Annotated in this window: 52 protein-coding genes and 1 pseudogene (1 of these 53 cut by a window edge); 32 read left to right on the forward strand and 21 right to left on the reverse strand. The window is 70.5% G+C overall.

Going from position 1 to position 57,079, the window contains the following annotated elements:
• Positions 1-124 precede the first annotated feature (124 nt).
• Both AVP42_RS03010 and AVP42_RS03015 read right to left on the reverse strand, forming a co-directional pair.
• Complete coding sequence (locus AVP42_RS03010; RefSeq protein ID WP_067945987.1) at positions 125-946, reverse strand: alpha/beta fold hydrolase; 822 nt, start codon at positions 944-946, stop codon at positions 125-127.
• Positions 947-1,063: 117 nt separating this feature from the next.
• A complete protein-coding gene (locus tag AVP42_RS03015; RefSeq protein ID WP_067945989.1) occupies positions 1,064-1,936 on the reverse strand; it encodes a hypothetical protein in 873 nt (290 codons plus the stop codon).
• 471 nt (positions 1,937-2,407) lie between these two features.
• Between AVP42_RS03015 and nrdH the strand changes: the two genes are divergently transcribed.
• From nrdH to AVP42_RS03040, 5 genes are all read left to right on the forward strand, one after another.
• On the forward strand, positions 2,408-2,641 hold the full coding sequence (gene nrdH, locus AVP42_RS03020; RefSeq protein ID WP_067945991.1) for a glutaredoxin-like protein NrdH: 234 nt from the start codon (positions 2,408-2,410) through the stop codon (positions 2,639-2,641).
• A 99-nt stretch (positions 2,642-2,740) separates the two neighbouring features.
• Complete coding sequence (gene nrdI, locus AVP42_RS03025) at positions 2,741-3,166, forward strand: class Ib ribonucleoside-diphosphate reductase assembly flavoprotein NrdI (RefSeq protein ID WP_067945993.1); 426 nt, start codon at positions 2,741-2,743, stop codon at positions 3,164-3,166.
• A gap of 35 nt (positions 3,167-3,201) precedes the next feature.
• A complete protein-coding gene (gene nrdE / locus AVP42_RS03030; protein ID WP_067946463.1) occupies positions 3,202-5,307 on the forward strand; it encodes a class 1b ribonucleoside-diphosphate reductase subunit alpha in 2,106 nt (701 codons plus the stop codon).
• Positions 5,308-5,452: 145 nt separating this feature from the next.
• A complete protein-coding gene (gene nrdF / locus AVP42_RS03035) occupies positions 5,453-6,472 on the forward strand; it encodes a class 1b ribonucleoside-diphosphate reductase subunit beta (protein WP_067945995.1) in 1,020 nt (339 codons plus the stop codon).
• Positions 6,473-7,395: 923 nt separating this feature from the next.
• Complete coding sequence (locus AVP42_RS03040; RefSeq protein WP_197466940.1) at positions 7,396-9,864, forward strand: toll/interleukin-1 receptor domain-containing protein; 2,469 nt, start codon at positions 7,396-7,398, stop codon at positions 9,862-9,864.
• A 161-nt stretch (positions 9,865-10,025) separates the two neighbouring features.
• Here the strand turns inward: AVP42_RS03040 and AVP42_RS03045 are convergent, their stop codons facing one another.
• Together AVP42_RS03045 and AVP42_RS03050 are read right to left on the reverse strand one after the other, a co-directional pair.
• Complete coding sequence (locus AVP42_RS03045) at positions 10,026-10,313, reverse strand: hypothetical protein (RefSeq protein ID WP_067945998.1); 288 nt, start codon at positions 10,311-10,313, stop codon at positions 10,026-10,028.
• A gap of 350 nt (positions 10,314-10,663) precedes the next feature.
• Complete coding sequence (locus AVP42_RS03050) at positions 10,664-11,113, reverse strand: VOC family protein (protein WP_067946000.1); 450 nt, start codon at positions 11,111-11,113, stop codon at positions 10,664-10,666.
• A gap of 147 nt (positions 11,114-11,260) precedes the next feature.
• On the opposite strand from AVP42_RS03050, the gene AVP42_RS03055 reads away from it, so the two are divergent.
• Both AVP42_RS03055 and AVP42_RS03060 read left to right on the forward strand, forming a co-directional pair.
• Entirely contained in the window at positions 11,261-12,166 is a 906-nt protein-coding gene (locus AVP42_RS03055; protein ID WP_067946002.1) for a CPBP family intramembrane glutamic endopeptidase, read from the forward strand.
• A 72-nt stretch (positions 12,167-12,238) separates the two neighbouring features.
• Positions 12,239-12,682, forward strand: coding sequence for a DUF488 family protein (locus AVP42_RS03060; RefSeq protein ID WP_197466941.1), 444 nt, complete (start codon positions 12,239-12,241; stop codon positions 12,680-12,682).
• Between the two features lie 18 nt (positions 12,683-12,700).
• On the opposite strand, the gene AVP42_RS03065 is transcribed toward AVP42_RS03060, so the two are convergent.
• Positions 12,701-13,096: a VOC family protein gene (locus AVP42_RS03065; protein ID WP_067946004.1), complete on the reverse strand. Its 396-nt coding sequence runs from the start codon at positions 13,094-13,096 to the stop codon at positions 12,701-12,703.
• Positions 13,097-13,153: 57 nt separating this feature from the next.
• Here AVP42_RS03065 and AVP42_RS03070 point away from each other — a divergent pair, with 57 nt between their 5' ends.
• Together AVP42_RS03070 and AVP42_RS03075 are read left to right on the forward strand one after the other, a co-directional pair.
• Positions 13,154-13,639 carry a nucleoside deaminase gene (locus AVP42_RS03070; protein ID WP_067946005.1) on the forward strand — a complete coding sequence of 162 codons (486 nt, stop codon included), beginning with the start codon at positions 13,154-13,156 and terminating at the stop codon, positions 13,637-13,639.
• Between the two features lie 123 nt (positions 13,640-13,762).
• On the forward strand, positions 13,763-14,629 hold the full coding sequence (locus AVP42_RS03075) for an AraC family transcriptional regulator (RefSeq protein ID WP_067946007.1): 867 nt from the start codon (positions 13,763-13,765) through the stop codon (positions 14,627-14,629).
• 24 nt (positions 14,630-14,653) lie between these two features.
• Here the strand turns inward: AVP42_RS03075 and AVP42_RS03080 are convergent, their stop codons facing one another.
• Positions 14,654-15,565, reverse strand: coding sequence for an Lrp/AsnC family transcriptional regulator (locus AVP42_RS03080; protein WP_067946009.1), 912 nt, complete (start codon positions 15,563-15,565; stop codon positions 14,654-14,656).
• A 273-nt stretch (positions 15,566-15,838) separates the two neighbouring features.
• On the opposite strand from AVP42_RS03080, the gene AVP42_RS03085 reads away from it, so the two are divergent.
• From AVP42_RS03085 to AVP42_RS03095, 3 genes are read left to right on the forward strand one after another with little or no spacing between them, the layout of a single operon-like run.
• Complete coding sequence (locus tag AVP42_RS03085; protein WP_067946011.1) at positions 15,839-17,161, forward strand: MFS transporter; 1,323 nt, start codon at positions 15,839-15,841, stop codon at positions 17,159-17,161.
• On the forward strand, positions 17,158-18,828 hold the full coding sequence (locus AVP42_RS03090) for an amidohydrolase (protein WP_067946013.1): 1,671 nt from the start codon (positions 17,158-17,160) through the stop codon (positions 18,826-18,828). The genes AVP42_RS03085 and AVP42_RS03090 overlap by 4 nt, the downstream gene beginning before the upstream one ends.
• Positions 18,829-18,848: 20 nt before the next feature.
• Positions 18,849-20,459, forward strand: coding sequence for a thiamine pyrophosphate-binding protein (locus tag AVP42_RS03095; protein WP_082846989.1), 1,611 nt, complete (start codon positions 18,849-18,851; stop codon positions 20,457-20,459).
• 39 nt (positions 20,460-20,498) lie between these two features.
• Here the strand turns inward: AVP42_RS03095 and AVP42_RS03100 are convergent, their stop codons facing one another.
• The 5 genes from AVP42_RS03100 to lysA form a co-directional block, all read right to left on the reverse strand.
• Positions 20,499-21,521 (reverse strand): LLM class flavin-dependent oxidoreductase, encoded by a 1,023-nt coding sequence (locus AVP42_RS03100; RefSeq protein WP_067946016.1) that lies wholly within the window; start codon positions 21,519-21,521, stop codon positions 20,499-20,501.
• Positions 21,522-21,613: 92 nt separating this feature from the next.
• Positions 21,614-22,423 carry an amino acid ABC transporter ATP-binding protein gene (locus AVP42_RS03105; protein ID WP_067946018.1) on the reverse strand — a complete coding sequence of 270 codons (810 nt, stop codon included), beginning with the start codon at positions 22,421-22,423 and terminating at the stop codon, positions 21,614-21,616.
• On the reverse strand, positions 22,420-23,412 hold the full coding sequence (locus AVP42_RS03110; protein ID WP_067946020.1) for an amino acid ABC transporter permease: 993 nt from the start codon (positions 23,410-23,412) through the stop codon (positions 22,420-22,422). The genes AVP42_RS03105 and AVP42_RS03110 overlap by 4 nt, the downstream gene beginning before the upstream one ends.
• Positions 23,409-24,353, reverse strand: a complete 945-nt coding sequence (locus tag AVP42_RS03115; protein ID WP_067946022.1) for an ABC transporter substrate-binding protein — start codon at positions 24,351-24,353, stop codon at positions 23,409-23,411. The genes AVP42_RS03110 and AVP42_RS03115 overlap by 4 nt, the downstream gene beginning before the upstream one ends.
• A 44-nt stretch (positions 24,354-24,397) precedes the next feature.
• Positions 24,398-25,708 carry a diaminopimelate decarboxylase gene (gene lysA / locus AVP42_RS03120; RefSeq protein ID WP_067946024.1) on the reverse strand — a complete coding sequence of 437 codons (1,311 nt, stop codon included), beginning with the start codon at positions 25,706-25,708 and terminating at the stop codon, positions 24,398-24,400.
• A 120-nt stretch (positions 25,709-25,828) separates the two neighbouring features.
• Between lysA and AVP42_RS03125 the strand changes: the two genes are divergently transcribed.
• Both AVP42_RS03125 and AVP42_RS03130 read left to right on the forward strand, forming a co-directional pair.
• Positions 25,829-27,415 (forward strand): CdaR family transcriptional regulator, encoded by a 1,587-nt coding sequence (locus AVP42_RS03125; RefSeq protein WP_231878524.1) that lies wholly within the window; start codon positions 25,829-25,831, stop codon positions 27,413-27,415.
• 113 nt (positions 27,416-27,528) lie between these two features.
• Positions 27,529-28,215 (forward strand): hypothetical protein, encoded by a 687-nt coding sequence (locus AVP42_RS03130; protein WP_067946028.1) that lies wholly within the window; start codon positions 27,529-27,531, stop codon positions 28,213-28,215.
• Between the two features lie 93 nt (positions 28,216-28,308).
• Here AVP42_RS03130 and AVP42_RS03135 read toward each other — a convergent pair whose 3' ends face one another.
• Positions 28,309-28,932, reverse strand: a complete 624-nt coding sequence (locus AVP42_RS03135) for a CPBP family intramembrane glutamic endopeptidase (protein WP_157356696.1) — start codon at positions 28,930-28,932, stop codon at positions 28,309-28,311.
• Between the two features lie 304 nt (positions 28,933-29,236).
• Between AVP42_RS03135 and AVP42_RS03140 the strand changes: the two genes are divergently transcribed.
• From AVP42_RS03140 to AVP42_RS03165, 6 genes are all read left to right on the forward strand, one after another.
• Positions 29,237-30,559 carry a sugar ABC transporter substrate-binding protein gene (locus AVP42_RS03140; RefSeq protein ID WP_082846947.1) on the forward strand — a complete coding sequence of 441 codons (1,323 nt, stop codon included), beginning with the start codon at positions 29,237-29,239 and terminating at the stop codon, positions 30,557-30,559.
• Between the two features lie 160 nt (positions 30,560-30,719).
• Complete coding sequence (locus tag AVP42_RS03145; RefSeq protein WP_067946470.1) at positions 30,720-31,580, forward strand: carbohydrate ABC transporter permease; 861 nt, start codon at positions 30,720-30,722, stop codon at positions 31,578-31,580.
• Positions 31,577-32,413: a carbohydrate ABC transporter permease gene (locus tag AVP42_RS03150; RefSeq protein ID WP_067946032.1), complete on the forward strand. Its 837-nt coding sequence runs from the start codon at positions 31,577-31,579 to the stop codon at positions 32,411-32,413. Before AVP42_RS03145 ends, AVP42_RS03150 begins: the two co-directional genes overlap by 4 nt.
• A gap of 23 nt (positions 32,414-32,436) precedes the next feature.
• On the forward strand, positions 32,437-33,816 hold the full coding sequence (locus AVP42_RS03155) for a NosD domain-containing protein (protein WP_067946034.1): 1,380 nt from the start codon (positions 32,437-32,439) through the stop codon (positions 33,814-33,816).
• Positions 33,817-33,841: 25 nt separating this feature from the next.
• A complete protein-coding gene (locus AVP42_RS03160) occupies positions 33,842-34,888 on the forward strand; it encodes a LacI family DNA-binding transcriptional regulator (RefSeq protein WP_197466942.1) in 1,047 nt (348 codons plus the stop codon).
• A gap of 94 nt (positions 34,889-34,982) precedes the next feature.
• On the forward strand, positions 34,983-36,245 hold the full coding sequence (locus AVP42_RS03165; RefSeq protein WP_067946038.1) for a glycoside hydrolase family 32 protein: 1,263 nt from the start codon (positions 34,983-34,985) through the stop codon (positions 36,243-36,245).
• A 1-nt stretch (position 36,246) separates the two neighbouring features.
• On the opposite strand, the gene AVP42_RS03170 is transcribed toward AVP42_RS03165, so the two are convergent.
• On the reverse strand, positions 36,247-37,983 hold the full coding sequence (locus AVP42_RS03170) for an L-aspartate oxidase (protein WP_067946472.1): 1,737 nt from the start codon (positions 37,981-37,983) through the stop codon (positions 36,247-36,249).
• 77 nt (positions 37,984-38,060) lie between these two features.
• Between AVP42_RS03170 and AVP42_RS03175 the strand changes: the two genes are divergently transcribed.
• The 3 genes from AVP42_RS03175 to AVP42_RS03185 all read left to right on the forward strand — a co-directional run bounded on the left by AVP42_RS03175 (position 38,061) and on the right by AVP42_RS03185 (position 40,508).
• Positions 38,061-38,993 (forward strand): LysR family transcriptional regulator, encoded by a 933-nt coding sequence (locus AVP42_RS03175; protein WP_067946040.1) that lies wholly within the window; start codon positions 38,061-38,063, stop codon positions 38,991-38,993.
• Between the two features lie 147 nt (positions 38,994-39,140).
• Positions 39,141-39,989 carry an aldo/keto reductase gene (locus AVP42_RS03180; protein ID WP_067946042.1) on the forward strand — a complete coding sequence of 283 codons (849 nt, stop codon included), beginning with the start codon at positions 39,141-39,143 and terminating at the stop codon, positions 39,987-39,989.
• A 42-nt stretch (positions 39,990-40,031) separates the two neighbouring features.
• On the forward strand, positions 40,032-40,508 hold the full coding sequence (locus AVP42_RS03185) for a DNA alkylation repair protein (RefSeq protein ID WP_067946044.1): 477 nt from the start codon (positions 40,032-40,034) through the stop codon (positions 40,506-40,508).
• A 33-nt stretch (positions 40,509-40,541) separates the two neighbouring features.
• On the opposite strand, the gene AVP42_RS03190 is transcribed toward AVP42_RS03185, so the two are convergent.
• A complete protein-coding gene (locus tag AVP42_RS03190; RefSeq protein WP_082846949.1) occupies positions 40,542-41,531 on the reverse strand; it encodes an SDR family NAD(P)-dependent oxidoreductase in 990 nt (329 codons plus the stop codon).
• Between the two features lie 52 nt (positions 41,532-41,583).
• Between AVP42_RS03190 and AVP42_RS03195 the strand changes: the two genes are divergently transcribed.
• From AVP42_RS03195 to AVP42_RS03210, 4 genes are all read left to right on the forward strand, one after another.
• Entirely contained in the window at positions 41,584-42,162 is a 579-nt protein-coding gene (locus AVP42_RS03195; protein ID WP_067946048.1) for a TetR/AcrR family transcriptional regulator, read from the forward strand.
• Positions 42,163-42,330: 168 nt separating this feature from the next.
• Positions 42,331-43,224, forward strand: coding sequence for a lytic transglycosylase domain-containing protein (locus AVP42_RS03200; protein WP_082846950.1), 894 nt, complete (start codon positions 42,331-42,333; stop codon positions 43,222-43,224).
• Between the two features lie 9 nt (positions 43,225-43,233).
• Positions 43,234-43,977, forward strand: a complete 744-nt coding sequence (locus AVP42_RS03205; RefSeq protein WP_067946051.1) for an SUMF1/EgtB/PvdO family nonheme iron enzyme — start codon at positions 43,234-43,236, stop codon at positions 43,975-43,977.
• A gap of 38 nt (positions 43,978-44,015) precedes the next feature.
• Positions 44,016-44,903: a LysR family transcriptional regulator gene (locus AVP42_RS03210; protein WP_067946053.1), complete on the forward strand. Its 888-nt coding sequence runs from the start codon at positions 44,016-44,018 to the stop codon at positions 44,901-44,903.
• A gap of 9 nt (positions 44,904-44,912) precedes the next feature.
• On the opposite strand, the gene AVP42_RS03215 is transcribed toward AVP42_RS03210, so the two are convergent.
• Positions 44,913-45,587: a type 1 glutamine amidotransferase domain-containing protein gene (locus AVP42_RS03215; protein ID WP_067946055.1), complete on the reverse strand. Its 675-nt coding sequence runs from the start codon at positions 45,585-45,587 to the stop codon at positions 44,913-44,915.
• 190 nt (positions 45,588-45,777) lie between these two features.
• Here AVP42_RS03215 and speB point away from each other — a divergent pair, with 190 nt between their 5' ends.
• Positions 45,778-46,734, forward strand: a complete 957-nt coding sequence (gene speB, locus AVP42_RS03220) for an agmatinase (RefSeq protein WP_067946057.1) — start codon at positions 45,778-45,780, stop codon at positions 46,732-46,734.
• On the opposite strand, the gene AVP42_RS03225 is transcribed toward speB, so the two are convergent.
• From AVP42_RS03225 to AVP42_RS03235, 3 genes are read right to left on the reverse strand one after another with little or no spacing between them, the layout of a single operon-like run.
• The gene (locus AVP42_RS03225) at positions 46,718-48,496 is read right to left on the reverse strand and encodes a lipase family protein (protein ID WP_067946059.1); all 1,779 of its coding nucleotides are present in this window, start codon (positions 48,494-48,496) and stop codon (positions 46,718-46,720) included. The genes speB and AVP42_RS03225 overlap by 17 nt on opposite strands.
• A complete protein-coding gene (locus AVP42_RS03230; RefSeq protein ID WP_067946061.1) occupies positions 48,493-49,377 on the reverse strand; it encodes a bile acid:sodium symporter family protein in 885 nt (294 codons plus the stop codon). Before AVP42_RS03230 ends, AVP42_RS03225 begins: the two co-directional genes overlap by 4 nt.
• Before the next feature lie 15 nt (positions 49,378-49,392).
• The gene (locus AVP42_RS03235) at positions 49,393-50,382 is read right to left on the reverse strand and encodes an alpha/beta hydrolase (protein ID WP_067946063.1); all 990 of its coding nucleotides are present in this window, start codon (positions 50,380-50,382) and stop codon (positions 49,393-49,395) included.
• A 208-nt stretch (positions 50,383-50,590) separates the two neighbouring features.
• Between AVP42_RS03235 and AVP42_RS03240 the strand changes: the two genes are divergently transcribed.
• The 3 genes and pseudogenes from AVP42_RS03240 to AVP42_RS17040 all read left to right on the forward strand — a co-directional run.
• A complete protein-coding gene (locus AVP42_RS03240) occupies positions 50,591-53,356 on the forward strand; it encodes a helix-turn-helix transcriptional regulator (RefSeq protein ID WP_231878539.1) in 2,766 nt (921 codons plus the stop codon).
• Between the two features lie 156 nt (positions 53,357-53,512).
• Positions 53,513-54,628, forward strand: coding sequence for a glycoside hydrolase family 5 protein (locus tag AVP42_RS03245; RefSeq protein ID WP_067946068.1), 1,116 nt, complete (start codon positions 53,513-53,515; stop codon positions 54,626-54,628).
• A pseudogene (locus AVP42_RS17040) lies at positions 54,618-55,061 on the forward strand (YdeI/OmpD-associated family protein); the annotation flags it as partial. The gene AVP42_RS03245 and the pseudogene AVP42_RS17040, both read left to right, overlap by 11 nt.
• A 24-nt stretch (positions 55,062-55,085) precedes the next feature.
• On the opposite strand, the gene AVP42_RS03250 reads toward AVP42_RS17040, so the two are convergent.
• Genes AVP42_RS03250 through AVP42_RS03260 form a run of 3 tightly spaced genes read right to left on the reverse strand, consistent with a single transcriptional unit; the run spans position 55,086 to position 56,779 of the window.
• A complete protein-coding gene (locus AVP42_RS03250; RefSeq protein WP_067946477.1) occupies positions 55,086-55,835 on the reverse strand; it encodes a sulfite exporter TauE/SafE family protein in 750 nt (249 codons plus the stop codon).
• 27 nt (positions 55,836-55,862) lie between these two features.
• Positions 55,863-56,558, reverse strand: coding sequence for a YdeI family protein (locus AVP42_RS03255; RefSeq protein WP_067946070.1), 696 nt, complete (start codon positions 56,556-56,558; stop codon positions 55,863-55,865).
• Between the two features lie 38 nt (positions 56,559-56,596).
• A complete protein-coding gene (locus AVP42_RS03260) occupies positions 56,597-56,779 on the reverse strand; it encodes a hypothetical protein (RefSeq protein WP_067946072.1) in 183 nt (60 codons plus the stop codon).
• 165 nt (positions 56,780-56,944) lie between these two features.
• Between AVP42_RS03260 and AVP42_RS03265 the strand changes: the two genes are divergently transcribed.
• Positions 56,945-57,079 carry the 5' portion of an FAD-binding monooxygenase gene (locus tag AVP42_RS03265; RefSeq protein ID WP_067946074.1) on the forward strand. The gene runs 1,779 nt beyond the window's last position, so only the first 135 of its 1,914 coding nucleotides appear in the window; the start codon lies at positions 56,945-56,947; its stop codon lies off the right edge, out of view.

Here is a 57,079-nt window from a genome sequence, read left to right on the forward strand (position 1 = left end):
CCGCCCGCCTCCGCCGCGCTGGCGCTCCGCCGAGTGCGCGGCTGCGCGACGCGTGCGCGGGTAGGGCGGCGCGCGGTGGTCGCGGAACCGCGCGCTCGCGGCATCCGTGCGGCGCCGGCCGCCGTCAGCGGGGCACGTGCGCGTCGAGGAAGTCCGCGATCGTGCCGGCCATGTCCTCGGGCTGCCAGGAGTGCTGCACGGCGTGGATCGACCGGCGCTCCGCGTTCGGGAGGGCGGTGGCGAGCGCCTCGGCGGCGGGGGTCATCTCGTCGAGGGTCTCCTCGCCGACGAGCACGAGCGTCGGCGCCTCGATCGCTCCGAACAGCTCGGCGTGCGGCGCGGACTGCGTCCAGGCGAGGGACTCGGCATCCGCTTCGAGGCTGGGGCCGATGCGCACCATGAGCGGCCACGACGGGCTGGTCTTGGCCTGCTCGAGCCACTCGGTGGGCATGTCCTTCATGAAGTACTCGACGACGGCGTCGGGGTCGTCGCCCGCGACGCGCTCACGGATGCCGGCGAGGAACTCGGCCCCGTCTGGCCCCTGCTCGGCGCCCATCGGCACCTCGAACACGACCATCGCGGTGACGGGCAGACCGGATGCCGCGGCCGCGAGCGCGATCGCCCCACCGGACGAGTTGCCGAAGAGGGCGACGCCCTCGCCGAGTTCGTGGGTGCGGTCCAGCTCGGAGACGATGGCGCGGAGGTCGGCGAGGTTGTGGTGCAGGTCCATGGCGGCGTCGTGCGCGCTCTCGCCGCGGCCGCGCCGGTCGTAGTTGATGACCGTGTACTCGCGTTCGGCGAGCAGCGTCGCCATCCGCTTGGTCGCCGGGTCGAACGCGCGGAACTGGAACGCGCCGCCGACGAGGACGACCGGGGGCCCGCTGCCCTCTCGGTCGTAGGCGATCGCGGCGCCGTCGTGCGAGATGGCGGTGTGGCCGTGGGACATGGGGCCTCCTTCGCAGGCTCGGGTCTGCGGGAATCGGGCTCGTCGTCAGGCTAGCCGCGGTCGCCGCCGCGCGATAGGGGTCGCACGGACTGCCCGACGGTCGAGGAGCGCGACACCTCAGCCGACCTTGGTCAGCGCGGTGATCGACATCGTCGACGACTGGCCGTTCTGGCAGGTCTGGTAGAGCAGGTCGTAGCCGCGCGGGAGGTCGTTGCTCGTCGCGGTGTTCTGGTTCAGCATCTTCACGATGCCCTCGACCCGGTAGAGGCCCTCGTGCAGGCCCTTCAAGCGGATGACGGTGCCGGGCTCGTCGGGGAAGTCCTTGCCGCCGCACGACCAGTGCTCGGCGATGGTCGGCACGTCGTCGTAGCGCGCGGTGAGGTCGACGGAGCCCTTGCACGCGTCGAGCTCGGGGTACCAGCCCGCCGCCCACACGTGGTTGACGTAGCGTTCGCGTTCGATGCGCGCCTGCTCCTGGTGCCACGCGGCGACGGCGGCCGCGAGGGCGTCGACGGGCTCGCCGAGTGCGGCGACGGCCTCTTCGAGCCGGGCGAGGTCGTCGAACTCGATGGCCTCGAGCGCGTCGGCCGCGTCGCGCTGCGGCGCGCCGAAGGTGAGGAGCGAGTCGTCGACGCCGTTCGCCTGGTCGAGCAGCGACTCGGCCGACTCGATCTCGGCGCGCGCGGCGACGTCGCGCGACTGCGTCTCGTCGAGCGCGGCCGCGAGGGTCTCACGCGTCGACTGGTCGGTCAGCATCGCGCTCAGCTCGAGGCGTTCGGTCGCAGCCTCCTGCTCGGCGTGCAGGGCGTCGTAGCGGTCGCGCGCGTCGGCGACGGTCGCGGCGGCCGAGGTCGCGGCGGCGTCGAGGCGAGTGGATGCCGCGGCCGTGGCGGCCTGCGCCCCGATGCCGAGTCCGCCGACGAGCACGACGACGGCCGCGCCGGCGGTGAGCAGGCGGGCGCGGCGGGTCCGAGGCGGTGTGAGGGGCATCCCCTCCAGTCTCACCTGTCGGTCGCGAGAACGGTAGGGCGGGGCCGACCCGTGAACTGGGGGAGGTCGCGCGGGTCGGCGGCGCGACGCGCCGTGGCATCCGTCGCCGGAATGTCGGTGGGTGGTGGAAGCATGGCTCACACAACACCACATGTTGGGGTCGTCGGGGCGAGGGGGCCCAGATGTCGGGGCCGCACGACACGCCGACGACACGCCCGACATCCCTCCACAGGTCGAATCCGCTCGAACGAGCAGGGCTGTGGAGAACGTGTCGGGCAACCGCGGAAATCCGCCGGTCAGGGGCACGGCGAGCTGTGCACAGGCTGGGGAGAACGCGGTGGAAAACTACACGAATGTAACTACTGCATCTTGTGGTCGTGCATTTACTCAGGCACTAGATGTAGTATCGAAGACACCAAAGCACCACCGGGGGAAACGGCTCGTCGGAGCCAGAGAAGAGGGGTCACAGAGATGACGGTCACGGTCTACACCAAGCCTTCCTGCGTCCAGTGCAATGCCACGTACCGCGCCCTCGACAGCAAGGGCATCGAGTACGAGGTGCTCGACCTCTCGCAGGACGAGACCGCGCTCGCCGCGGTCAAGGAGCTCGGCTACCTGCAGGCCCCGGTCGTCATCACCGACGAGGACCACTGGTCGGGCTTCCGCCCCGACAAGATCGACGAGCTGGCGAGCCGGCTCGCGTAACGCTCCCCTGGGTCTCGGTACGCCTGGTCTCGATACGCGCGCTTCGCGTGCTACTCGACCAACGGACTCGACCACCGGTCTGCACAGGGGGTGTGTGACATGACGAACCTGATCTACTTCTCGAGCGTCTCGGGCAACACCGCCCGATTCATCGAGAAGCTCGGGCGACCTGCGGCGCGCATCCCGCTCCACGCGAGCGATGCGCCGCTCGTCGCCGACGAGCCGTTCGTGCTCGTCGTGCCGACCTACGGCGGAGGCGACGGCAAGGGCGCCGTGCCGAAGCAGGTCATCAGGTTCCTGAACGACCCGCGCAATCGCGCGCTCATCCGCGGCGTCATCGCCGCCGGAAACACCAACTTCGGTGCGGCCTACGGCCTCGCCGGCGACATCATCGCCGCGAAGTGCCACGTGCCCCACCTGTATCGCTTCGAAGTATTCGGAACACCCGACGACGTTCGCGCCGTCGACGAGGGATTGGACGCATTTTGGTCAACGCAGCAGCATCCGGCAACGACAGTGGCGTGAGCGTCATCGACGCACCGCGGACCAGCAACGCGGGGATGGACTACCACGCCCTGAACGCGATGCTGAACCTGTACGGCCCCGACGGGAAGATCCAGTTCGAGAAGGACCGGGAGGCGGCGCGGGAGTACTTCCTCCAGCACGTCAACCAGAACACGGTCTTCTTCCACTCCCTCAAGGAGCGCCTCGACTACCTCGTCGAGAAGGAGTACTACGAGCCCGAGGTGCTCGAGATGTACTCGTTCGAGTTCATCCAGAAGCTCAACGACCTGGCGTACTCGAAGAAGTTCCGCTTCGAGACCTTCCTCGGCGCGTTCAAGTACTACACGAGCTACACGCTGAAGACGTTCGACGGCAAGCGGTACCTCGAGCGCTTCGAGGACCGGGTCGTGATGACCGCGCTCGGCCTCGCGCAGGGTGACGAGCAGCTCGCGATCGAGCTGGTCGAGGAGATCATCTCGGGCCGGTTCCAGCCGGCGACGCCGACGTTCCTCAACACGGGCAAGGCGCAGCGCGGCGAGCTCGTCTCCTGCTTCCTGCTCCGCATCGAAGACAACATGGAGTCGATCGCGCGCGGCATCAACTCGTCGCTGCAGCTGTCGAAGCGCGGCGGCGGCGTGGCGCTGCTGCTGTCGAACATCCGCGAGGCGGGCGCCCCGATCAAGCAGATCGAGAACCAGTCGAGCGGCATCATCCCCGTCATGAAGCTGCTGGAGGACTCCTTCAGCTACGCCAACCAGCTCGGCGCGCGCCAGGGCGCCGGCGCGGTGTACCTGTCGGCGCACCACCCCGACATCATGCGGTTCCTCGACACCAAGCGCGAGAACGCCGACGAGAAGATCCGCATCAAGACGCTGTCGCTCGGCGTCGTGATCCCCGACATCACGTTCGAGCTCGCGAAGAACAACGAGGACATGTACCTGTTCTCGCCGTACGACGTCGAGCGCGTGTACGGCAAGCCGTTCGCCGACGTGCCGCTGAGCGAGAACTACCGCGCGATGGTCGACGACCCGCGCATCAAGAAGACGAAGATCAACGCGCGCGAGTTCTTCCAGACGATCGCCGAGATCCAGTTCGAGTCGGGCTACCCGTACATCGTGTTCGAGGACACGGTGAACAAGGCCAACCCGATCAAGGGCCGGATCAACATGTCGAACCTGTGCTCGGAGATCCTGCAGGTCAACACCCCGACGACGTACAACGAAGACCTGTCGTACGCGCAGATCGGCAAGGACATCTCCTGCAACCTGGGTTCGATGAACATCGCCCTGGCGATGGACTCGCCGGACTTCGGCAAGACGGTGGAGACCGCCATCCGTGGCCTCACCGCGGTGTCGAACATGTCGCACATCTCGTCGGTGCGTTCGGTGGAGGACGGCAACGACAAGTCGCACGCCATCGGCCTCGGCCAGATGAACCTGCACGGCTACCTCGCCCGCGAGCGCATCTTCTACGGTTCGGAGGAGGGCATCGACTTCACGAACATCTACTTCTACACGGTGCTGTTCCACGCGCTGCGGGCGTCGAACCGGATCGCGATCGAGCGCGGCGAGACCTTCGAGGGCTTCCGCGACTCGAAGTACGCGTCGGGCGAGTTCTTCGACAAGTACACGGATGCCGCGTGGGTGCCGTCGACCCCGAAGGTGGCGCAGCTGTTCGCCGACGCCGGCGTGCACATCCCCACCCAGCACGACTGGCAGGAGCTGAAGACCTCCATCCAGGAGCACGGCATCTACAACCAGAACCTGCAGGCGGTGCCGCCGACCGGCTCGATCTCGTACATCAACAACTCGACGTCGTCGATCCACCCGATCGCGGCGAAGATCGAGATCCGCAAGGAAGGCAAGCTCGGCCGCGTCTACTACCCGGCGCCGTTCATGACGAACGACAACCTCGAGTACTACGAGGACGCGTACGAGATCGGCTACGAGAAGGTCATCGACACGTACGCCGCGGCGACGCAGCACGTCGACCAGGGCCTGTCGCTCACGCTGTTCTTCAAGGACACCGCGACGACCCGCGACATCAACAAGGCCCAGATCTACGCGTGGAAGAAGGGCATCAAGACGATCTACTACATCCGGCTGCGCCAGCTCGCGCTGGAGGGCACGGACATGTCGGAATGCGTTTCGTGCATGCTATGAGCATTTCTCACGTTTCGGTGGTCGAGTAGCACCGGCGAAGCCGGCGCGTATCGAGACCCGGTGGTCGAGTAGGAGGCGAAGCCACCGTACCGAGACCCCCACCCAAGACATTCACATCGCGACATCCGTTCAAGAAGGAACTGACATGACCCTCACCGACCCGGTCAACGCGGCCACGAACGACCCCGCCCACGGTGGCAAGGTCAAGCTCGTCGACCACGTCAACGCGATCAACTGGAACCGCATCCAGGACGACAAGGACCTCGAGGTCTGGAACCGTCTGGTCGGCAACTTCTGGCTGCCCGAGAAGGTGCCGCTGTCGAACGACATCCAGTCGTGGAACACGCTGACGCCCGACGAGCAGCAGACGACGATGCGCGTGTTCACGGGTCTGACGCTGCTCGACACGATCCAGGGCACGGTCGGCGCGGTCTCGCTCATCCCCGATGCGCTGACCCCGCACGAGGAGGCGGTGTACACGAACATCGCGTTCATGGAGTCGGTGCACGCGAAGAGTTACTCGTCGATCTTCTCGACGCTGTGCTCGACGAAGGACATCGACGACGCGTTCCGGTGGTCGGTCGAGAACGAGCACCTGCAGAAGAAGGCTGCGATCGTCATGGAGTACTACCGTGGCGACGAGCCCCTGAAGCGCAAGGTGGCGTCGACGCTGCTCGAGAGCTTCCTCTTCTACTCGGGCTTCTACCTGCCGATGCACTGGTCGTCGCGCGCGAAGCTCACCAACACGGCCGACCTGATCCGCCTCATCATCCGGGACGAAGCGGTGCACGGCTACTACATCGGCTACAAGTTCCAGCGCGGACTCGAACTCGTCGACCAGGCCACGCGCGACGAGATCAAGGACTACACGTTCTCGCTGCTCTACGAGCTCTACGACAACGAGACGCAGTACACGCAGAGCCTCTATGACAGCCTCGGCCTCACCGAGGACGTCAAGAAGTTTCTCCACTACAACGCCAACAAGGCGCTCATGAACCTCGGCTACGAGCCGATGTTCCCGAAGTCGGTCACCGACGTGAACCCCGCGATCCTCGCGGCCCTCTCGCCGAACGCCGACGAGAACCACGACTTCTTCTCGGGGTCGGGTTCGTCGTACGTGATCGGCAAGGCCGTCGTCACGGAGGACGAGGACTGGGACTTCTGAGCGAGCACGGATCGAACTGGGAAAAAGAGTCGCGTGCGCGCGGCTTGGTGGATGTGCCCGGGGGGACCCTCCCGATCGCCATCGAGCAGTATCATGCGGAGGCCAACCTCCAAATGGAGTCAGTTTCCTCACGCCTTGAATCGATGAATACTCGGGCCGGACTGCTCATCGCGGCCGCCTCGATTTCGACCGCGCTGTCTGCGGTGGCACCCGAAGATGGTTGGACTAAGGCGGCGACGATGCTCGCGCTGGCTGCAGCCGTCGTTGGAATTGTCTGCATCTGGCCGCGTCGGAGAGACCAGGTCGACCTCCGAGCCGCACGAGCAGCGCTGCTTGCGAAGCGGCGAACGTCGAAGCAGGTTAGGAAGTTGGCGGATCTCAAACTCCTGCATGTCGAAGCCGGAGTGCGCGAACTCGAAAGGCGCGGATGGCTACTGCGTCTTGGTTTCCTCGCGGTTGTTATCGCGATGGCGTTGAGTGCCCTCGCGATCTTTCATGTAGAAGTACGGATTGGATCAGTATGAGCGAAAAAAAGAAACCGACGGAGAAGAAGCCTAAGCCTCAGAAAGTCCCGCCCATCAAACCGCTCAAGAATGGGTCAAAGGCGCAGTTCGGAGAGAACGGTGGGCAATCGATGAACGCACGAGGCGAGACGATGCGCGGATAGCGGCCGGGCGCCTGTCTGGCGCTCTCTCGGGGTCCGGTGTTAATGCTGTGGGTGGCTCATCGAGTCTGAGCGGTGGTGGAGGTGCTGGTCACGGCGGTTCGGCGTGGCACACGGGTAACTACCTGCGCTCGAACACCATCGTCGCCTGGATGCATCTTCGCCGACCACGCCGACCGTTGTACGTGCTGTTCTCCTCGGAGATCGGCCACACAGTAAGGTCGTAGCGACGATCGTCAGGGGGAAGTCGCGCATGTCAATGAGGTTCTTCATCTCTCACGCCGGGCCCGACAAGCCCTTGGCGATCGAGCTCAAAGCCCTTCTGGAGGGTGATGCCTGGGTAGATCTGTTCGAGATCGACCTTGGTGACGTCCTGTGGCATGAGATCAGCGACGGCATCGAAGCTGCGACTGATTTCGTCCTTCTTTGGTCGGCAGCGTCAGCACGATCCAAATGGGTGCAGTACGAGACGACACTCGCCTTCACGCGATGGCTCGAAGACAGCGCAATCGCTCTGCGCATAATCTGCCTCGACGACACTCCGGTCCCGTTACGCCTTCGGCCATTTCTTCAGGCTCGCGATGCCAAGACTCCTGATCTCATCGCGCAAGCACTTAGACGGAACGACCCAGCGCCTGCCCCGCGCAGGCGGTTCTTCAACCGCAATGACGAGATCGGCGCTATCGAGGAACACCTGTACGACTCTTCCACCGCGGCGTTGTGGATTTGCGGAGTGCCGGGAAGTGGTAAGCGCTCGCTAGCACGCGAGGCGCTACAGCGGATCACTACGGGACAAGGCACCGTGGCGAAGATTCGAGTGACCGACGGCGTTGCGGAGCCCGAGCTTGACCTGCTTGTGGCATCCGCCCTTCAGAAGTCTCCCTCAGACGAGTCGTCGACTTTGGCTGAGCTCACCGCCCATACCCGCATGATGGTTCAAGAATTTGTTGGTGCTGGCGGAGTGCTTGTTTTCGAGGATGCTGAGCATTGGCTCGCGGAAGACGGGACTCTCGGCCGCCTGGCGGAACAAGTAATCACCGCAGCGAGCGAGCCGGACCGGAATACCGATCGACTGGTCATCTTTACCTCACGTCGGCGACCAAGGGTTGCTGAATCGCAGTCGGAAGCGGTGCAGGTCATATACCTTCATGGTCTCCAACCGAAGCATGCGTTACCGCTCCTCCGTTCGCAGGGCGCTGAGGGTTCGGACGAGCAGCTGATGTCGGTCACGTTGGAGCTAGACGGGCATCCTCTCGCGCTTGAGGTTGTCGCTCCGCAGCTTCCGCTGAACGCAGCAGCTCTCAACGATAGGCGCCACGACATCGCCACCGACCTAATCGACCCTGGACGTATTGCCGGCTCTACGTGGCGGATGCTTGAGGTACTCTCGCTGGTTGACGGCCCATTGAACGGTGAGGACCTGGCTAATAGCCTGGCGCTGAGCGCGGAAGGCTTTTCGTCTGCCGTTGATGAGGCGACCAGCTATGCGCTGGTACGTCTTGGAGACTCCGGCGCACTAACGCTTCATCCACTGCTGCGCGACTACTACCTGCGATCCTTCCGGAAGCAACCTGACTATGAATCGCAGACGACCGTGCTAGCGGACTTGCTTCTGGCGCGTCTACAGGGCATCGATCCCGACGATGAGACGTATACGATGTCCCTGCTTTCGACTGTGAAGGTTCTCGGACTCTCGGGACGACTCAACGAAGCTCGAGAACTCCGACAAGGGCTAATCGGCACTCTCTATCAAACAGGCGTCGAGTTGTTCCACGAGCGGCGATATGAGGCTGCGCTCGAGCACCTTGAGGCCGCGCTAACCGGCGATACCGATGTCGACCTCCCTGCTAATCGCGTTCGGATGAAGACTCTGGCGTATCTCAAGCGGATGCCGGAGGCACGCGCGCTCGGTGATGATCTGGTCCGCGAACATGCCCGTGACGCCGGTGTCCTGCGAGACCGTGGACGAGTCGAGCAGATTGACCGTAAGTGGTCCGAGGCGATCATGTGGTACGAGCGAGCGATCCCATTCAGGAGTAACAAGGCTCAATTGTACGCGGACATCGCTCAAGCCCGCGTGCGAATGGAGGACTGGCCGGCGGCTGCGGCGGCGGCGAAGACGGCGATCGACATGGGAGGGGATACTCCATACGCGCTCTCGACATACTCGCAGGCGCTCGAGGCGCAGAACATGCTCGTCGATGCGAGAAAGGTGATGGCGCAAGCAGTCGCCCGCGAACCAAAGAACCCCAGGTATCGATACAGACTTGGCCGTATCGCGCTGCAACTCGATGACAGGCCTAGCGCGATGCGCGAGTTCGCAAGAACTATCGAACTCGATCCACAGTTCGTAGAGGCGCCGCTTTCCCTTGCCAGCGTACAGATAGATGAAGGATTGATCACAGAGGCGAAGGAGACTCTGGCACGTATCAATGGTTCTCACGCAGCACCGTCTGCCGTATTGCACAATGTTAAGGCGAAGCTGGCTCTGGTGGAAGGCGACCTCGCGAGCGCACAATCTGCGTCAGATTCGGCGCTGAAGGATCGCCGAGATGCTCACAATCTCACGTTGGCGATACGCGTTGCCATTGCTCGAGCGGAGGCGAAAGAGCTATCCGTCGGGCAAGCATCCGCTCAGGTGAAGCTCTTGGCGAAGGAACTGGAGATGCAAGGACATCTGGCGGCAGTTCTAGAGATATCGCAGCGGTTCCCGAAGTATTTCGATTGACCGGTTCATCGCCGCGTCCTGGCGGCTCCTCTGCCCCCTTTAGCGAACAGCCGTATAGGGATCGTCAGCGGGCTACGGTGCGAATGACCGCATGGAAGCCGAGGATGCCGTCTCCGGTGAACCGATGGCGGCAGCCGAGTAGTGCCGGATGTAGTCAGGCTTCAGCTTCCGGGCGTATCGGCGGTACTAGCGATCCGTCCACGGAGGATCTCGACAATGTTGTCGCGGTAACGCGGCTTCACCCGGTGGCGGGTGCCCGCCTGCATCTCCGTGACGAGCTTCTCGATCGACTCCGCATGACGAAAGCTGCCGCCGGCGGCGAAGTACGCGTGCAGCCAGACATCTACGTCGACCGGATAGCCCTCGACAGCGAATGCACGGACGAGTTGCACCACCGCGTCCTTGCCTCGACCAGAGCTCAGGCCGTTGTATTCCTCGTCCTGAATCATATTGGCGGCTACGAGGAGTAGCGGATCGCTCCGACATCCGGACGGATCTGGCTAACACCTCGGTTCGCTCCGGCCGCGCTTGTGCGGCCGAGAGATGGTTTGGGGGTGGACCTTCGTAACGCTCGCACAGGTGCCGGTGGGCACGAGCGGGGCCGGAGACACGTTGATGGCCTCCCTGATCCACTTCGTCTCGAAGCGAGGCAGCGGCGAACTGGGCGCGCCCACAGCGGAGCTCGCCGAAACAGCTACCAGGCAGGCGGTGGGCGATCACTCTCTCACGCGCTGGCGCGGGACGCCCCCTTGGTGCATGAGCTGCCCGCCTGGTGTTCAGCGAGTGACACGAGACCTCATCAGTCGATTAGGGCGGACTCTCGGGGTGGGTTGCGCATGAACTCGAGGCGGATGACGGTGTCGTCCTCGACGAAGGCGGGGTTGTAGCGGTCGTTGAAGCGCGGGAACAGCTTCGGCCCGCGCACGGCCGTCCACCCGGTATCCGTCGCGATCTGGTGCAGGCGGTCGACCTCGGCGCGCGAGTCGACGGGGAACGCGAGGTGCTGCCATCCGACCTTGCCATGCCGGTGCGGGCCGGTGCCCGGCTCGCGGGCGGGGAAGAGGATCAGCTCGTCCTCGCCGAGGGACCACGCCACGCTGTTGTCGGCGTCCTGCCGGGTGCAGCCGAGCGCCTGCATCACCGGGTCGAACTGGGCGATCGAGCGGGGCAGGTCGTCGACGGTGATGCCGATGTGTTCGAAGAGGTCACCGAGACATCCGCTGCACGGGGGTGCGGCTGGCGCGGGCACGGGTCTGGCCGTCGGCGCCGCCCCTTCATGGGTGGGTAGCCCGCGCGTATTGGGGGGTTGGCCGCCGTGAGCCGGATGGCGCGTGCGCTTTAGGCTCCAGCCGGACCCGACGTACGCGCATCCCTTCTCGACGAATGGAACACCTCCATGCAGACTCGGCAGCGGCCCGGCAGCACTCGTTCGATCGCGATCTTCATCGCGTTGGCCTTCCTCGCCGTCGCGATCATCTGTGCTCCTGCGCTGCTGGGTGCGGACGCGGACTACCTGGTGGTGCTGACGCCGTTCGCCCAGTGGATCCCGGCGCTTGCCGTGCTGCCAGCCCTACGGTGGGCCGGCCGCCGCGACCGACTGCGGACAGCGTGGCGTCTGTCTCCGTTCGGCGGCGCGACCACCTGGATGGTGCTGGGCCTCGTCACCCTCGCCGTCGTCTCCGTCGCGGCGGTGCAGGTCCTGCTCGGGGTCAGCACTGGTCTCGTGAGCTGGACGCCGGCACCGGAACTCGCCGCGACCGCGCTGTGGGTACTCCCGGTGGCGCTGCTCGCGCTGCTTTCGGCGACGGGAGAGGAGGTGGGGTGGCGCGGATACCTCTGGACGGAGCTCCGCGACCGCCGCGGATTCTGGGTCACCGCGCTCGCCGTCGGGATAATCTGGTCGGCGTGGCACCTGCCACTCCTCGCCGCATACGGGATGCAGGGAGACCTCCCTTGGCGGAACGTGGCCGCGACGACGATCGACCTGGTGGCGGCCTCACTGGTGCTCGGCGCCGCACGCGAGATCTCCGGCAGCGTGTGGCCCGCGGCGTGGGGGCACGCACTCCTGAACTCGGCGCTGGTCTTCGCGTCGACCAGCTTCGTCACGCCTGACCGAGCCCTCGCCGATGCCGACTTCTGGGGATACCGCGCGGTCGGCTGGGCGGCGTGGGTGCTGGCGGCGTTCGCGCTCGTCGCCGTCCACCGTCACCGCGCGACGCGCACGACGTCTGCCGGTTCACCGGCCAGTCCGGAGGCGGTCCGGAATGGTGAGCCGCCGTCGCGTGCCGGCGCGCCGAGCTGACTGGGGCCTTCGCGGCGTAGGTTGAGGAGGTCGGCGGGTCCAACACGAAGGACCCCGCGGCGAGGGAGGTCGGTGACCGTGCCGAAGATCTTCACGATCGGGTTCACGAAGAAATCCGCCGCGCAGTTCTTCGGCCTGCTCCGTGGCAGTGGCGCGACGACGCTCGTCGACACCCGCCTGAACAACGTCTCGCAACTCGCCGGCTTCACGAAGCGCGACGACCTGCAGTTCTTCGCGAGGGAATTGTGCGGCATGTCCTACCGCCACGAACTCCGCTTGGCGCCGAGCGACGAGCTGTTGGCCGCGTACAAGAAGCGCAGCATGCCCTGGGAGACGTACGCCGCCGCGTACCTCGACCTCATCCGCGGGCGTCACGTCGAAGCATCGCTCCGCCCCGAGGATTTCGAGAACGCCGTCCTGCTCTGCTCCGAACCGACCGCGGAACACTGCCACCGCAGACTGGCTGCCGAGTACCTTGCGGCCGCCTGGGGCGACCTCGAGGTCGTGCACCTCTGATCATCCCGCGGCGAGCGGCTACTGCCGCGGCGGGTTGTGCATGAACTCCACGCGGATGCCGTTGTCGTCCTCGACGAAGGACGCGTAGTAGCGGTCGTTGAACCGCGGGAACAGCTTCGGTCCGCTCACGGCCGACCACCCGGCATCCGTCGCGATCTGGTGGAGGCGGTCGACCTCGGCGCGGGAGTCGACGGGAAAGGCGAGGTGCTGCCATCCGACCTGCCCGTGGCGGTGCGGGCCGGTGCCCGGCTCGCGAGCGGGGAAGAGGATCAGCTCGTCCTCGCCGAGGGACCAGGCGACGCTGTTGTCGGCGTCCTGCCGGGTGCAGCCGAGCGCCTGCATCACCGGGTCGAACTGGGCGGTGGAACGGGGGAGGTCGTCAACGGTGATGCCGATGTGGTCGAAGAGGCGCACCGGGACATCCTATGGACGGGGGTGCCGTCGGCGCGGGCAGGCGCCTAGCTTGGACGCATGACGATCTCCGAAGCCGACCTCGTCCACCTGCGCCGGGCGGTCGAGCTCGCGCGTGACGCGCTCGATGCCGGCGACGGTCCGTTCGGGTCGGTGCTCGTCGACGCGTCCGGCACGGTGCGGTTCGAGGACCGCAACCGCGAGGTGACGACGGGGGATGCCACGCGGCATCCGGAGTTCGAGATCGCCCGGTGGGCGGCGGCGAACCTGACCGCCGACGAGCGGGCGGCGGCGACGGTGTACACGTCGGGGGAGCACTGCCCGATGTGCTCGGCGGCGCACGCGTGGGTCGGGCTCGGGCGCATCGTGTACGTCGCGTCGGCGGAGCAGATCAGCGGATGGCGCGCAGACGCCGGCGCCGTGGCATCCGCTGTCGCCGTGTTGCCGATCACGAGCGTGGCGCCGGGGCTGCCGTGGGAAGGGCCGGTAGACGAGCTGGTTCCCGACGTGCGGCGGCTCATCGAGCGCGCCGCCGGGGCCCGATAGCCGCGGCTGCAGAATGATGACCGGCGTCTCCCGCGCCGCCGGACCGGATTCGACTCGATCGGACCGCGATAGTCGGGTGAGCATCGGAACCGATCAGCAGGCTGGATGTCGGAAGGGGGTTCCGTGATCGCAGCACTGAACCGGCTCGTGGAGTTCGTCGAGCAGCACCTCGCCGACGAGATCGACCTCGCCGGACTGGCGAGCGACCTCGGCACGACGGAGTACCACCTGCGGCGGATGTTCTCGTCGCTGGCGGGTATGCCGCTGTCGGAGTACATCCGGCGCCGGCGCATGACCGTCGCCGCCGCCGACGTGCTCGCGGGTCGCGACCTGCTGAGTACCGCGGTGCGGTTCGGGTACGGCTCGACCGAGGCGTTCACTCGTGCGTTCCGAGCGGTGCACGGTGTCGGGCCGAGCGACGTCCGGCGAGACGGCGGCCCCCTTCGCATGCAACCGCAGCTCAGGTTCCGCCTGACCGTTGAAGGGAACACCGCGATGGACACTCGCATCACCGATCGACCCGCCTTCCTGCTCGTCGGCCACGCCTGGCGTGTGCCGCTCATCCACCAAGGGCCGAACCCGCACATCCAGTCGCACCTCGCCTCCATGCCGCCCGAGGAGCACCAGCGACTGAAGGCGTTGGGCGACACCGAACCGGCAGGACTGCTGCAGGTGAGCGCCGACGTCGACCCCGACTACGCCGAGGGCAGTGAGCTGACCTACCTGCACGGGGTCGCGGTCGCGTCGGATGCCGCGGTGCCGGAGGATCTCGACGTGATCGAGGTGCCGGATGGCGCGTGGGCGGTGTTCCGGTCGTCGGGGGCGTACCCGGACGAGCTGCAGGCGACGTGGGCGGCGACCGCCGCGGACTGGTTCCCCTCGAACCCGTGGCGGCTGCGGCCGGGGCCGTCGATCGTGGCCGTGCTCGAGCGCGCGGAGGACCTCAGCACGGCGACGACCGAGTTGTGGCTGCCCGTCGAGCGGGGGTGACGACCGCAGCCTAGGCCGCTCCGCTCACGCCTGGCCAGCGGTGATCACCTCGGCCGCGCGCAGCGTCCGGGTGTAGTCCTCCTTCAGCACCGCGAGGTGGAACCACGCCTCGGTGTGGCTCACGCCCGGCAGGGCGCGGATCCGCTCGAGCGCCTCGTACAGCGCACCGGGGGAGGGCTCGACGAGGGTCATCACGAGATCGAAACGCCCCAGGGTGCGGGCTGCGAAGTCGATGCCGCGCCATCCGCGGATCGCCTCGATGACCGCATCGTCATTGCCGGACAGGTTCAGCCCCACGCCGAGGGAGAGCTGCCGCTGCACCAGCCCGCGCGCCTCGACCGCGCTGATCTTGATCACGCCGCCCGAGATGAGCCGCTCGACGCGCGTCGCGACCGCGGACGGCGAGAGCCGCACCGCCTCGCCCAGCGCCCGGAAGCTCGTGCGGCCGTCACGCTGCAGGTGCTCGATGAGCTCCGCGTCGATCCCGTCGATCCTGACGCCGCCGCGGTACTCGGAGACGAAGAACCCCTTGATCACCTTCGAGTAGATCAGGGTGTTGATGTCGACGACGCCGGGCAGCGCGCGGATCTCGGCGAGCAGCGCGTGGAGGGCCGGCATGGTGCCGAGCCGGATCTCGGTGACGAGGTCGTGGACGCCGCCCACCGCGGAGACGAGCACGGTCTCGGTGACGCCGCGGAGGTGCTCGGCGACCGGCTCGGTCGCGCCATCCGTTCGGATGGACACGTGCGCGAGGACGTTCTGGCCGAGGAACGCGGGGTCGACCGCCGCCATGACGCGAACCGTGCCATCCCGCACCATCGCCCGAAGGCGTGACGAGACGGCGGCCCGCGAATAGCCGAGCCGCAGCGCCAGGTCGTGGATGCTCGCGCGGCCGTCGTCCTGCAGCGCGCGAATGAGGTCGGCGTCGAAGTTCACCGCCGTCCGCCCGATTCGCCGAGATTCCTTCGAACGCGCAAGTCCCCTGACATATCACCAGCGTACGCGGGCTGAAAGTCAGCACCAAATGCCGAAATGCATCATCAACCGTGCAGAAATGCAGCGGATGCTGCTCTCCGCTGGAGTTTCGTGGTTGCCGCCCCTTCGGCCTGAGCCATAACCTTCACGCGTCGCCGGCTCTTCGGCGGCGCATCCCCGAACGGCGTCCACGTCTCGCTGGGCCCAGGAGCATCCATCCGCAAAGGAGCGGTCATGACCACATCGCACAGATCGGCCAGGCGTGCCGGGTTCGCGGCATTCGTCGGCACCACCATCGAGTGGTACGACTTCTACGTCTACGCCACCGCGGCGGCGCTCGTCTTCGGCCCCTTGTTCTTCCCGAGCGGCGACCCGCTCGCCGAGACCGCAGCCGCGTTCGCGACGTTCGCCGTCGCCTTCGTCGTGCGGCCGTTCGGTGGCATCCTCTTCGGCCACATCGGCGACAAGCTCGGCCGCCGGCTCTCGCTGGTGCTCACGCTCCTGCTCATGGGCATCGCCACCGTCCTCGTCGGCCTGCTGCCGACGTACGAGACGATCGGCCTCGCCGCACCCATCCTCCTGATCTTCCTCCGCGCCCTGCAGGGCCTCGCGGTCGGCGGCGAGTGGGGCGGCGCGGTGCTCATGAGCGTCGAGCACGCGCCCGAGAAGTCGAAGACCTTCTACGGCGGCTTCACCCAGCTCGGCAACCCGGCGGGTGCCCTGCTCGCGTCGGGCGTGTTCGCGATCATGACCCGTTTCGGCGACGACTTCATCATCAACGGCGGATGGCGCATCCCGTTCCTGCTCTCGATCGTGCTCATCGGCGTGGGCCTCTGGGTCCGCTACCGCGTCGAGGAGACGCCGGTCTTCGAGCAGAAGGTCGGCGGCCGCAAGCAGTCGATGCCGCTCGCGTTCGCGCTGCGGAACAACTGGAAGCCCATCCTGCTCGGCATCGGCCTGCTCCCGATCTCGACCGGCGGCTACTACCTCGCCACCACGTTCGCCACCGCCTACGCGACCGGCGAACCCATCTCGATCAGCGAGCAGGTCATCCTCGACGCGATGACGATCGCTTCGTTCGTCGAGTTCGTGGTGACGCTCCCGATCGCCTGGCTCGGCGACAAGTGGGGCCGCAAGAACATCATGTACATCGGACTCGTCACCTCGGTGTTGACGTTCATCCCGTTCATGCTCGTGCTGCCGGGCCGGATCGAGCCGCTCATCTTCCTGCTCGCCTCGCTCGTGCGCATCGCGATGAGCGCGACGTACGCCCCGATCGCCGCGATCCTCGCCCAGATGTTCCGCCCGCAGGCGCGCTACACCTCCATCGCCCTGTCGTACGGCGTCGGCGCCGCGATCTGGGCCGGCTTCTCGCCGTGGTTCGCCACGATGCTCATCGCCTGGACGGGCAGCATCTGGTCGGTCATCGCCATGTTCGCCGGCATGGCCGTCCTCGCCGGCATCTGCACGAAGCTCGCCCCGCAGCACTCCGACGAGGCTCCGGTCACGGCATCGTTCGAGGCCCGCACCGACACGACGGCGAACCGCACGGCATGAGGAAGCTCACCGCCTTCGACCGGCCGGCCCAGACCGCGCCGCGCATCGTGACCGCCCGCGCCATCCACACCGTCGACCGGGCGTCCACCACGGCGACGGCGATGCTCCTCGACCGCGGCCGCATCCTCGCGATCGGCTCCACGGCCGACTGCGAGGCTGCGGCCGAGGCCGCCGGGCTGGCGCCCGAGCGCACCGACCTCGGCGACGCGGTCGTCGTCCCCGGATTCATCGACCCGCACGCGCATCCGCTGATGTACGGGCAGATGATGACGTGGGTCGACTGCGGGCCGGCGAAGGCGGCGAGCATCCCCGAGATCATCGCGCTGCTGAAGGCCGCGGCGGCCGAGCTGCCCGAGGGGCGGCCGGTGCGCGGCTATGGCTACGAGCACCGCAACCTCGTCGAGCAGCGCCATCCGACCCGCTTCGAACTCGACGAGGTGGCGACCGACCGCGAGGTCTACCTCATGAACGCGTCCGGCCACGGCGGCGTCGTGAACTCGTACACGCTCGAGGTCAACGGCGTCGACCGCGACACCCCGAACCCCGACGGCGGCGAGTTCTTCCGCGACGCCGACGGCGAGCTCACGGGCGAGTTGTCGGATGCCGCGTGCAACATCCTCACCGGGGTGCACGGCGTCAAGGTCGGCCACCACGGGCCGAACTTCCACCTCGCCGACGAGCCCGACGAGCACCTGCGGCAGCTGGATGCCGCGACCCGGCGCTTCCTCGCCGGCGGGGTCACGACGATCGGCGATGCGCAGGTGTCGCGGCGCGAGTTCGACATGTACCTGCGGCTGGCGGAGGCCGGACGGCTCGAGCTGCGGGTCTCGATGTACCTGCTCTCGCACCTGCTCGACGATGCGCTCGACATGGGGCTCGTCGGCCAATTCGGCAACGCCCACCTGAGCTTCGCGGGCATCAAGCTCTACGCCGACGGCACCCTGGGCGGCTGGACCGCGTACTTCCCGGACGGCTACGTCGGCGATCCGTGTCGCACGGGGCAGCTGTACCACGAGCCCGCCGCGTACGCGGAGCTGATCCGCAAGGCGCACGTCGCCGGCCTGCAGACCGCGACGCACGCCCAGTCGCCGACCGCGATCGAGATGGTCGTCTCGGCGATCGAGGCCGCGCTCACGGAGCGGCCCGACGACGATGCGCGGCACCGCATCGAGCACTGCGGGCTGCCGAGCCCAGAGCAGATCGAGCGGATGGCGCAAGCCGGCATCCGCCCGGTGAACCAGCCGCAGCACTACTACAACTGGGGCGAGGGCGTCGAGGACGCCATCGGTACCCCGGGCGAGCGGTTCAACCCGCTCGGGGCGTTCGCCGCGGCGGGCGTGCCGATCACCATCTCGTCGGACGCGCCGGTCGCCGACCCGATCCCGCTCGAGGCGATCCAGACCGCGGTCACCCGGGTCACGCGGCGCGGGCATCAGCTCGGATCCGACGACCTGCGGATCTCGGCGGAGGCGGCGCTGCGCGCGCACACCTACGAGGGGGCGGTCTCGCTCGGCCGCGAGGACGACCTCGGTTCGCTCGAGGTCGGCAAGTACGCGGACTTCGCCGTGCTCGCCGACGATCCGCTCGCCGTCGAACCCGAGCGGATCGCCGGGATCACCGTGCTCGAGACCTGGGTCGGCGGGGAGCCGCGCCACCGCGCGGCCTGACGAAGGGGATGATCATGACGATGACGCAGACGCCGGTCGACCTCGCCGCACCGTACGCCGACACCGCCGGCCGGGCCGTGCTCGAGACCATCCGCGCCTACGGGGTGACGACGATCTTCGGCATCCCGGGCACCCACAACCTCGAGCTGTACCGTCCGCTCGCCGACCTCGGCATCCGCGCGGTGACGAACCGGCATGAACAGGGCGCCGGCTATGGCGCCGACGGCTGGGCGCAGCAGACGGGCCTGCCGGGCGTCGTCATCACGACGTCGGGGCCGGGGCTGCAGAACGCGATGAGCGCCATCGGCACCGCGTTCTGCGAATCGCGACCCCTGATCGTGCTCTCGCCGGGCGTCGCACTCGGCGAGGAGTTCCGCGACGTCGGGACGCTGCACGAGACGAAGGACGCCTCGGCCATGGTCGCGGCCATCGCGGAGTGGTCGCGTCGGGTGACGTCGGCCGCCGAGGCCGTCGACGCGGTCCACGACGCGTTCGAGCTGTTCCGCACCGGCCGGCCGCGCCCCGTGCACATCGAGATCCCGCTCGACGTGCTGGAGTCGCCGGCCGAGGTGCCGGCGGCAGCACGGATGGCACGTCCCGCGCCGCCGTCGGACCGCGGCGAGGCGGGGCTGATTCGGGAGGCTGCCGAGCTGCTCGCCTCCGCGGCGTCCCCGGTGATCATCGCCGGTGGTGGCGCGACCCGCGCGACCGCCGAGGTCACCGCGCTCGCCGAACGGCTCGGCGCGCCGGTCCTGACCACGCTCAACGGCAAGGGAACCGTCGATGAGCGCCATCCGCTCGCGCTGGGGTCGAACCTGCGGCTCGCGGCGGCTCGCGCCGTCGCCGAGGCGGCCGATGTACTCGTCGTGCTCGGTTCGAAGCTCGGGGAAGCCGAGCTGTGGGCGCCGTCGCTTCGAGCCGGCGGCCGGGTCATCCGGATCGACCGCTCGGTGGCGCAACTCGACAAGAACCTGGAGGCGACCGTCGGGATCGTGGGTGACTGCGCTGCCGTGACCGCCGAGCTCGTCGCCGCGCTGCCGGTCTCGGAGCGGCCGTCGCCGGACCTCTCGACCGCCCGTCGGGCGATCGCGGACGAGATCCGCTCGACCGCGCCCGACACCGTCGCGCTCGCCGAGCAGATCGCGGAGGCCCTGCCCGACGACGTCATCGTGGCCGGCGATTCGTCGCAGATCATCTACCTGGCGCTCGCGAACGTGCTCGAATGCTCGAGCCCGCACTCGCTGCTCTACACGCCGACGTACGCGACGCTCGGGTACGGACTTCCGGCTGCGATCGGCGCGAAGGTGGCGCGGGCCGATCGGCCCGTGGTGGCCGTGCTCGGCGACGGCGCGCTGATGTTCGCCGTCAACGAGCTCGCCACCGCGGTCGAGCAGCGCCTGGACGTGACGATCGTCTGCGTCGACAACGGCGGGTACGCCGAGATCCGGCAGAACGAGGTCGACCGCGGCATTCGGCCGATCGGGGTCGAGCTGGTGCAGCCCGACTGGGCGGCGCTCGCCGACGCCTTCGGTGCCACGGGCCGACCGGTTTCCGACCGTGCAGAGCTCGGCAGCGCCATCCGCTCGGCCATCGCAGACGGGGGAGTGCAGCTGGTGCACATCCGCCAATAGGCGTGGTGGCACCCCCGGGCCCGCCCGGCTCGGCCCGCGCTAGCGCCAGCCGAGCGCCGGTGCGACGTGCGTCAGGATCGACTCGAGCACGTGCGCGTTGTAGTCGACGCCCAACTGGTTGGGCACGGTGAGCAACAGGGTGTCGGCGGCGGCGATCGCCTCGTCCTCGCGCAACTGCTCGATCAGCACGTCGGGTTCGGCGGCGTAGCTGCGGCCGAAGACGGCGCGGTAGTCGTCGATCACGCCGAACTGGTCGGACCGGTCGCCACCGCCGATGAAGTACTTCCGGTCCAGGTCGTTCGTGATCGCGAAGATCGACCGGCTCACCGAGACGCGCGGCTCGCGCTCGTGCCCCGCCTCGGCCCAGGCGGCCCGGAACGCCTCGATCTGCTTGCGCTGCTGCACGTGGAAGGGCTCGCCCGACTCGTCCTCCTTGAGCGTCGAGCTCATGAGGTTCATGCCCTGCTCGGCCGCCCACACGGCGGTCGAGTCCGAACCGGCACCCCACCAGATGCGGTCGCGCAGGCCCGGCGACTGCGGCTGGATGCCGAGCGGCCCCGGGTGCGGGTTCGGGAACATGGGGCGCGGGTTCGGCTCGGCGAACCGCGCCCCGTCGATGACCTGCAAGAACACCAGCGTGTTGTCGCGGGCGACATCCGCCATCGTCCTGCCCTCGGGCGCCTCGTAGCCGAAGTAGCGGTAGCCGTCGATCACCTGCTCGGGTGACCCGCGCGAGACGCCGAGCTGCAAGCGCCCGCCCGCGATGAGGTCGGCGGCACCGGCATCCTCGGCCATGTACAGCGGGTTCTCGTAGCGCATGTCGATCACGCCCGTGCCGAGCTCGATGCGACTCGTCTTGGCGCCCGCAGCGGCGAGGAGCGGGAACGGGCTGGCGAGCTGGTTCGCGTAGTGGTGCACCCGGAAGTACGCGCCGTCGGCACCGACCTCCTCGGCTGCGACCGCCAGGTCGATCGACTGCAGCAGCACGTCCGACGCCGATCGCGTCTGCGAGCCGGGCGAGTTCGACCAGTGGCCGAACGAGAGGAAACCGATGCGCTTCATACAGGGTTCCAACGCCGGGCGCGGCGGGGCATTCCGAGCGCGGCGGCGATCGGCCGGTGCTCCGATGGTCGAATCGGAGCACCGGCCCGCGGTCAGCGCACGCTCTCGAGGAAGTTCCGCGTGCGCTGGCGCTGCGGGGTGTCGATCACCGCGGCGGCCGTGCCCGACTCGACCACCACACCGCCGTCCATGAACACGACCTGGTCGGCGACGCCCCGGGCGAAGCCGATCTCGTGCGTCACGACGATCATGGTCATGCCGTCATCGGCGAGTTCGCGCATGACGTCGAGCACGTCGCCGACGAGCTCGGGATCGAGGGCCGACGTGGGCTCGTCGAAGAGCATGAGCTTCGGGCTCATCGCCAGCGCCCGGGCGATCGCGACGCGCTGCTGCTGGCCGCCGGAGAGCTGGGACGGGTAGTGTCCCGCGAAGTCGGCGAGGCCGACGCGGTCGAGCAGGTCGCGGGCGCGGGCCTTCGCCGTGGCGCTCGGGATCCTCGCGATGCCGACGGGCGCCTCGGTGATGTTCTCGAGGGCCGTCATGTGCGGGAACAGGTTGAACCGCTGGAACACCATGCCGATCCCGCGGCGCTGGCGCGCGATCTGCCGCGGCGTCATCTCGTGCGTGGCGTGACCGGCCTGACGGTAGCCGATGAGCTCGCCGTCGACGATGATGCGGCCGCCGTCGATCGTCTCGAGGTGGTTGATGCACCGGAGGAGGGTCGACTTGCCCGAGCCGGACGGCCCGAGCAGCACGGTCACCGTGCCCTCGGGCACCTCGAGCGAGATGTCGCGGAGCACCTGGTGGGCGCCGAAGCTCTTGCGCACGCGTCGGATCTCGACGAGCGGCCTCGTCGGGGTGCGGGCGGCGCCGGCGGTGCGTGCAGTGTCGGTGGTGCTCATACGACTCGGACCTCCTTGGTCTCGGGAGCGGGGTCCGGCCCGGGTCGGCGCGCGTCGATCGCCCGGCGCAGCCGCTGCAGAGGCGTCGGCGGAAGCGAACGGCTCGATCCTCGGCCGTAGCGTCGCTCGAGGTAGTACTGCGGGATCGACAGGACGCTCGTGAGGAACAGGTACCAGAGGCTCGCGACGATGAGCAGCTCGACCTGCTTGAGGTTCTGCGACGAGATGACGGTGGCCTGGGTGTAGAGCTCGAGCACGGCGATGACCGACAGCAGCGACGTGTTCTTCAGCATGGAGATGGTCTCGTTGCCCATGGGCGGGATGATCACGCGCATCGCCTGGGGCAGCAGCACGCGACGGAAGGTGTACAGCGGTGACATCCCGAGCGACGCGGCCGCCTCGCGCTGCCCTTCGTCGACGGAGAGCATGCCCGCTCGCACGATCTCGGAGGAGTACGCCGCCTGGTTGAGCGTGAGCGCGAGCAGGCCCGCGGTGAACGCGCTGATGAGCGCATTCGTGTCGGCCTGCCAGAACGCGATGTCCGTGAACGGGATGCCGATGGTGAGGCTCTCGTAGAGCAGGCCGAGGTACCCCCACAGCACGATCTGCACGAGCAGCGGCGTGCCGCGGAACACCCAGACGTAGCACCAGGCGACCGAGACGAGGACCGGGTTCGACGAGAGCCGCATGCCGGCGACCACGACGGCGAGGAACGTCGAGACGACCATCGCGATGAACGTGATCAGCAGGGTCAGGCCCACGCCGTCGAGGATGCGCGGATCGAAGACGAACGCGCCGATGGCCTGGAAGTCGATGTTCGGGTTGGTCAGCACGGATGCCGCGAACGACGCGACGAGCACCAGGACCAGGGCGCCGCCGACGACCCGCCAGGGTCGGCGCAGCGGGATGGCGACGACATCGTCATCGGTCGCGTCGAATGCCGGCGGCGCCGCGGAGGCCCGCGCGTCCGCCCCGCGGGTGGCCGTCATGATGCCGCCCCCTGGTTCACCTCGGCCGACTCGACGGCGTACGCGCCGATGTTGTTGCGCTCGAGCACCTGCTGGTAGGTCCCCTCGTCGATCAGCGCCTGCAGGGTCGCCCGGATCGCCTCGGTGAGCTCCGCGTCGGCCTTGAGGATGCCGATGCCGCTGTACACGGGCGAGAAACCGGCCGGGTTCTCCGGGTCGCGCACCACATCGAAGACCGAGCCGTCGCCCGTCGTCGCCGCGGCGTACTCCGCGACCACGGCGTCCGCGACGTACGCATCGCTCTTCCCGGCACGCAGCGCGGTCTGCGCGTCGAGGTCCGACGGCAGTTCGGTCACCCGGACGGGGTTGGACCCGCAGTCCATCGCCCGGAGCAGGTCGCCCTGCACGGTCGCCTTCTGCACCGACACGGTCCTGCCGCAGAGGTCGGACTGCGTGACGATGCCCCCGGGGTTGCCCGCCTCGACGAGGATCGCGAAGCCGCCGTACGTGTAGTCGACGAAGTTCAGCGTCTCCTGCCGTTCGGGCGTGTCGTTCATGCCGCTCATGATGAGGTCGTTCTTCCCGGCCTGCAGCGACGGGATGACGGAGTCGAACGCCTGCTTGTTGATGGAGACGTCGATGTCGAGCTTCTGCCCGATGAGGCGCGCGAGCTCGGGGTCGAAGCCGATCTCGCGGTTGGTCTCGTCGTACATCGCCATGGGCGGGAACGGGATGTCGACGGCGATGTCGAGGCGACCCTTCTCGGCGATCGCCTCGGGCAGCAGCGCGGTCAGCTCGGGGTCCGCGGTCGTCGAGACCTCGTCGCCCTTCGGCAGGTCGGGCCCGCCGCCGGCGCCGCCGGCAGCTCCGGCGGAGGCGGTCAGACCGGAGCATCCGGTGAGCACCAGGGCGGCGACGGCGGCGGTGGCGCCGATCGCGGGGATGAGGCGGCGGGTGATCATGGTGACTCCTTCGTCATCGGGTGCTGGGTTGAGGGGAGGTCGCGTCACACCAGTGCGCGGGCCATCGCCGGCGCGTGGGTGGCGAGCAGGTCGTCGTACGTCTCGCGCCGCGTGACGAGGCGCGCCACGCCATCCGCGACGAAGACGATCGCGGGCTTCAGCGCGCCGTTGTAGTTGTTCGACATCGTGTAGGCGTAGGCGCCGGTCGCGGCCATCACGACGAGGTCGCCCACGCGGGCCGGCGGCATGGGGGCGCCGTCGACGAGCAGGTCGCCCGACTCGCACTGGCGACCCACGAGTTGCACGGTCTCCGTCCACGGCTCGAGGAGCCGGTCGGCGAGCACCGCCTCGTAGCGCTGGTGCGTGAGGGCGATGTCCATCTGGTCGGCCAGGCCGCCGTCGACGGCCACGAACGTGCGTCCGGTGCGCTTGACGGTCGTCGTCCGGTACAGGGTCACGCCCGCACGCGCCACGATCGAGCGGCCGGGCTCGATGAGCAGCCGCGCCTCGGCGGGAAGGTTCGCTCGGGCCGCGGCCACGATGGCGTCGAGGTAGTCCTCGACGCTCGGGGCGTGCTCGTCGTAGGTGTACGAGACCCCGAGCCCGCCTCCGACGTCGTATGTGTCGAACGTGCCGATGGTCGAGATCTTGGCGACCGCCTCGGCGAACTGCGCGGTGTCGAGGATCTGGGAGCCGATGTGCAGGTGCACGCCTTCGAAGCGCATGAGCGGGTGCGTGCGCATGCGACGGATGGCGCGCTCCGCCTGGTCCCACGGCAGGCCGAACTTCGAGTCCGCACCTCCGGTCGCCTGCGAGGCGTGCGTCTTGGCGTCGACGCCCGGGATGACGCGGAGCAGCAGCTTCTGCGGGCGCTGGAGCAGTCGCTCGAGGCGGTCCAGTTCGTCGTCGTTGTCGACGATGATCGTGTCGATCCCGGCGTCGAGCGCCATGCGCAGCTCCGCGTCGGTCTTCGCATTGCCGTGGAAATGCAGACGCGACGGGTCGACGCCCGCTGCGAGCGCGAGCTGCAGCTCCCCGCCGCCGGCGATGTCCACCGACAGCCCTTCGTCCTGCGCGAGGCGGTACATGCCGACGGCGGGGAGCGACTTCGAGGCGAAGAGCACGTCGGAGTTCGGCCACCGCGCCCGCAGCCCGTCGACGAAGCGTCGGGCCTGCCGGCGCAGGCCGGATTCGTCGTAGACGTGGAGCGGCGTGCCGAACCGCTCGGCGAGCTCGGTGACGGCCACCCCGCCGATCTCGAGCACCCCGTCGGGCGTCGCGGTCGCCTCCTCGGGCAGGATGCGCCAGAGCTCGTCGAGACGCGTGCCCATGGGGGCCGGCCGGTTCGCGGTCATTCGTTCCTCCTCAGTGGCGTCTTCGCCATCGCGATGGCCAGCCTAGGAAGATCACACCTCCACCGGGTTGGAGATGTGGGATAACTTCGGCATATGAATGCAGCGCTTTCTCCAACGGAGGTGCCCGCCGCGATCCCACGTGTCACGCTGGCCCAACTCGTCGACCAGCTCGGCCCGAGGACCATCACCGCGATCGGCCCGGCCGACGCCGCGATGGCGGTCACCGGCACGGAGTTCCTGGACATCGCCGACGAGATCGCGGATGCCGCCGGCACCCTGCTGCTGGCGCCCTCCACCGCATCGCTCAGCACGGCCCGCCTCGCGGCCGTCGCCGCCGCCGCCGCGGACGCCGGCGCGGCGGGCCTGGTGCTCAAGTGCAGCCCAGATCGGGTCGCGGCGATCGCGGCGATCGCGGAGTCGACGGGACTGGCGATGCTGCGGGTCGCCGACCGGATCAGTTGGCGCCTCCTCGACGCGCAGCTCACGCACCTGCTCGGCGAATCCGACGCCACGCTCTCGACGCCCCAGGATCGCGGTGCCGAGCCGCTGTTCGCGGTGGCGAACGAGCTGGCCGAGCACTTCGGCGGGTCCGTCGCGATCGAGGACCTGAGCCGCAACATCCTCGCGTACTCGTCGGTGCCCGGACAGCTCATCGACGAGCTGCGAACCCACGGAATCCTCGCACGACGGGTGCCGGCCTCGCCGTACAACGACGACCAGTACCGCACCGTGCTGCGGTCGGACGACCCGATCAAGTACCCGCGGCTCGGCGACGAGGAGCCGCGCGTCGCGTACGCGATCAGGGCGGGCGCGGTTCCGCTCGGCACGATCTGGGCGATCGACGCCTCAGGCGACGGCCCGGTGACCGAGGAGCAGGCCGAACGGATGCGTCGCGCCAGCGCCCTCGCGGGCGCCCACCTGCTGGACGACCTCCGGGCGCACGCGACCAGCCAACGACCCCGGGAGGATCGCCTTCGCACGCTGCTGACCGGCATCGACCTGACCGGCACCGAGTTCGCGGAGCTCGGCATCCCCGAGGAGCCGGGTGCCGCGCTGCTCGCATTCGACGTCCCGCATGCCAGCCCGACCGCGGTCGCGCAGCTCCGCTCGACGGTCATCCGTCACCTCGTGCTCCACCGACCCGACACCGTCGCCGTCGCCCACCGGGGACGCGTCTACGCGCTGTTCGCAGCGGGAGGCGCCGACGAGGCGGTCCGAGCCGCCCGGCCGCTCGTCCCGCTGCTGGACCGCCTCGTCGGGGCGGGCACGCTCATCGCGGTCGTGGGCCCCGTGCACCGCTCGGGCGCGGTCGCAGGCGCCCGCGAGCTGGCGGACCGGTTGCTCGAGGCGGCGGCCGACGACCCCGAATCGGGTGCCGGTCGGGTGGTGACCACCTCGAGCGTGCGCCCCCGGCTCGTGATCGAGCGGGTCGCGGAACTGTTCGCCGACGCCGACGAGCTGCGCGACCCGGCGCTCGAAGCGCTGTCGGCGGATCCGTCCACCAGCCGCGTCGCCGAGACGCTCCTCGTCTGGCTCGAGTGCTTCGGCAATGTCGCGCAGACCGCCGATCGACTGGGGGTGCACCAGAACACGGTGCGACACCGACTGCGCCGAGCCGAAGAGGAGCGCGGCATCCGTCTGGATCGACCCGACCGGAGACTCGCAGCATGGCTGCAATTGCGAGCCGCGGGGGTCGTGCATGCCTGAATCGTCAATGCGTCGAGCGAGCGGTAGCGGAGCGGCGGACGGTGCGGTCCGATCCCCCTCCCGAGGGCATGCTGCTGTACGGACTCGCCCTACCGAACCACGAAGGATGCCACGTGAAGCTCCGTCCCGCCGCCCCCGCCGTCGCGCTCCTCGCGCTCCTCGCCCTCGCCGGGTGCGCGCCCCAGTACGAGCCGGTCGAACCGTTGCCGTCGATCGGCGAGGCGACGCCGGAGCCGTCGGCTGACGCAGTCGAGGAGATCCACTCGGGCGTGCCGCTGGCGCCCGGAGCGACGCTCGCGGAAGGCGAGTGGGGCATCTACGACATGCTGGCCGCCACGCCTGACCAGAGCGAGTCGGTGCCGGTCCGGGTGCAGCTCTCGCCGGCGGGCGCGGACCGCCCCACCGACGACGAACTCGAGGAGCTCCGGGCGGCCGGCGAGTCGTACGTGGCGGGCAAGGAGGTCGCGTTGCTGCGCTACCGACTCCAACTGCTCGACGACTTCCCGGCCGGGTACGTCGCCAGCATCGGCAATGCTCAGCTCAACCCGGTCGGCGCCGACCAGCAGGCCGACGGCTTCGGCAAGCTCGTGGCCGTCGGGATCGACTTCTGCAGGGCCACGCTCGGCTTCAACCAGTCCACGTCCACGGCCAGTGGCGCGGTGCAGGACGGCTGCGTGATCGTCACCTGGGCGGAGGGCGCGACGCCGCCCGCCGGTCTCGCCTTCGGGGGCAGCGTGCCGCTGGGCGACGAGAACCCGTTCGCGGCGAACCCGGCCCTGCTGTCGATCGCCGTGGAGTAGCGACCGAGCGGTCACAGCCCCCAGTCGTCGGCGGCCGCCGAGCCGCTGGCGTTGCTCGGGACCGCCACGAACTGCACGATCGACTCGTGGCGGTCAGGCCACGAGCCCGTACGCCGTGGCGTTGGCGACGAGGTTGGATGCCGCGTGCACGACGATCGAGGGTGCGGTGCGCCGGGTCGCCATGGCGAGGGCGCCGAGGACGATTCCGGCGAACAGCGTCGCCGCGGTGAGGGCGACGCCGTTCACGCCCGCGAGGCTCTGGGGGAGGTGGAGCGCGGCGAACGTCGCGGCGGTGATCAGCACGGCGGCGTTCGTCGCCCGGAAGCTGCGAATCTGGTCGGGGTCCGGTCCGTCGAACCAGCGCTTCAGCGAAGGCTGCAGCATGCCGCGGAAGACGACCTCCTCGATGAACGGCGCCGCGATGACCGACAGGATGAGGTTCGGAACCCAGATCGCCGGTTCGGGCGTGACGAACACGTTCGAGTCGAGACCGCCCGGGTCGCCGAACATCAGCAGCGCGAGGTACACCACGACGGGCTGGATGAACCAGATGGCGGCGAATGCGGCGGGGATGCCGAGCAGGTCGATCCACCGGAAGCTTAGCCCGTAGTCGCGGATGAGGTTGCCGGTGCCCCATCTTCGCGACACGAACACGATCCAGGCCGTGACGAGCACGGGAAGGGCGAAGACGATCGCCAGCCACACCGGGTAACTCACCCATTCGGCCGGGAGCAGCGACGGCCCGAAGATGCAGAGGGCGAAGATCCCGACCCCGACGAGGGCATGAAGAAGACCCCACCGGCGGGTCGACGGGGTCGCGGATGACGGGGCGGTGACGAGGTCTATGCCGCTGACTGTAGCGGACGGCGACGCAGCAAAACACTTTGGCACCGCCGGCTTCTTGACGGGCTCGTCCGGCGTGGGCTACCGTCCTGCCAAGACGATTTGGCAAAACGTATTGGCAACTCGTCCCAAGAGGGTCTGCGTTCCTGTCACACATGAATCGAATGGAGTCGAAGTGATGAAGCTTCGCACAGCACGACCGGGGCGGCCCGGTCGCCGCACGCTCATCGCAGCGGCGTCGGTGAGCGCCGCCGCATTGGTCCTCAGTGGCTGCGGCGTGGGCGGCTCGGGAGAGGCCGCGTCCGACACCGACGAACTGACCGTCGTCGTCGAGGGTGGCGGCAAGGCCGAACTGCAGCCGATCGCCGATCTGTACAAGGAGGAAACCGGGACCACGGTGACGCTCGTCGAGCTGCCCTACGCGGGCCTGTACGACCGCGTCTCGTCGGAGCTGCAGGCCGGCCAGCCGTCGTTCGACGTCGCCGCACTCGACGCCATCTGGCTCCCCGCGTTCGCGCCGGCGCTCGCCCCGCTCGACGACCTGTACACCGACGACGTCGAGTCCGACCTCTTCGGCGGCCTCGTGAGCGAGGCGAAGGTCGACGACAGCTTCGTCGGCATGCCGGTGTGGACGAACTCGGAGATCCTCTTCTACCGAACCGACCTGTTCGAGGACGCCCAGAACATGGCCGACTTCGAGGCGGAGTACGGCTACGCGCTCGCCGCGCCGACGACCTGGGAGGAATACCGCGACGTCGCGGAGTTCTTCACCCGCGACACCGACGGCGACGGAACCGTCGACCTCTACGGCACCGACGTGAAGGGCGCCGTCGAGACGGAATGGCTCGCGACGGTCTCGCAGGCCGGCGAAGAGACCATGGTGCTGGATGCCGCAACCGGAGAGGTCACGATCGACAGCGCCGCGCACCAGGAGGCCCTCGACTTCTACGTCAGCCTGCTGCCCTTCGCCCCGGCCGGGGCAGCCCAGCTGGACTGGGCGGGATCGCAGAACCTCTTCTATCAGGGCAATCTCGCGATGATGCGCTTCTGGGGGCACGCCTACCGGCAGACCCCGGACGACTCCCCGGTGAAGGACTCCATCGGCGTCGCTCCGATGATCGGCGGACCCGCGGGCGTCGCGGGCGTGCCGGGAGCCTGGTACCTCTCGGTCCCCGCCTCCGGGGCGAAGCAGGATGCCGCGAAGGAGTTCGTCGCGTTCGCCTACGAGCACAACGCCCTCGCGGCGGACACGTCGCTCGGCCTGGTCGCCCGGAAGAGCGCGTTCGAGAGCAAGGCGGGCGAGCCCGGTTTCGAGAACTACCCGGCGCTCGTGACCACCCTCGAGGCGCCGCAGTCGCTCCCGCGCCCCGCGACGCCCGAATGGCAGGAGATCGTCGACTCGGTGCTCGTCCCGCTGATGCAGAAGGCCGTCGAACCGGGCGCGGACACCGCGCAACTGCTCTCCGAGGCGAAGTCCCAGATCGAAGCGATCGTCGAATAGACGGCCGACCCGGAAGGCAATCGTGGAGACACTCGCTCCCCAGGCCCGGGCGGAGGCGGCTCCGGCCGCCCCCGCCCCGGGCCCCGGCCGCCCGACCCGTCGTCCCGCTCGACCGCGCCGCCACCTCAGCAAGGACCGGGGTGACCGACGATTCGCGCTCCTGCTGCTGGCACCGGCCGCCCTGTTCCTGACGGCGTTCGTGCTGTGGCCGCTCGTGCGGTTCGTCTACGACAGCTTCTTCGAGATCTCGCCGTTCGCCGGCGCATCCCGCACGTTCGTCGGCTTCGACAACTACGCGACCGCGTTCGCGTCCGACGCGTTCCAGTCGGCATCGCTACGAACCCTCGTCTACACGATCGTCGTGGTGACGGCCGAATTCGTGCTCGGTCTCGCGGTCGCCCTGCTCTTCACGGCGCTGGGGCGTCGCTCGGCAGTCTTCCGCACGGTCTTCATGTACCCGCTGATGATCGCGCCGGTGGTCGCCGGCCTGCTGTGGCGCTTCCTCCTGATCGACAACTTCGGCATCGTCAACCAGCTGCTCTTCGAGGCGGGCATCATCTCCAGCCCCGGGCAGATCCAGTGGCTGAGCGACCCGAACATCGCGTTGTTCTCGGTGGCGGTCCCGGACATCTGGCTCACGACCTCGTTCGTCACCCTGGTGCTCTTCGCGGGACTGCAGAACATCCCGGGGGACGTGATCGAGGCCGCCCGCATCGACGGAGCCAGGTATCCGCGGATCCTGTTCAGCATCATCATCCCGCTGCTGCGACCGGTGATCGCCGTCGCGCTGATCGTCCGCGGCATCGACGCGGCGCGCGCCTTCGACATCATCCTCATCCAGACGGATGGCGGACCCCAGGGCAGCACGACCACCCTCAGCCTTCTCATCTACCGCACCATGACGCGGTTCGGCGATCCCGGACTCGCGAGCGCCATGGGGACGGTCTACCTCCTCGTGATGCTGGCCGTGGCGATCGCCGCGATCATGCTCATCTGGCGACCCGGGAGCAGCGCACGATGAACCCACTCGAAACCCGAGGCAAGAGCCGCATCCTCCTGTGGGTGCTGCTGGCCGTCGCCATCGTCATCTACGGCTTCCCGTTCCTCTACCTCCTGCTGACGTCGTTCAAGACGCCGCTCGACGCGATCTCGGTGCCGCCGTCGGTCCTGCCCGAGACGTGGACCCTCGACAACTACGTCGCCGCACTCAGTCGGGGCGGTGTGCCCGCGGCGCTCATCAACAGCGTCACCACGGCCGTCGTCTCGACCGTGCTGTCGCTGGTCCTCGCCGTACCCGCCGCCTACGCGATCACGCGCTTCCGCACGCCGAGCGGTCGGGTCTTCATCGTCGCGGCACTGGTCACGCGGATGGTGCCGACCATCGCCGTCGGCGCGCCGCTGATCGAGCTGATGCGCACCCTCGGGCTCACCGACACGTCGTTCGGACTCGCACTCGCGCACACCACCATCTCGCTTCCGCTGTCGATCTGGCTGATGGCGAGCTTCTTCGAGGCGGTGCCCGATGAGCTCAGCGAAGCGGCCGAGGTCGACGGCTGCAGCCGCATCCAGGCCATGGTGCGCGTCGTCCTGCCGGTCGTGTCCGGCGGCTTGGCGGTGACCGCGATCTTCGCCTTCCTCGCATCGTGGAACGAGTTCCTCTTCGCCTTGCTGCTCACCTCGGTGCGTGCCCAGACCACGCCCGTGGTCATCGCCAACTTCCAGAGCCAGTTCGGGCTCGACTGGGGCGGCATGACGGCGCTCGCCGCCATCTACTCGCTGCCCGTCATCCTGCTGACCCTGTTCCTCCAGCGGCACATCGTCGCCGGCCTCACCCTCGGCGCAGTCAAGGGCTGAGCCTCCGATCCGAACGGACGACCATGTCGAGCACCACCACGTACGACGTCACCGCCTGGCCCGACGGAGACCCCTTCGACGACATCGGGGCGGTGATCAACAGCATCATCGCCGACGTGAAGGAGCGCCAGGCGGCGTCGACCACCGAGGACGGAGGGAAGCCCGGGGCGGTCATCACCATTCCGCCCGGCGACTACCGCCTCCGGACCCAGGTCGTCATCGACCTCAGCTTCCTCAGGATCGAGGGCGCCGGGCACGGCTTCACCTCCTCGAGCATCCGCTTCAACGTCCCGCAGGAGGAGTGGCCCGAGCTGCACGAACTGTGGCCGGGCGGCAGTCGCATCATCGTCGACCTCCCGGAACGCCATCTCCGCGAGGAGGCCGACGGGGCGGCGTTCCGCATCGCCCGCAGCGGCAGTCCCCGCATCAGCTCCGTCGAGCTCTCGGGGTTCTGCATCGACGGCCTGCACTTCACGGGCGAGGGCCCCGCCGGGAACCCCGAGAACTCGTACGTCAACGGCAAGACCGGCATCTACGTCGCCGATGCGAACGACTCCTTCCGCATCACCGGCATGGGGTTCGTCTACCTCGAGAACGCGATCACCGTCTACCACGCGGATGCCCTCTCCATCCACGACAACTTCATCGCCGAATGCGGCAGCTGCATCGAGCTCCGCGGCTGGGGGCAGGCGTCGAAGATCACCGACAACCTGGTGGGGGCCGGCTTCACGGGCCGATCGATCTACGCCGAGCACCACGGGGGCCTGCTCATCACGGCGAACAACGTGTTCCCGCGTGGCGCGAGCAGCATCCACCTGCACGGCGTCACGCGGTCAAGCGTGACCAACAACCGGCTGCACTCCTTCTATCCGGGCATGGTGATCCTCGCCGCGAACAGCTCGGAGAACCTCGTGGGGTCGAACCACTTCCTGCGGGACCAGGAGCCGTGGACGCCGTTCCTGGACGCGGACAACGGCCTCGACGATCGCTACGGCCTCCTGACGATCAGCGGCGACGATAACTCCGTGATCGGCAACCACTTCTCGGAGATCGTCGAGGCGCACCGCATCCGGCCCGAGGGCGCGACGCCCGTGATCATCAAGGTGCTCGAGGGGAGAGGCAACTACATCGCCGCCAACCACGTCGTCGCAAAGGATGTCACCGTGGGCTCGAGCGACTCGTGCTTCGCCGCACAGGTCGACGCGCTTCTGGCGACCGACGGCGACCTGCCTCTGGAGGTCACGACCGTCTCCGTCGAACCCGGCGCCTCCCGCACGACGATCCTCGACTCCGGCACCGAGGCGCAGGTGCAGGCGGACCGCACGGTCAACGCCGTCAGGGCGCTGCCGCCGCTTCCGGCGGCGTCGCCCGATGTCTCGGGCTCGAAGGTGGTACGAACGTGAGAGGTCGACGATGACAGGGAGCCGGGTGTCCGAGAAGACGAGCGGAATCAGGGACGTCGCCGCGTTGGCCGGCGTTTCGCCGACCACGGTGTCGCACGTCCTCAACCAGACGCCGCACACCCGGGTGAGCGAGGAGACCGCGGCGCGCGTCCGTGCTGCGGCCGAGGAGTTGGGATACCGGCCCAACCGTCTCGCGCGAGGCCTGCGGACACAGGCATCCGACATGATCGGCCTGCTGACCGAGGAGATCGCGACGACCCCCCACGCCGGACGGATCATCCTCGGCGCCCAGGAGGAAGCCAGCCGCCGCAACCTCACGCTCGCCATCATCAACTCGGAACTGCACCCCGATCCTGAGATGGACGAGTCGCAGATCCAGGCGTTCCTCGACCGCCAAGCTGACGGGATCATCTACGCCACCGTCTACCACGACGTCATCGAGGCGCCCGAGAACCTCCTCATGCGTCCGGCCGCGCTGATCGGTGCGCGGGACACCGCCGGGTCGATCCCGGCCGTCCTGCCCGACGAGCGCGGGGGCGCGGCATCCGTCGTCGACATGCTCGTCGCACGGGGACACCGCCGGATCGGCTTCGCCGCGAGCGCCGACGACGTGCCGGCCACCCGCGGTCGCCTGCAGGGATACCTCGACGGGATGGCGCGGGCGGGGCTGTCGACCGACGGCCTGATCGTCGAGGGCGGATCGGACGCGCGCGGTGGCTACCGCGCGACGCTCGCGCTGCTCGAGCACGAGCCCACGGCGGTGTTCTGCTACAACGACCGCATGGCGATGGGCGCCTACCGCGCCGCCGCCGATCGCGGACTGCAGATCCCGAGCGACCTCTCGGTGGTCGGCTTCGACGACCAGGCACCACTGCCGGAGAGCCTGTTCCCGGCGCTGACGACGGTCGCACTCCCGCACTACGAGATGGGTGCGTGGGCGGTGGCGGCGCTCGCCGACCTGATCCAGGGAACCCGCGACGGCCAACCCCGCGCCGCCGATCCCGAGGTGCTCGAGTGCCCGCTCGTCGAGCGGGACTCCGTCGCGCCGCCGCGCCGCCGAGTCGCGGCCTGAGTACTCGGAGGGGTTCGGGCGGTCCAGCAGACCCTCGCCCGGACCCCTTCGTTCATCCGTCCCGTCCAGCCCTTCGCCCACCGTGAGGACCCACATGCGACCCAGCCTGCATTTCACCGCCCGACGCGGATGGATCAACGACCCCCACGGCATCACCTACCGAGACGGTCGGTACCACGTCTTCTTCCAGTACGTGCCCGACCGCACCTCGTGGGCGCCGAACTGCCACTGGGGGCACTCGACCGGACCGGACCTGCTGTCGTTGACGGAGGGACCGGTCGCCATCGCACCCGGTGACGGTGACGACGGCATCTGGACGGGGTGCCTCGTCGAGGACGGCGACGACACCGTGATCTTCTACACGGCCACGTCCGTTCCGGACTTCGGCATCGGTCGCATCCGTGCCGCCTACCCGTCGGACCCGGAATGGCGGGACTGGCGCAAGGGCGACGTCGTCGTGGAGGCGCCCGCAGAACTCGACCTGATCGCGTTCCGCGACCCGTTCGTCCGCCGCGAGGGATCCGGCTGGCGCATGTTCGTCGGCGCCGCCCGTCGCGACGGGACCGCGATGGCCCTGTCCTGGACGTCGCCCGACCTGCGCACGTGGTCGTACGACGGCGTGGTGCTGTCGCGTTCCTCGGCCGAGCGGGAGCCGGTCTGGATGGGCGCGCTGTGGGAGTGCCCGCAGTTCGTCGAGGTCGACGGGGTCGAGGTGATGGTCTCGTCGGTGTGGGATGCCGACGTGCTGCACTACGCCGGCTACGCGACGGGCACGTACCGGAACGGCCGCTTCGACGCGGCCGGCTGGGGCAGGCTGACCTACGGCGACGGATACTACGCGCCATCCCTGTTCTTCGACGCCGAGGGTCGCCCGTGCCTGTCGTTCTGGATCCGAGGCATCGCAGACGAGGAGGCGGGTTGGGTCGGCGCGCACAGCGTGCCCTTCCGGCTCTCGGCGCGCGGGGGAACGCTCGTGGCGGAACCGCACCCCGACGTCGCGCGACACCGCGGCGATCGTGCGGACGACGGCCGCGTCGCCGGCCTGGCGGCCGATATCGAGTGGACCGGCTCGACCGGCGACCTCACCGTGACGAGCGGCGGGGAACGCCTCGTCCAGATCACCCGGACCCGGGATGCCGCCGTGGTGACGATCGGTTCCGAGGAGTGGACGGTGCCCGCCGCGGGCGAACTGCGCCTCATCCTCGACGGGCCGGTGCTCGAGCTCGCTTCACCGGCCGCGCTCTTCAGCGCGGCACTCAGCCCGGCCGGTGACGACCTGCACGTGCGGGCATCGGCGGGCGCCCTCGAGGTCTTCGCGCTGACGGGCGACGCTCGGGTTCCCGGCGTCCCCGGCTGACCTACTCGAGCAGCTTGCCCGCGACCGACACCTCGCGGTCCATGAGCGCCGCGATCTCCGCGGGGATCGGCGGGATCTCCTCGCGGGTCACGCCGGTCGTGGGCGACCAGACGAGGTTGACCTGCAGCGCGGCATCCGTCTCGGGGTAGTCGCTGCGGTTGTGGCATCCGCGGGTCTCGCGTCGTTCGAGGGCGGCCTCGAGGGTCGCGCGGGCGGCGAGCGCGGCCGACTTGAGGTCGAACGCGTGGGCGAGGTCCTGGTAGCCGGCGAGGTCGGGGTGCACGCCGATGTTCCGCATGCGGTCCTCGATCGCGTCGAGCTCCGCGAGGCCGGTGCGCAGGCCCTGCTCGTCGCGCACGACGCCGGCGTGCTCGGTCATGGTGTTCCGGATGGCGCGCTGCAGGGCGCGCACGTTCTCCGCGCCATCCGCGGCGAGCAGGTCGTCGATCTCGGCGCGGGCCGCGGCGACCGCGGCCGCCGAGCGGCGCTGCGCGGCGAGCCCGCGCGAGTACTCGGCCGCGGCTTGGCCGACGATGCGGCCGAACACGAGCAGCTCGATGAGGGAGTTGCCGCCGAGGCGGTTCGCGCCGTGCAGTCCCGAGGAGGCCTCGCCGATCGCGTACAGGCCCGGCACGTCGGTGCCGTGGTCGTCGGGGCGCACCCACACGCCGCCCATCGAGTAGTGCGCGGTGGGCGCGATCTCGATCGGCTCCTTCGTGATGTCGCGCATCTGCAGCTCGAGCATGGTCTGGTACACGCGGGGGAGGCGCTGCATGATCGTCTCGCGCGGCAGGTGCGAGACATCCAGCCAGACACCGCCATTGGGGGTGCCGCGACCCTCCTTGATCTCGGTGTAGGCCGCGAGGGCGACGCGGTCGCGCGTCGAGAGCTCCATGCGCTCGGGGTCGTACTTCGACATGAAGCGCTCGCCGAGTCCGTTGGTGAGGATGCCGCCCTCGCCGCGCGCCGCCTCGCTGATGAGGGTGCCGGCCGCGTTCTCGGGCTCGAGGATGCCCGACGGGTGGAACTGCACCAGCTCGGGGTCGCGCACCCGGCCGCCCGCCTCGACGGCGAGGCGCCACGAGTCGCCCGTGTTCTCGTCGCGGCGCGACGACGTGCGACGCCAGATCCGGTTGTGGCCGCCGGCCGCGAGGATGACCGCGTCGGCGTGGATGAGGTAGCGCGTGCCGTCCTCGAGGTCGAAGCCGTAGGCGCCGAACACCGCGCCGTCGTCGTTCACGAGGATGCGCGTCACGTAGACGGTGTCCAGGATCGGCACTCCGAGCTGTGCGGCCCTGTTGACGAGCGTGCGCTGGATCTCGAGGCCTGTGTAGTCGCCCGCGAACGCCGTGCGGCGGTACGTGTGCGCGCCGAAGAAGCGCTGCGAGATGCGACCGTCCTCCTCGCGGGCGAACGGCATGCCGTAGCGCTCGAGGTCCTGGATGCCGCGGCCCGCGTTCTTCGTGACGATCTCGACGGTGTGCGGGTTGGCGAGGAGGTAGCTCTCCCTCAGCGTGTCGGCCGCGTGCTGCTGCCAGCTGTCGTCGGGGTCCATGGTCGCGAGGGCGGCGTTGATGCCGCCCGCGGCGAGGGCGGTGTGCGCGTCGGACTTCGCGCGCTTGCCGAGGGCGAGCACGTCGACGCCCGCCTCGGCGAGCTCGATCGCGGCGCGCAGGCCGGAGCCGCCCGTGCCGATCACGAGGACGGTCGTGGAGATCTGGCGCTCTGCAGTACTCATGCGATCCACGGTAGGTTCGTGATTCGGATGCGTCCAATGCATCTTCTGCTTCGTCGCGATGCGCGTACGCTATCGACATGAACCTCGAGCAGCTCCGATCCTTCGTCGAGGTCGCGCGGTTCGGCAACTTCACGCGTGCCGCCGAGGAGCTCTACCTCTCGCAACCGTCACTGAGCCGCCAGATCGCCGCCCTCGAGCAGAGCCTCGGCGCCGAGCTGTTCCACCGTGCCCGCGGCGGGTCGACCTTGACCGTCGCCGGTGAGTCGCTGCTGCCGCTCGCCCGTCGCATGCTCGCCGACGCCGAGTCGGTGCGTCGCGAACTCGCCGAGCTCGCCGGCCTCGAACGCGGCCGCGTGCGGCTCGGCGCGACGCCGACGCTCTGCATCAGCCTCGTCGCCGAGGTGCTGAGTGCGTTCCACGCCGAGCATCCGGGCATCGAGCTGCACCTGTCCGAGCAGGGGTCGCGGGGGCTGCTCGACGAGCTCGGCAGCGGCGAACTCGACCTCGCGCTCATCGTCACCTCGGATGCCACCACCGCCGAACGCTTCACTGTGACGCCGCTGCTCGTCGAAGAGCTCGTCGTCGTGTCATCCGCCGCCGCCGCGCCCGTGACGGACGGCCCCAGCATCTCGCTCGCCGAGGTCGCGCGCCTGCCGCAGATCGTCTTCAGCTCGACCTACGACCTGCGGTCGACGACGGATGCCGCATTCCGCGCCGCCGGGCTCACCCCCGAGGTCGTGCTCGAGGGCGCGGAGATGGACGCCGTGCTGCGCTTCGCCGAGCGCGGCCTCGGGGTGGCGATCGTGCCCGCGATGGTGCTCATCGACCGGCCCGGGCTGCGTGCCGTGCGTCTCGAGGCGCCGACGCTCGAGCGCACGATCAGCCTGGCCAGGCCAGCGGATGTCGCGCCGACCGCCGCGGTCGACGTCATGCAGCGCACCATCGCGGAGACGGCGACGGCCTTCGCGGGGCGGGCGGGGGAGACGATGCGGGTCGCAGGCGGCGGTTGAGGCGGGGACTGCTACGACCGGGAGGCGGCCAGCTCAGCCGGGGGCGGCTGCGGCCGCGACGCTGGTCGCGGCGTCCGGCGCCCCCTACTCTCGGACCATGACGACATCGCGTCCGTCGCCGGGGGTCGGCGTCGAGGGGGTCCGCCGATGAGCTTCACGCTGCCTCGCCGCGGCGTCGTGCTGGGCGTGGCCTCGCTCGTGCTGAAGGAGGGGGCGACGATCGAGGGCGCCCTGGAGGTCGTGCGCGCCGCGGTCGGCGCCGGCGTGGTCGCGATCGACACCGCGCGGGCGTACGCGACGGTCGACGACGACGCCGCGGGCGAGCGGATCGCCCAGGTCGCGCGCGAGCAGTCGCCGAGCCTCCCGATCATCACCAAGGCCGGTCACTTCCGGCTGGGCCGGGCCGCCTGGGACTCCGACGGCAGCGCCGAACGCGTGCGCGCCGACGCCCTGCGCAGTCGTGAGGTGCTGGGGGCGCCGCCCTCGCTTCTGCTGCTGCATCGCGCCGACCGTGTGGAGGACCTCGAGGCGTCCGTCCGCGAGCTCGCGGCCCTGCGCGACGAGGGGGTCGTCGAGGCGATCGGCCTGTCGAACGCGTCGATGGAGCAGCTCGACCGCGCCCGCTCGATCACGACCCTCGACGCCGTCGAGAACCGCTTCGCACTCGGGATCGATCGCGCGAGCGAGTACCGCTACTGCGTCGACGCCGGCATCCCCTTCCTCGCGTACGCGCCGTTCGGCGGCCCCCGCGCGGACCCGCTCGCGACACACGTGCCCCGCGTCGCCGCGATCGCCCGGAGCCGGGGCGTCTCGGTGCATCGATCCGCGCTCGCCGCGATGCTCGACGCCATGCCGGGCGCGTGGCCCGTCATCGGCTCGACGCGCGTCGAGTCGGTGCTCGACTCCATCGCCGCGGCCGAGCTCACGGTCGACGACGAGCTGCGCCGGGCGTTCGCCGACGACCTGCGATCGCGAGGCGTCGGGCTCGGCGCCTAGCGGTGGCATCCGCTTGCCATCACCATGCCGCAGGATCGACGCATGCCCACCCCGGCCGCCGAGTTCATCGACCGCACGCTGGAGGCCGAAGGCTCCGACGAGCGTGCCGAGGAGGCGGCGCGGCGCATCGGCGCCGGCCTGCGGTTCACCGGCGCCTCGGTCGGTGCGGTGCGGGGCACGGTGCGCGACGCCCTGCGACGGCATCGGGGGATGACGCACGACGAGGTCACCGCGCTCGCCTCGGAGCTCTGGTCGGAGCCGGTCTACGAGCGCCGGCTCGCCGCCGTGGTGCTGCTGCAGTCGAACGTCGACCTGCTCCGCGCCGGCGACCTGACCCGGCTCGAGGGCTTCCTCCGCGACGCGCGCGTCGACCAGCTCGTCGACCCGCTCGCTCGTGATGTCGTGAAGGCCCTGGTCGAGCGGATGTCGGGCGTCGACGCCGACCGCGCGCGGCGGATCATCGACCGGTGGGCCGAAGCGGACGATCCGCACCTGCGGCGGGCGGCCGCGATGCAGTGACCGCGTGGAGCGGCGCGCCCGTCCCGACGGCAATCACCTCGCCAGCTCGTCGCCCGCCCACGCCGGCACGAAGGGGGCTGTCGCCTGCTCCAGCCACGACCACAGCTCGTCCTGCCGCGACCCGATGCGCGTGCTCGGCGCCGCCTCCGTGACGCGGCCGATCTCCACGTACCCGCCGTGCAGGTCGCGGTGCGCGTCGCCGAGGGCGAGCTCGATCGCGTGCCGGCTCGTGATGTTCGGGGTCGTCGCTCCGGGGAGCAGGCTCATGGCGGGCATGAGCCGTCGCCACACCCAGTACATGTAGCCGGGCATGTCGCGGCCGAGGCCGGTGCCGGCGACGAGCCCGGGGTCGTAGGTGTTGAGTCGCCGACCGTCGGCGGCCAGCTGCGCCGCCCAGGGGTTGGAGAGCGTCACGAGGGCGAGCTTGCTCGACGCGTACGCGATGCCGCCCTGTTCGCGCTCGTCGGCGAACCGCTCCTCGCCGGTCGCGGGCGGCGCGGCGGTGGCGAGGTCGGCGGGCGCCTGCCAGACGGGGTCGGGGATGAGGTTGAACGAGGCGCGCTTGCCGCGATGCGTCGACGACCCCAGCAGCACGACGTGGCCGTCGGGCGCGAGCAGGGGGCGGATGCCGCGGAGCAGCAGGTGCTGCGCGATGACGTTCACCGTGAACGTCAGCTCCCACCCCTGCGCGCCGCGGCGGCGCCGGTCGGTGAACTGCGTGCCGGCGTTGAGGACCGCCGCGTCGATCGAGCCGATCCGTCCGTCGGCCTGGAGGGCGCGCACGTCCTCGAGCGCGGCCGCGACGGAGTCGAGGTCGGCGAGGTCCGCATGCACGGCGTGGGCGGTGAGGCCGGCGTCGCGGGCGACGGCGGTCGCGGCATCCGTTCGCCCCGCGTCGCGGCCGAGCAGGACGAGCCGGGGGCGGGACGGATGACGCACGAGGTGGCGCAGCATGCCGGCGCCGATGCCGCTCGTGGGCCCGGTGAGGAGGACGGTCGGGGAAGTGATGTCAGTTTGTGTCATGACTCTCACGATACGCTGATGTCACAATGTGACACAAGAGTAGGATCGCTGCATGCCCCGCTGGCCCGAGAACACCCGAGCCCGACTCGTCGACGCCGCGTTCGGCATGTTCGTCGAGCAGGGCTACGCGGGGACGACCGTCGAGCAGATCGCGACCCGCGCCGGGGCGACCTCCCGCACCTTCTTCCGCCACTTCCGCGACAAGGACGAGGTGCTCTTCGCCGACGACGACGAGCTGCTGCCCCACCTCGTCGAGTCGATCGCGGGCAGCACCGCCGGCGACTCCGGCGGGATGATGCGCGCCGCCCTGGGCGCCCTCGCCGACCGCATGGAACCCGGGCGCCCGCGGCTGCGGCAGCGGCAGCGCATCATCGAGCAGGATGTCGGCCTGACCGGGCGCGAGCTCGCGAAGCAGGCACGCTGGCAGCACGCCGTCGTCGACGCGCTGCTCGAGCGCGGATTCGACCGCGACGACGCCGAGATCCTCGCTGCGATCGGCTTCGCGCTCTTCACCGGCGCGCTGCACGAGTGGCTCGAAGGTGAGGACGACGACGGCCGCTCGCTCCGCGACCACGTCGAACGCCGCTTCCCGAAGATCGCCGACGCCCTGAACCGGCCGGTCCCGAGCTGAGTCGGGGCCGTCCCGCGGCGCCGGCCACCCCACGTCCGGGGGCGACCCGGTGCACCGCCCGCCGAGCGGGGGTAGCCTGAAACATCGGGGTGCCCCCGCATCCCGTCGAGGATCGGCGCGACCGATGCCGACCCTCGGAACCCGTGCCGAACCGGGAGCGACCGAGCGATGTCCTGGGATGACGATTCCTTCGCCGATGGCTTCGGCGAGCGCCATCCCGGCCGCCGCGCGACCAGGTGGCAGATCGCGGGCCAGGCCGCCGGCTACGTCGGGCTCGTCGTCGGCGTGATCGCGCTGCTCGTCGCGGCGGTCATGCTCCCCGGCGTGCTCGGGCTCGGCAGCAACCCGGCCGGCTCCGTGTCGACGCAGGCGCACGTGCCCCGCGTCGCGCTGCCGCCCATGGCGGCGACGGCCGAGCCGGAGGACGCCGCGGAGGCGGATGCGCAGTCGGAGAACACCGTCGACGGCCTCACCGGCCCGCCCGCCGTGTCGGGTTCGGAGACCGGGCCCATCGACCCGGACTGGACGGCGCGGACCGCGGAGGCGACCGGCATCCCGCAGCGCGCCCTCGCCGCCTACGCCCAGGCCCACGGCGTGGTCGCGCGTGAGGACGCGGAGTGCGGCGTGGACTGGGCGACGATCGCGGCGATCGGCGCGATCGAGTCGAACCACGGCCGCCATGGTGGGGCGAGCCTCGACGACCGGGGCCGGGCGCTGCCCGAGATCATCGGGCGGGCGCTCGACGGCAACGGCGTCGCCACGATCACCGACACCGACGGCGGACGACTCGACGGCGACACCACGTGGGACCGGGCGGTCGGGCCGATGCAGTTCATCCCGTCGACCTGGGCTCGATGGGCGAGCGACGCCGACGGCGACGGGGTCGCCGACCCGCACCAGATCGACGACGCGGCCGAGACCACGGCGCGGTACCTGTGCGCATCCGGGTCGATGCGGAGCCTCGAGGGCTGGCGCGCCGCCATCTTCTCGTACAACCGCGACGGCGACTACGTCGACGCCGTCGCCCGCGTGGCGAACGAGTACGCGGCCGCGGTCGGCTAGGCCCGGCCGGTGACCGACATCGAGCTGGCCCGCATCGCCGGCGGCACCGTCGCCCTGCACGACGCACGCCGCAAGGTGCGCTGGAGCGTCGACCTCGAGCCGTTCGAGATCGGCGTCTACCCGGTGACGCAGGAGCAGCTCGCGGAGATGATCGGCGAGACGGCCTCGCACCCGCGGCGCCCGGCGACCGGGGTGAGCTGGCTGCGCGCCATCCGCTTCTGCAACGCCGCATCGGAGTGGGAGGGCCTCGACCCGGCGTACACGTTCGACGGCGAGGACGTCGCCTGGCACCTCGACGCCGACGGGTACCGGCTGCCGACCGAGGCGGAATGGGAGTTCGCATGCCGCGCGGGCTCGACCGGTCCGCACTACGGCCCGCTGCCGGAGATCGCGTGGACCAGCGCCGACGGCGTCAGCGCGCCGCAGGAGGTCGGCGGCAAGCTGCCGAACCTCAACGGCCTCTTCGACACGCTCGGCAACGTGTGGGAGTGGTGCTGGGACCTGCTCGACCCGGCCAGGTACGACGACTACCGGGTGTTCCGCGGCGGCGGGTTCGCCGACGACGCGTGGAGCGTGCGCGCCTCGACGCGGCGCGGCGGCGCACCGCGCATGCACCACGAGGACGTCGGCTTCCGGGTGGCTCGCGGCGGCTTCGAGACGACGGATGCCGCGCAGGGCTGGTCCGCGCAGGCGGACGTCGAGCGCGCCGCCGTGGACGGCCCGCTGCCGTTCGGCTGGACGCCCCGGCGCTGAGCCGGGCCACGCGGCCCGCCCGGTCATAGGATCACGACATGCCGCCCACGAGGAGGACGTCGCTCGACGCGCTCGCCGCGTTCGTCGCCGTCGCCCGTGCGGGCTCGGTCACCGGCGGGGCCGACGAGCTCGGCCTCACCCAGTCGACGGTCTCGGCGCAGCTGCAGGCGCTCGAGCGCGAGCTGGGGTACCGCGTCTTCGATCGCACGTCGCGGGGCGTCACGCCGACGAGCCGCGGCCGGGCCCTCCTCGCCCGCATCGGCGGGGCGATGGACGCCGCGGTCGACGCGGTCGCGGAGGCGACGGGTGCCGGCGCGACCGAGCACACGGTGTTCCTGGGCGGCCCGGCGGAGTTCCTCTCCACGGTCGTGCTGCCGCGGCTGCGCGAGTGGGCCGGCACCGACCTCGACGTGCGGGTGCGGTTCGGCGAGACGCCCGAGCTCCTGGCCGGCCTCGAGGCATCCGAGCTCGACCTCGTCGTGAGCACGACGCAGCCGCGCATGCGCGGGATCGAGTTCGCGCCGCTCGTGGACGAGCAGTTCGTGCTCGTCGTCGCGCCGGCGCTGCTCGACGCGTTCCGCCGCGACCCCGATTCGGTGCCCGTCGTGGCGTACGGCGACCAGCTGCCGATCATCCGCCGCTACTGGCGGTCGGTCTTCGGTCGGCGACCCGCCGGACTCCGCGCGGTCGCGATCGTGCCCGACCTGCGGGTGCTCGCGGGCCTCGCGGCCGACGGCGTCGGGATGACCGTGCTGCCGACCTACCTCGCCGCGCCGTACCTGGCGGCGGGCCGGCTGGTCGATCCCGTCGACCCGGCCGACCCGCCGCTCAACACCGTGTACCTCGCCCGGCGCCGCTCGCGGCCCGGCGCGAACCCCGCGACGGATGCCGCGGCCGAGCGACTGCACGCGCTGCTGCGCGCCTGAACCGGCCGGTCAGGCCGACAGGAGCGCCACGACCTCGCGGCCGACGCGCGTCGCCGACTGGGGGTTCTGGCCGGTGACGAGCCGCCCGTCGACCACGACCTGCTCGGTGAAGTCCGGACCGGGCACGTGCGTCGCGCCCTTCGCCTCGAGGGCGTCGGCGAGGAGGAACGGCACCACGTCGGTGAGCTCGACCGCGGCCTCCTCGGCGTTCGTGAACACCGCCACGCGCCTGCCCGCCACGAGCGGCGTGCCGTCGGCGAGCGTGATGCCCACCAGCGCGGACGGGCCGTGGCACACCGCGGCGACGACGCCGCCCTGCTCGTACACGGCGCGGCCGACCGCGTTCACGGCCGGGTCGTCCGGGAAGTCCCACATGGTGCCGTGGCCGCCGACGAAGAGCACGGCGTCGTAGCGCGACGCGTCGACGTCGGCCAGCTTCGGGGTGTCGGCCAGCTGCGCGGCGATCGACGGGTCGGCGAAGAACGCGTTCTGCGCGGCATCCGTCTCGTCGCGGCCGACCTGCGGGGGCACGCCGCCCGCGATCGAGGCGAGGTCGACGCGGAAGCCGGCCGTCGTGAACTCCTGCCAGGGGTGGGCCGCCTCGCCGGCGTGGTACCCGGTCGGGCGGAGGCCGCCCAGGTCGTCGTGGCTCGTCAGCACCAGCAGCACTCGCTTCTCGGTCATCGGTGGATCTCCTCGGTTGCGTCGTTCTCGATGGACGACTCGACCGTACGGAGGCGGCGGCATCCGGAACCAACCGGTCGGGCGATGCCCGCCATCGGGATTCCGATCGCCGGGGCGGGGTATGGCACGATGCCGGGGGCGGACCGCGACGCGACGGACCGGCCGCCTGACGACGCGAGGAGGCGACGCGGTGACCGAGGAGCGAGGGATCATCGGCCAACGGGACGACCCGGCCATGCCGAGGTACGCGGGCATCGCGACGTTCGCGCTGCTGCCGCGCCTGGACGAGGTGGAGCACGCCGACCTGGCCGTGCTCGGGATCCCGCTCGACTCGGGCACGAGCTTCCGGCCCGGCGCCCGGTTCGGTCCGGCGCACATCCGGGAGCATTCGCGCCAGCTGCACCCGTACCACCAGGTCCACGAGACGTACCCGTTCCGCGACCAGCAGGTCGTCGACGCGGGCGACGTCGCGGTCGGGCCGTACGACCTCGCGCAGGCGGTCGAGCGCATCCACGCCGAGGCGTCCCGGCTCGTGCAGCAGGGCACGAAGGTGCTCGCGCTCGGCGGCGACCACACGGTCGCGCTGCCGCTGCTCCGGGCGGCGGCCGCGGCGCACGGCCCGCTCGCCGTCATCCACTTCGATGCGCACCTCGACACGTGGGACGTGCTGCACGGCGCGAGCCTCTGGCACGGCTCGCCCTTCCGTCGCGCGGCCGAGGAGGGCCTGCTCGACCTCGAGCACTGCCAGCACGTCGGCATCCGCAGCGGCGTCTACGGGCCGGACGAGTTCGACGACGACCGGCGGGCGGGCTTCGAGCTCATCCGCAGCGACGAGTTCCAGCGGCGCCCCATGGAGGAGATCGCCGAGCAGGTCCGCCGGCGGGTCGGCTCCGGCCCGGTCTACGTGTCGATCGACATCGACGTGCTCGACCCGTCGCACGCGCCCGGCACGGGCACGCCCGAGGTCGCGGGCATCACCACGCGCGAACTGTTCGCCGTGCTCCGCGGTCTCGCGGGCCTGCCCATCGTCGGCGGCGACGTGGTCGAGGTCGCGCCGGCGTACGACCACGCCGGGATCACGGGCCTCGCCGCCGCGCACACCGCGTGGGAACTGCTGACGCTGATGGGCCTCAGCGCTCGGACGTGACGCAGCCCGGCTCGACCGGCTCGCCCGCGAAGCGCGCGGCGGTCCACTCGATCAGCTCGGGCACGAGCGGCGAGTCGGGCTCGACGAGGGGGACGTGGTCGCGGCCCTCGTACACGCGGTAGTCGACCTGCTGACCGGCCGCGCAGAGGTCTTCGACGTACGCGTCCTGCGCGGGCCGCACCACGAGCTGGTCGGCCGCGCCCTGGCCGAGCAGCAGCGGGGCGCTGATCGTGGGCGGCGGCGTGTTCTCCTCGAGGCGCTCGCCGAAGGGACCGGTGGTCGGGTCGGCGGCCCTGATGTCCGGGTCGCGCGAGAGGCCCAGCACGTCGAGCACCGACACGAAGCTGCTCGGTTCGGCCAGGCAGCGTTCGGCCATCTGCCGCACGGTGACCTCGGCGCCCGGGCGCACGTACTCCCGGTACGTGACATCCGGGTAGATCGCGGTGTACGCGGCGATCACGAACGACTCGAAGATCGACCCGCCCGGGACAGCGGGCAGGTTCTCGATGAGGCCGGTGAGGTTCGACGCGGGCGCGAGGGCCGCGACGCCCGCCAGGTCGAGCTCGGGCGCGTACGCGTCGGCCAGCGCGCCGGTCCAGAGCGCGGCGCCGCCGCCCTGCGAGTGGCCCCAGACGACGGTCGGCTCGCCGAGCCTCGCCTCCTCCAGCTCGGATGCCGCGCGCCGGGCGTCGAGCGCCGCGTGCGCGCTCGGCCGGCCGATGAGGTACGGGTGCGGGCCCGGCGTGCCGAGGCCGAGGTAGTCGGTCGCCACGAGCGCCCAGCCGTTGTCGAGGATGTCGGGCAGCAGGAACAGGGCGCCCGACTCGAAGGGCTCCTCCGCCAGCGACGGCGCGCACGGCTCGGCGAAGCCGGTGGTGCCGTGCGTCCAGTCGATCACGGGGAAGTCCTCGCCCTCGGCGGGCACCACGACGAGCCCGCTCGCGACCGCGGGGTCGCCCGCGTGATCGGTGGTCGTGTAGAGGATCCGCCAGCCGACCGCGTTCTCGGGCACGCCGCGCTCGAACGGTTCCGCGCGGATGAGCCGGCCCGGCTCGTCCGGCACGTCGCGGGGCGCGGCGTAGAACTCGTCGACGACGGGCGACCCGCCCCGCAGGGTCGCGCTGAGGGATGCCGCGCCCACGGCCAGGAGCACGGCGACCACGGCCGCGATGGTGCGCGTCCACCGCCGCACGCCCCTCGGCTCAGCGGCCGGCCGGCGCTCCGGTGCGGTGCCGCGGAGGGCGTGCCAGGCGAGCAGCAGCCCCACGATGATGAGCCGCGCCCCGAAGACGACCGCGACCACGAGCAGGGTGATGTCGGGCCACAGCAGCGCCAGGAGACCGAACACGATGCCGGCGACGCCGAGCAGGGCCGCGGAGACCCGGGCATCCCACGTCGCGCCCCGCCGGAACGCCGCGAGCAGCGACAGCGCGCCGTTCACGAGGAGCGCGACGGCCACCACCGCGGCGACCGTCCGCACCGTGAGTCCCGGGAAGACGAGGACGAACACGCCGCCCGCGATCCACAGGATCGCCGTGACGAGCCGCCACCGCGGCATCCGTTCGCCATCGTCGGGTTCGCCACCGCCCGCGAGCTCGAGGATGCCGCTCAGGATCAACCCGACGCCGATGAGGATGGCCAGCACGCCGAGCGACGTCGTCGGGCGGGTGAGGATGACGGCGCCGACGACGACCGACACCACGCCGATCAGGGCGCGGACCCATCGCGGCAGGCGGGCGAACCACGTGTCGAGCCTGGTCATGCGTGCTCCTCCGAGGTGGGCGCGGGTTCGCCGGTCTCCGCGGCGCGGCGGCGTTGCAGGCGGGTGTACAGCGTCACGGCGACGTTCGAGACGAGGGCGTAGATGATGGCGGTGCCCGCGAAGCTCTCGGCGGGGAAGATCGAGGCGGCCAGGCCGATCGCGAGGCCCGGGTTCCGGTTCGCGCACGCGATCGCGAGCACGACCGCATCGGTGCGGTCCGGACCGCCGAGCGCGTGCCCGACGGCGAGGCCCGCGGCCGTGAAGCCGAACATGACGAGCAGGGTCGCGAGCGACAGCGCGCTGAGCACGGCCGGGAGGACCAGCACGAGCAGGGCCAGCAGTGCGACGAGCATCACGCTGTTCGCGATGGCGACCATCCGGTTGCCGAACCGCTCGGCGAAGGCCGGCCAGAGACGGCCGACCACGAAGCCCAGCGCCAGCGGCAGCAGCACCTGCACGAGCATCGCCCCGGCGATCGTGAACGGCGACAGGCCGAACGGGCGGTCCATGAGCCGGCCGATGAGGTCGGACAGCAGCGGGATCAGCACCGGCGAGAGCAGCGCGACCGCGAAGGCCAGGCCGTAGGCGTACGTCGCGCGACCGCCCGACCCGATCTCGGTGCGGGGGAGGAGCGCCGGGATCGGCGTCAGCGCGATCACCACGAGCGCCACCTCAGCGGCATGCGGGAAGTCGAGGTACACGTGCGCCGCGAGCGCGATGACCGGCATCACCACGAACATCGCCACGATCGAGAGGAACAGGACGCGGGGACGGCGCAGCACCGACAGCAGGTCGTCGGGCCGGGCCGAGAGCCCGTAGCCGAACACCGTCAACGCGACCGTGACCTGGATCGTGGTCGGGACGATCGACAGGATGTCCATGCGCGACCCTTCCCGCTAGCCCGTGACGCCCGAGCTCGCCGGCGATGCGGTGCGCACCACCGCGGGCAACCACCGGTCGAGCGACTCCCACACCGCCGCGCGCACCGGCGCCGACGACAGGGTCACGTCGTGCAGCGCGCCCTCGATGCGGCGGATCGAGACGTCCAACCCGAGGTCGGCGGCACGCCGGGCGACGCCGCCCACGTCGATCGCGGTGTCGGCGAACCGCATCTGCTCGGACCAGATCGGCTGCAGCATGCTGCGCGCGGAGAGCAGCACGAGGATGGGAATGCGGATGCCGAGGCCCTTGGCCACGGTCGCATGGCCACGCAGCACCGCGTTGAGCCATCCGCGATTCGTGCGGAACCCGTGCTCCGGTCGCCATTCGCGCTCGTACGTCCACTCGCCGCCGAGGTCCGCGGAGACGGTGCGGCTGTAGAAGCCGAGGTCGACCTCGGGGAACGGCGCGAGGGGGTGGACCGCGGCGCCGACCTGCACGACCGGCTCGAGCAGCGCGCGACCGACGGCCCGCGTCTGGAACTCCAGCCACGGCGCGTTCAGCACGAGCCCGTCCGCGACCTCCGGATGCCGCGAGGTCCAGAGGCTCAACGTCAGTCCGCCGGTGGAGTGGCCCATGAGCACGAGCGGTTCGACGGCGCGCGTGCGGATCACCTCGATCGCCGCGTCGATCTCCTCGTCGTACACGGACAGGTCCTCGACGTATCCCGGCGTCTGGTGCGGCCGGAGGCTGCGCCCGTACTTGCGCAGGTCGAGGGCGTGGAAGCGACCGCCGCGACGGACCCAGTACTCGGCGAGCTCCCGCTGGAAGAAGTAGTCCGACCAGCCGTGCACGTACAGCACGTCGAACCGCCCCGGACCGTCGATCACCTCGTCGCGCACCCGGCGGACGAGCGTGGCGACCACCGGACCCTCGGCGTCTGGGGCCAGCTCGAGCTCGAGCCGCTCGTACGGCGGCCCGAGCACGTCCGGTGTCCAGCGGTGCACGGTGGACTCAGCTTCCGGATCGGGTCGCCGCGACCGGCGGCAGCGTGTCGATCGGCATGGTTCCTCCCCGGTTCCCGACGGCCGATGCCTCACCGCCCACGGTAGGGAGCCGAGGGTGTCGGCGAATCCCGGGAATGCGTAGTCTTCTGCCCAAGGCCCGGATCGCATCGGCCGGGCCGCACGGACGAGGCTCCCGGGGGTGGTGCGCATGCTCGGCCGCGCCCGCGAGCGATCCGCCCTCGACGCGCTGGTGGCCCGCACCCGCGACGGTGCCGGCGGGGCGCTCGTCATCACGGGCGACCCCGGCATCGGCAAGACCGCCCTGCTCGACCACGGTGTCGCGGCGGCGTCGGGCTTCCGCATCGCGACCGCCACCGGCGTGCAGGCCGAGCGCGAGCTGCCGTTCGCCGGGCTGCAGCAGGTGCTGAGCGCGATCCCGGATGCCACGGACCGGCTCCCCGAGCCGCAGGCGCAGGCGATCCGCGTCGCGCTCGGGCACGCCGACCTGCCGGCGCCGCGGCCGTTCCTCCTCGGCATGGCCGTGCTCGGGCTCCTGACCGAGGCGGCGCGCGACAGCCCCGTGCTGTGCGCGGTCGACGACGTGCATTGGCTCGACGCATCGAGCGTGCAGGTGCTGGGCTTCGTCGCCCGACGGCTCGAGCGGATGCCGGTGGCGGTGCTCTTCGCGAAGCGCGCGGGCCTCGACGTCGAGGGCGTCGACGGCATCCCGGCCCTCGTCGTCGGCGGACTCGACGAGGCCGACGCGAGGGCGCTGCTGCGCTCGGTCGCCGGCGGCCCGCTCGACGAGGAGGTCGTCTCGCGCGTCCTCGCCGAGTCGGGCGGCAACCCGCTGATGATCCGCGAGGGCATCAAGGCGAGCCTCCTGCACGGAGCTCCCCTGCCGCTCGGCTCGGACGGCGTCGCGGTGCCGATGGTCAACCGGCTGGAGCGCGCCTTCGCGTCGCGGATCGCCCGGCTCCCCGGGCACGCGGCGCGCGTGCTGCTCCTGGCGGCCGCGGACCCGACCGGCGATCCCCGGCTGATCGCCCGGGCCGCGACCGTCGTCGGCTGCTCGATCGACGACCTCGCGGAAGCGGAGGCAGTGGGGCTCGTGCGTGTCGGGCAGCGGCTGACGTTCGAGCATCCGCTCGTGCGTTCGGCGGCCTACGGCCGCGCCACCGCCGAGGAGCTGCGACACGCGCACGCGGCCCTCGCCGAGGCCACGGACCGGCAGCGCGACCCCGACCGTCGGGCCTGGCATCAGGCGCTCGGCACGTTCGGACTGTCGGAATCGGTCGCGTCCGCGCTCGAGCAGTCCGCCGGTCGTGCCGGTGCGCGCGGCGGCTTCCTCGCTGCGGCCGCGTTCTACGAGCGGGCCATGCACGTCGCCGAGTCGCCCGCGACCCGGCTGCGCTGCGCCGTCGCAGGCGCGACCGCGCTCGAACTCGCCGGAGCCCAGCCGCGCGCGCTGCGCATGCTCCGGGAGGCACGGGCGGATGCCGAGGACCCCGCCGACCGGGCCCGCCTCGACGTGGTCCGGGGCCGGCTGCTCTTCACGCTCGAGCGGAGCGAACGACCCGTCGACCTGTTCCTCTCCGCGGCGGAGACCCTCGCCGCAGACGACCCCGCCGCCGCGCGGGAGGCCTATCTCGACGCGCTCTCGGCGGCCACGCTCGCGGCGTCCGGCGAGGACGGTCGAGACATCCGCTCGACCGCCGAGCGCACGCGCGACGCCCCGCCGGCCGCGGTCGACGGCGAGCGGACGATCGATCGCCTGCTCGAGGTGATGCGCGACCTCGCCGTCGCCGAGCCCACCGAGTCGCTGCCCGCGCTCCGTCGGCACCTGCGCGAGTTCTCGGATGCCGCGGAGGAACCGGGCCTCCGCGCACGCTGGCTCTGGATCGCCAGCCGCCTCGCCGCCATCGGCTGGGACGACCGCCGCTGGGCCGACTTCATCGACGAGGGCGTCGCCACCGCGCGGTCCGCGGGCGCCCTGACCGCGGTCGCCGCGACCATCACCACGGGCGTGTCCCTCGAGCTCTTCCGGGGGCGTGGCGCGCACGCGCGGGTTCTCGCCGACGAGGCGCTCGAGATCTGGGACTCGATCGCCATCCCGCGCGCCGCGTACGGCGTCGGCGCCATCGCCGCCTGGGAGGGTGAACCCGACGGCGTCGAGCTCCTCGACGCGGCGCTGGAGGACGGCCGGCAGCGCGGCGAGGGCATGGTGCAACCCCTCGTGCACTGGGCGCGAGCGCTGCATGCCGTCGGCGGCATGCGGTACGACGAGGCGCTGCCGCACGCGATCGCGGCGGCGCGGTACCCGCTCGTGATCGTCTACGCGACGTGGGGGCTCGTCGAAGCCGTCGAAGCCGGGGCCCGCGGCGGCGACCGCGCGGCGGCCGAGGACGCCCTGCGACGCCTGCGCGTGTCGACGGATGCCGCGGGCACGGACTGGGCGCGCGGCGTCCACGCCCGCTCGGCGGCCCTCCTCGCGGCCGAGCCCGAGGAGGCCGAGCGCCTCCACGTCGACGCGCTCGACCATCTGGCCCGCACGGGCCTCCGCGGCGAACAGGCCCGTGCCCACCTGCTCTACGGGGAATGGCTGCGCCGGCAGCGCCGCCGCGGCGACGCCCGGATGCACCTCGACCGCGCGCTCGCGGTGTTCACCGAGATGGGGGCCCGCGCGTTCGCCCGGCGCGCCAGCGCCGAGATCGCCGCGATCGGCAGCGCGTCGGCCTCGGCGACGGAGTCCGGCGAGCTCTCGCAGCAGGAGATCGCGGTGGCCCGGCTCGCGAGCGAGGGCCTGTCGAACGCCGCCATCGCCACGCGCCTGCACCTCAGCGCGAGCACGGTCGACTACCACCTGCGCAAGGCGTTCCGGAAGCTCGGCATCTCCTCGCGCGCCCGGCTGCACCTCGCGCTCGCCGAACGCGACGCCGACGCGGAGCACCGGGCGGCGGCATCCGACCGCTGACGACTACGCGATCGCGTGATGCGCCGCGCCGCGCCGCGAACGTACCGTCGGAGCAGCGTCACCCGACCACCGGCATCCGGAAGGCGAGGCCCCGCACGACGCCCTGCCGCGGGTGCGGCAGGAGCGCATCGAGACATCCGTGCAGAAGGGATCGACATGACCGAGCTGACCGGCGTGAACCTCGGCAACTGGCTCGTCCTCGAGAAGTGGATGGCGCCCGAGCTGTTCGCGGGCACCGACGCCGAGGACGAGTGGCACCTCACCCACGCCCTCGACGAGACCGCGCGGCGCGAGCGGTTCACGGTGCACCGCGACACGTGGATCACCGGACGCGACTTCGCCTACCTCGCCGGCCGCGGCGTGCAGCTCGTCCGGCTGCCCGTGCCGTACTTCGTCTTCGGCGACGTGCCGCCCTTCGTCGGCTGCATCGAGTACGTCGACCGCGCCTTCGACTGGGCCGAGCGGTACGGCATCCGCATCCTGCTCGACCTGCACACCGTGCCCGAGAGCCAGAACGGATTCGACAACGGCGGGATCTGCGGCGTGTGCCGCTTCCACCAGCACCCCGAGCACGTCGAGTTCGCGCTGACGGTGCTCGAGCGGCTGGCCGCACGCTACGGCGACCGGCCGGGACTGTGGGGCATCGAAGTGCTGAACGAGCCGATCTCGCCCGAGCTGTGGGCGCTGCTCGACGTGCCGAAGCGCTACCCGGCGGTCGACCCCGAGCGGGCCGCCGGATCGGAGGGCGTGCCGACCGTGTTCCTCCAGTCGTTCTACCGCGACGCGTACCACCGCATCCGCGCGGCGGCCCCCGGCGCCCGGGTCGTCTTCCACGACGGCTTCCGCATGCGCGAGTGGCTCGACTGGTTCGACGGCGAAGGATTCGACGACTTCGCCGTCGACACGCACCTGTACGTCATGATGGCCGGCCAGCGCGACCTCGACGGGTATCTCGAGTACATCGCGACGACGTTCGGCGACCCCCTCGCCGAGGCGACCCGTCGGTTCCCCGTGATCGTGGGGGAGTGGTGCCTCGACACCAAGCAGGCGGCGCTCGCCGAGATGGGCGCCGAGGAACGGCGCCGGTACAACCGCACCCTCGCCGAGGCCCACCTCGCCGCATTCGCGCCCGCGACCGCGTGGACGTACTGGAGCTGGCGCATGCACGTCGACACGCCCGAGCTCGACGTGTGGGACTTCCTCCGCGCGACCGAGGCGGGCTACTTCCCGCGCCGGCCCGGCGCCGACGGTGGGGCAGCGGATGCCGCGTGAGGAGTCGGCCTTCGAGGCCCTCATCGAGCCCGTGCAGTGGGGACGCAGCACGTACACGGTGATCCGGATCCCCGCGGTGCTCGCCGACGCCGCCCGCGAGGCGGGCACCCGCCGCGTCGAGGGCACCATCGACGGCGCCGACGTCAACCTCGCCATCACCAGGGCGCCCGTCGTCGACGGACCCTTCCTGTGGGCCGGTCGCTCGCTGCTGCGCCGCATCGGGGCCGACGCCGGCGCGGTGGTCGAGTGCCGCCTCCGTCCCGCGCACGAGGAGGACGTGCTGCTGCCGGAGGACGTCGCCGAACGCCTCGCCGACGCGGGCGTGCTCCAACGGTGGGAGGGGCTGCCGCCCGCGGACCGACGGCGGCGGCTGTACCCGGTCGAGTCGGCTGCCCGCCCCGAGACCCGCGCCCGGCGGATCGCGGCCCTCGTCGACGAGCTCGCCGGCCGCGGCCGATCAGGCGACCAGCAGGTACGCGCCCGAAGCGAACGTGAGCACGAGCACGATCCGCTCGAACCACGCGACCGGGATGCGGCGCGCGAGACGCCATCCGAGCAGCGCGCCCACGACGAGCGCGGGCACGAGCACCAGGTCGAGCACGAGCGATTCGGCGGTCATGAGCCCGAGCCCGATCGAGAACGGCACCTTGACGGCGTTGACGACGAGGAAGAACCAGGCCGCCGTGCCGAGGACGGCCTGCACGGGCAGCCGCGAGGTGACGAAGTAGAGGGACATCACCGGACCTGCGGCGTTGGCGACCATGGTGGTCAGACCGCCCAAGGGGCCGAAGACGTGGGCGAGCCCGGGCGGGACGGGTCGCAGCTCCCCGTCGCCGCGGCGGCGGCGCGCCATGAGCACGAGGCTGAGCGCCACGAGCAGCAGGAGGATCGCGCCGATGATGCGGCGGACCGCGGTGTCGTCGGCGTGCCACAGCACGACCACGCCGAGGAGCACGCCCACGAGGACGGACGGGACGAGTCGGCGGAGGATCCGCCAGTCGGCGTGCGCGTGGTACATGCGCACGGCGATGAGGTCGCCGACGAGGAGCAGGCCGAGCACCGCGCCGGTCGACGCCCGCGCCGGCAGCACGGTGGCGAACAGCGCCGTGGGCACCGGGCCGAATGCCGGGATGCCGCTCTTCGAGAGGCCGACGGCGCACGCGGCGATCGCGAGGAGCAGCCAGTCGAGCGCGGTGAAGTCGGGCACGGAGCCCACCTTCGCACGGCGGCAGGGTCAGCTGCCGTCGGATGACGCGGCAGGGCCGCCCGCGGCCCGCGCCGCCTCGGCCGCTCGCACCGCCCACTTCGGGGTCTCGCCGAAGCGGAACGGCGGCGCGAGCCGTCCCGCCGCGCTGTCGTCGATGAGCTGGGCGAGGCGGCGTTCGCGGGTCGCCTCCTGCTTGGCGGTCAGCACCCAGTGCACGGCCTGGCGCCGGTACGTCGGGGTCGCCGCGTCCCAGAAGGCGGATGCCGCGGCATCCGCTTCGAGCCGTGAGGCGTACTCGGGCGGGAGGGCCTGCTCGGGGTTCTCGTGGGAGTAGACGGCGGACCGGTCGTCGCGGCGACGCTCGAACGCGGCGATGCCGGCCGGTCGCATGCGGCCCTCGGCCGTCAGCTGCTCGACGAGCGCGATGTTCACAGCCGACCAGATGCTCGCCGACTTGCGCGGGGTCCAGCGCTGGCGGCGGGCGTCGTCGTCGATGCGCTGGGAGACGGAGTCGATCCACCCGAAGCACAGCGCCTCGGGCACCGCCTGCTCCCAGGTCAGGCCGCGGTCGGGCACGTGCTTCTTGTAGAGCCCCATCCAGAGCTCGGTCTCGGTCTCGTGGTTCGCCTCGAGCCAGGCGCGGAATTCCTCCGGCCCGGAGAAGAACAGCGCCGGGCGCTCGGGCGTGCCGCCCGGCGTGCCGATCGTCGCGTTCCCGCCCATGCGGCGAGTCTGCCACCCGCCACCGACGGGCGTCGGGGTCAGGGCAGCTCGAGCGCCGTTCCGCCGAGCGCGACCGCGGCGAAGCTCAGGATGGCGCCGGTGCCGATGACGACGAGGGCGATGCCGAGCATGAGCGCGGCGCCGAAGAGGGAGACCTTCGACTCGTGGCCCCGCGGCTGCTGGTCCTGCCGTTCGGGGGAGCTCGGGCGGTACAGCGTCATCGCGTGGTCCTTCGGTCGAGAGGCGGCTGGGCTGGACTTCCGATTCTCGCAGGTTGCCGCGGTCGCGACATCCGTTTACCATCGACTGAGCGATATGTGAATGGCGCGTTCGATTATCGAACACCCCGCGAAGCGCAGCGACCACAACGATGTGAAGGAGCACCCGTGCAGTTCCACCACCACGGATACGTCTCGGGCGACCCCCGGGTGAAGCCCGCCGCGGGAGTCGGCCTCGACCGCCCCGCCGAGCTGCCCGACGAGGTCGACGTGCTCATCGTCGGCTCCGGCCCGGCGGGCATG

It is taken from the genome of Agromyces sp. NDB4Y10 (assembly GCF_001620055.1).
GTDB lineage: Bacteria > Actinomycetota > Actinomycetes > Actinomycetales > Microbacteriaceae > Agromyces > Agromyces indicus.

Coding starts and splice junctions, on each gene's coding strand:
- AVP42_RS03010 (WP_067945987.1), bottom strand. CDS start 946: ATGTCCCACGGCCACACCGCCATCTCGCACGACGGCGCCGCGATCGCC.
- AVP42_RS03015 (WP_067945989.1), bottom strand. CDS start 1,936: ATGCCCCTCACACCGCCTCGGACCCGCCGCGCCCGCCTGCTCACCGCC.
- nrdH (WP_067945991.1), top strand. CDS start 2,408: ATGACGGTCACGGTCTACACCAAGCCTTCCTGCGTCCAGTGCAATGCC.
- nrdI (WP_067945993.1), top strand. CDS start 2,741: ATGACGAACCTGATCTACTTCTCGAGCGTCTCGGGCAACACCGCCCGA.
- nrdE (WP_067946463.1), top strand. CDS start 3,202: ATGGACTACCACGCCCTGAACGCGATGCTGAACCTGTACGGCCCCGAC.
- nrdF (WP_067945995.1), top strand. CDS start 5,453: ATGACCCTCACCGACCCGGTCAACGCGGCCACGAACGACCCCGCCCAC.
- AVP42_RS03040 (WP_197466940.1), top strand. CDS start 7,396: ATGAGGTTCTTCATCTCTCACGCCGGGCCCGACAAGCCCTTGGCGATC.
- AVP42_RS03045 (WP_067945998.1), bottom strand. CDS start 10,313: ATGATTCAGGACGAGGAATACAACGGCCTGAGCTCTGGTCGAGGCAAG.
- AVP42_RS03055 (WP_067946002.1), top strand. CDS start 11,261: ATGCAGACTCGGCAGCGGCCCGGCAGCACTCGTTCGATCGCGATCTTC.
- AVP42_RS03070 (WP_067946005.1), top strand. CDS start 13,154: ATGACGATCTCCGAAGCCGACCTCGTCCACCTGCGCCGGGCGGTCGAG.
- AVP42_RS03085 (WP_067946011.1), top strand. CDS start 15,839: ATGACCACATCGCACAGATCGGCCAGGCGTGCCGGGTTCGCGGCATTC.
- AVP42_RS03090 (WP_067946013.1), top strand. CDS start 17,158: ATGAGGAAGCTCACCGCCTTCGACCGGCCGGCCCAGACCGCGCCGCGC.
- AVP42_RS03095 (WP_082846989.1), top strand. CDS start 18,849: ATGACGCAGACGCCGGTCGACCTCGCCGCACCGTACGCCGACACCGCC.
- AVP42_RS03100 (WP_067946016.1), bottom strand. CDS start 21,521: ATGAAGCGCATCGGTTTCCTCTCGTTCGGCCACTGGTCGAACTCGCCC.
- AVP42_RS03105 (WP_067946018.1), bottom strand. CDS start 22,423: ATGAGCACCACCGACACTGCACGCACCGCCGGCGCCGCCCGCACCCCG.
- AVP42_RS03110 (WP_067946020.1), bottom strand. CDS start 23,412: ATGACGGCCACCCGCGGGGCGGACGCGCGGGCCTCCGCGGCGCCGCCG.
- AVP42_RS03115 (WP_067946022.1), bottom strand. CDS start 24,353: ATGATCACCCGCCGCCTCATCCCCGCGATCGGCGCCACCGCCGCCGTC.
- lysA (WP_067946024.1), bottom strand. CDS start 25,708: ATGACCGCGAACCGGCCGGCCCCCATGGGCACGCGTCTCGACGAGCTC.
- AVP42_RS03140 (WP_082846947.1), top strand. CDS start 29,237: ATGAAGCTTCGCACAGCACGACCGGGGCGGCCCGGTCGCCGCACGCTC.
- AVP42_RS03150 (WP_067946032.1), top strand. CDS start 31,577: ATGAACCCACTCGAAACCCGAGGCAAGAGCCGCATCCTCCTGTGGGTG.
- AVP42_RS03155 (WP_067946034.1), top strand. CDS start 32,437: ATGTCGAGCACCACCACGTACGACGTCACCGCCTGGCCCGACGGAGAC.
- AVP42_RS03165 (WP_067946038.1), top strand. CDS start 34,983: ATGCGACCCAGCCTGCATTTCACCGCCCGACGCGGATGGATCAACGAC.
- AVP42_RS03170 (WP_067946472.1), bottom strand. CDS start 37,983: ATGAGTACTGCAGAGCGCCAGATCTCCACGACCGTCCTCGTGATCGGC.
- AVP42_RS03175 (WP_067946040.1), top strand. CDS start 38,061: ATGAACCTCGAGCAGCTCCGATCCTTCGTCGAGGTCGCGCGGTTCGGC.
- AVP42_RS03180 (WP_067946042.1), top strand. CDS start 39,141: ATGAGCTTCACGCTGCCTCGCCGCGGCGTCGTGCTGGGCGTGGCCTCG.
- AVP42_RS03185 (WP_067946044.1), top strand. CDS start 40,032: ATGCCCACCCCGGCCGCCGAGTTCATCGACCGCACGCTGGAGGCCGAA.
- AVP42_RS03190 (WP_082846949.1), bottom strand. CDS start 41,531: ATGACACAAACTGACATCACTTCCCCGACCGTCCTCCTCACCGGGCCC.
- AVP42_RS03195 (WP_067946048.1), top strand. CDS start 41,584: ATGCCCCGCTGGCCCGAGAACACCCGAGCCCGACTCGTCGACGCCGCG.
- AVP42_RS03200 (WP_082846950.1), top strand. CDS start 42,331: ATGTCCTGGGATGACGATTCCTTCGCCGATGGCTTCGGCGAGCGCCAT.
- AVP42_RS03210 (WP_067946053.1), top strand. CDS start 44,016: ATGCCGCCCACGAGGAGGACGTCGCTCGACGCGCTCGCCGCGTTCGTC.
- AVP42_RS03215 (WP_067946055.1), bottom strand. CDS start 45,587: ATGACCGAGAAGCGAGTGCTGCTGGTGCTGACGAGCCACGACGACCTG.
- AVP42_RS03225 (WP_067946059.1), bottom strand. CDS start 48,496: ATGACCAGGCTCGACACGTGGTTCGCCCGCCTGCCGCGATGGGTCCGC.
- AVP42_RS03230 (WP_067946061.1), bottom strand. CDS start 49,377: ATGGACATCCTGTCGATCGTCCCGACCACGATCCAGGTCACGGTCGCG.
- AVP42_RS03240 (WP_231878539.1), top strand. CDS start 50,591: ATGCTCGGCCGCGCCCGCGAGCGATCCGCCCTCGACGCGCTGGTGGCC.
- AVP42_RS03245 (WP_067946068.1), top strand. CDS start 53,513: ATGACCGAGCTGACCGGCGTGAACCTCGGCAACTGGCTCGTCCTCGAG.
- AVP42_RS03255 (WP_067946070.1), bottom strand. CDS start 56,558: ATGGGCGGGAACGCGACGATCGGCACGCCGGGCGGCACGCCCGAGCGC.
- AVP42_RS03260 (WP_067946072.1), bottom strand. CDS start 56,779: ATGACGCTGTACCGCCCGAGCTCCCCCGAACGGCAGGACCAGCAGCCG.